We start from the raw sequence: 57,671 nt of genomic DNA, 5'->3' as shown, positions 1-57,671 counted from the left end.
GATTTTCTAAGGTTTTCAAGCGATTTTTCAGATATTTTACGTTCAGACATAACAATTTCTTTCTACTTGTGACAACAGAGAGGTACTACTTTTGTTTCAAGGGCTTTCATGATATAATTGTAAAAAAAGACAGAACCTTTGTCAATGTATAAGTGATAAAGATGGAGAATTTCTATGACTTGGAAGATTGTAGCTGACTCTGGTTGTGATTATCGCCAGCTGGAAAACCTTGCTTTTGATACTGAATTTGTCAGTGTTCCCTTAAAGATTCAGGTAGCAGATCAAGTCTTTGTCGATGATGCCAATCTGGATATCGATAAGATGATGGAAACTATGTATGCGACTTCTGAAGCTTCAAAATCAGCCTGCCCTAGTCCTGATGATTACTTACGAGCATTCGAAGGTGCCAAACATATTTTTGTAGTGACTATCACTGGAACTCTCTCTGGTAGCCACAATAGTGCTCAATTAGCTAAAAACATTTATCTCGAAGACCACCCTGACACTCAGATTCACGTTATTGATAGTTTGTCTGCTGGTGGAGAGGTAGACTTAATTGTTGAGAAAATCAATGACTTGATTGACCAAGGACTTTCTTTTGAAGAAGTGGTTGAAGTGATTACTACTTACCAAGAAAAAACGAAGTTGTTGTTCGTTCTTGCTAAAGTGGATAACTTGGTTAAAAACGGTCGATTGAGTAAGCTTATTGGTACAGTTGTCGGGCTCCTCAATATTCGTATGGTCGGGGAAGCAAGCGAAACCGGAACCTTAGAACTCCTCCAAAAGGCTCGTGGTGCTAAAAAGTCTCTTCAGGCTGCTTATGAAGAGTTAATCAAAGCTGGCTACGCTGGTGGGCGTATCGTCATGGCTCACCGCAGCAATGAAAAATTCTGCCAACAGCTCTCAGAGCTCTTACGAGAAAAATACCCACAAGCTGACATTAGAATCATCCCAACTTCTGGACTCTGCAGTTTCTATGCGGAAGAAGGTGGGCTCCTCATGGGATACGAAATCAACTAATAAATCTGACAAGAGATGTCTAATCATCTCTTGTTTTTTTATGGTACAATACTCTTATGAAACATTTTGATACTATTGTCATCGGAGGTGGCCCTGCTGGTATGATGGCTACGATTTCCAGTAGCTTTTACGGGCAGAAAACCCTTCTCATTGAAAAAAATCGGAAACTTGGAAAAAAATTAGCTGGAACTGGTGGTGGTCGTTGCAATGTAACTAACAACAGCACTTTAGACGACCTACTAGCTGGAATCCCAGGCAATGGGCGATTTCTTTACAGTGTCTTCTCCCAGTTTGATAACCATGATATCATTAATTTTTTCACGGAAAATGGTGTTAAACTCAAGGTTGAAGACCACGGACGTGTCTTCCCAGCCAGCGATAAATCGCGAACCATAATCGAGGCTCTGGAGAAGAAAATCATGGAGCTAGGTGGGCAAATTGCTACTCAAACAGAGATTGTTTCTGTTAAAAAGATAGACGACCAGTTTGTCCTTAAGTCCGCAGACCAGACCTTTACTTGTAATAAACTCATTGTCACAACAGGTGGTAAGTCTTATCCTTCTACTGGTTCGACTGGTTTTGGTCACGAGATTGCCCGCCATTTCAAACACACCATTACCGAACTTGAGGCTGCTGAAAGTCCCTTATTGACGGATTTCCCGCATAAAGCCTTGCAGGGAATTTCACTAGATGATGTGACCCTCAGCTATGGCAAGCACGTCATCACCCATGACCTCCTCTTTACCCACTTTGGTTTATCTGGTCCCGCTGCTCTGCGTATGTCAAGCTTTGTCAAGGGTGGCGAAATCCTATCTTTAGATGTCTTGCCACAACTTTCTGAAGACGACTTAGTAAATTTTCTAGAAGAAAACCGTGAAAAATCCTTAAAAAATGCCTTGAAGACTTTGCTCCCTGAACGCTTGGCAGAATTCTTGGTGCAAGGCTACCCAGAAAAGGTCAAACAACTAACAGAAAAAGAACGCGACCAACTTATCCAGTCTATCAAGGCACTCAAAATCCCTGTGACAGGAAAAATGTCCTTGGCTAAATCCTTTGTGACCAAAGGTGGCGTTAGTCTCAAGGAAATCAATCCTAAAACGCTGGAAAGTAAACTGGTTCCTGGCCTTCACTTTGCAGGAGAGGTCCTAGATATCAACGCCCACACAGGTGGCTTTAACATCACTTCTGCCCTCTGCACCGGATGGGTGGCAGGAAGTCTACATTATGATTAAACTTTAAAGTAAGAAATCGGCAGAGATTACTCCGCCGATTTTTATTTTGTCTGAGTTCTAACATAGTGGGCAATAACATCAGAAGTGTATTGAGCAGTTCCCTTTCCAAACTTATCAATGTTTTCCTTGAACTCTGGATTATAGACATAGCCTTGGCCGATATAACCGAAGACCTCGATAGAGCAGTCAAATCCATAAGTACGAATAGCTTGTAAGAGCTTGGCTGCTTCCTCTTGATTTTCAGATTCTGTTATCGGTAGACCAGCTTTGAGATTTTGAGCCAAGGCTTGAAAGACTTGATTAAAGGCTGATGTAACCTCATCCTCTCGTCCTTTTTGGCGTTCGAGGGCCTGATCCATGACTTCTTGGCCATATTTCTCTACTGCCTCTTGGTGGTATTTTTGATTGTCTTGGTAGCTAAATCCAGTGAATTTTTCTTGAATGGTCATTTTTATTTCTCCTTTTTGTTCTTGAATGGTTTTTTGTAAGGTTGAAATTAAGGTATCCAGATGTTGCCTTTCTCGAGTCAGATAGTCCAGTTGCCTGATCAGATGGGGCAATAACTCTGAAGTTTCTTGTTCTAATAGCTCTGCTATTTTTTCTAAAGAAAAGCCTAGATACTTGTAATAGAGGATAACCTGAAGTCGTTCTAAATCCTCTTGACTATAGGTTCGATAGCCATTTTCTGATTTTAACGGAACCAAGAGTCCTATCTTATCATAATGGTAGAGGGTCTTGACGGAGACACCTGAAAGTTGCGCAGCTTCTTTGATATGGTACATGATTTCCTCCTCACATGAATAGTATATCCCCTTACCTTAGGGTAGAGTCAAGTATTTTATCATATTTTTTATGAAAACATGAAAATCGCTTTCTTGACAGGCTTCAGAAAACATGATAGGATAATCAAGTCTATCAATCAAATAAAAGGCTCTTAAAGAGCAATTGAGAGAGGGCTATTTGACAACTCAAGTAGCCTTTTCTTATTTTAAAAATAGATTGGAGTTTTAACGATGTCTGAAAAATCGCAATGGGGATCAAAACTGGGCTTCATCCTTGCATCTGCTGGTTCTGCTATTGGTCTTGGAGCTGTTTGGAAATTCCCTTATATGACCGCTGCCAATGGTGGGGGAGGCTTTCTACTGGTCTTTCTTATCTCGACAATTTTAATTGGTTTCCCTCTTTTGCTGGCTGAATTTGCCCTTGGTCGAAGCGCTGGCGTGTCAGCAATCAAAACTTTTGGAAAACTTGGCAACACTCAAAAGTACAACTTTATTGGTTGGATTGGTGCCTTTGCTCTTTTCATCCTTCTCTCATTTTATAGTGTCATTGGGGGTTGGATTCTGGTATACCTTGGTATCGAGATTGGAAGATTATTCCACCTAATCGGAAATGGAGATTATGCCCAGCAATTCTCTTCCATCATTTCTAATCCAGTTATTGCTTTAGGAGCCCAAGCAGCCTTTATCTTCTTGAACATTTTCATCGTATCACACGGCGTTCAAAAAGGAATTGAAAGAGCTTCTAAGGTCATGATGCCTCTACTTTTTATCATCTTTGTCATTATCATCGGGCGTTCTCTTAGCTTGCCAAATGCTATGGAAGGTGTCGTTTACTTCCTCAAACCTGACTTTTCAAAACTAACAAGTGCTGGACTTCTCTATGCACTGGGTCAATCTTTCTTTGCCCTATCCCTTGGAGTTACAGCCATGTTGACTTACGCTTCCTACCTAGACAAGAAAACTAAGCTGGTCCAATCAGGAATGTCTATCGTAGCCTTGAACATCTCAGTTTCTATCATGGCGGGACTTGCGATTTTCCCTGCGATGTCAGCCTTTAATATCCAATCTGAAGGTGGACCAAGTCTCCTCTTTATTGTTTTGCCGCAACTCTTTGACAATATGCCTTTTGGTACTATTTTCTATATTCTCTTTCTCTTGCTTTTCCTCTTTGCGACGATAACTTCCTCAGTCGTTATGCTTGAAATCAATGTTGGTAACATCACCAACCAAGACAATCGTAAGCGTGCTAAGTGGAGCATGATTTTAGGAGTATTGACTTTTGTCTTTGGTATCCCTTCGGCCCTATCCTATGGTGTGATGGCTGATGTCCATATCTTTGGAAAGACCTTCTTTGACGCTATGGATTTCTTGGTTTCCAACCTCCTTATGCCTTTCGGTGCTCTCTGCTTGTCCCTTTTTACAGGCTATATTTTCAAGAAGACACTGGCAATGGAGGAACTTCATCTTGATGAAACACCATGGAAGCAAGGACTTTTCCAAGTCTGGCTCTTCCTTCTTCGTTACATCATCCCAATTATCATCATCGTGGTCTTTATCGCCCAATTTATGTAAATAGAAAAAAGGACTTGAGAATATCTCTCAAGTCTTTTCTTTTTATGGATGGCTGACAATCAATTCTAGACCTTGCCCTTCCAAGGTCCAAGCTTCAACATCACTCGGCAAGATAAAGTGGCTACCTTTTTGAATTGGATAGTCTTTTCCGTCTACAGTCAGTTTCCCTTGACCGGCCAAGACACTGAACAAGCTGTAATCAGCCGTCTTCTCAAATTCAACTTTTCCTGTGATTTCCCACTTGTAGACAGCAAAGAATTCATTAGAGACAAGTAAAGTTGAACGCAAATCATCTGCTTTGACAGTCACAGGACGGCTGTTTGCAGGCTCACCAATATTCAAAACATCGATTGATTTTTCGAGGTGAAGTTCACGCAAGTTGCCATTATCATCCTTGCGGTCAAAGTCATAGACACGGTAGGTTGTATCACTAGACTGTTGCGTTTCAAGAATCAAGATTCCCGCACCGATAGCATGCATGGTTCCACTTGGTACATAGAAGAAATCTCCAGCCTTAACAGGTACTTTTGTAAGCAAGGCATCCCAGTTCTTATCTTCGATTTGCTGACGGAGTTCTTCTTTTGACTTAGCATTGTGACCGTAAATAATCTCTGAACCTTCATCTGCAGCAATGATGTACCAGCACTCTGTTTTTCCAAGTTCGCCTTCATGCTCTAGTCCATAAGCATCATCTGGGTGAACTTGAACACTGAGCCAGTCATTGGCATCTAGGATTTTAGTCAAGAGTGGAAATACTGGTTCTGGACGGTTGCCAAACAACTCACGGTGTTCCGCATACAAAGTAGCGAGGTCTGTTCCTTCATAGCGACCATTGGCTACCTTAGACACACCATTTGGGTGAGCTGAGATCGCCCAATACTCACCAATCTTTTCATTTGGTATGTCGTAGCCAAACTCATCACGTAGTTTAGTCCCACCCCAGATTTTTTCTTGCATTACAGAATTTAAAAATAACGGTTCTGACATCTTGATCTCCTGTCTGATTTTTCTCCCTTCATTATAGCAAAAAAAGAGTTCCAGTTGAACTCTTTTTCACATCTTATAAATTAGGGAGAAGATTTTATAAAAATAGTGAACAAATGTGCTCTACTCAATGCTTGCACCATTGCTGGCAATGACATCCTTGTACCAGTAGAAGGATTTCTTCTTGCTACGTTTGAGAGTCCCATTTCCTGCGTTATCTCGATCCACATAGATAAAGCCATAGCGCTTGTTCATTTCGCCTGTTCCAGCCGAAACCATCCGGAAAAGTCAGTTTTTCGGTCATAAGTCTACTCAACTTTCTTATTTGCTTGTTCATTTACTTATATTATAGCTCATTCTGAAACCTTTTCTTATAAAATACTGTGACATACTGATACTATTCTACTATTTAAGTTGATCAGATTGTTTTTTAAAAAATTATCCTCTCGAAAAAGCAAATAGCCTCCCCGGAAACAAAAAAAGAAGACTGAAAACTAGTCTCCTCTGTTCCTTTTAAATCAAAGCTGTGATAGCGGTTACTAGGCCAAAAATAATACCTGGTGCATTCGCTGCTGCAAGGGGGATATCTCTTTCTTTTTTGAAAAGACCGTAGTAGACCCATAGACTACAGTTGATCGCTGCAACCAAGGGCTCAATGAAATTTCCTTTTTGACCAGCCAGATTGTCCATGATTTGTGGGAAGTAAGACATATACATCATAACAGACATAAAGGTCGCTACCCAACCTAACATTTTCATTTGTTTTTCAGTTATTTTCAAAACCTATTTCATTTTTACTGAATCTTATTTTATAATCTTCTTTCAAAACAATCAAGACTTTGAAGCTTTTGTTATAAAGATGTAAACTATCACAATCTTGTGAGAAGAAAGAGGGAACAGAAAAAAGACTGGATTGCTCCGATCTGTTTAGTCAATCAAATATTAGAAAATGAATACTCCTTTTCAATGAATCGATTGATGGTAAATAAGCTGTTAGAAATTATTGACAGTATCGAAATTTTCTAGTAAAATGAATTTTGTTAATACCTAAATGGTGTGTAATTTTCTATCAACATAGTCAGGAGAAAAGGAACTTATGCTAAAAAAATTTAATGAATTGTCACTGAAAGATAAGGCTTATCTAATTGGCGGTTTGATCTTATTAGTCATTGTGATCTCCTTTGGTCTGCTCAATCGTCAAACAGTAACTGTCAGTCTTGTCTTTACACAACTATCTGCTCCCTTGATTTTGGTGATTTTTACTTGTCTAGTAATCGGGATCATTGTTGGTAGTGCTATTGGTTTTAGCTATCACCATGGCAAGACTCAAGAGCTGAAAAGCCGCATTGCTGAAGCAGAAACGACTATCCATAAAAAAGACAAGGAGCTTCTCCAGTACAAGGAACAGGTGCAACAATTAAAACAGGAAGCCAAACAATAAGTGTAGAAATCATAACCACCCGTCAGCGGGTGGTTTTTTGTCTCGCACCTAATGGAACGAGACGGACTGAAAATCGCATAACAGAAAAAAAACCGGATTGCTCCGATCTTTCAATAGTTCATATTCTCACATTCTGTTTTAAGAATAGTTAAGGTTATCTTCAAATGACTAAGCCCCTTATTTCATACGATAAAAATCAAGCACTAGACCAGCAGGACCTTTAACTAATAAGGACTCTGTTCCCCAATCCGTTTCACAAGGACCGTGTAAAATCTCGACACCTCTCTCTTTTAACCGCTTTTGGTTCTGGTCGACATCCTCAACCTCAATGTGTAGAATAATTCCTGACTGAAAATTTTCCAAAGGAATCAAATGATTTTGGGATAACATGAGACAGTGACTGCCAATCGTGAACTGAGCAAAACTGTTATCAACATAGTCCGCCTTTTTATCCAAGATACACTCTAATTCAGCACAGACTTGGGGAACATCTGACACGATAATATCTAATTGATTTAAATTCATTTACTGTCCTCCACAAAAAGACCGGATTGCTCCGATCTTTTCAAGTTTCTCTCTATGAAAATCAAAGAATAAACAAGGCATCAAACCGCAGGCAGTACTGGAGTACGGCAAGGTGAAGATAACGCAGTTTACATTTGATTTTCGATGAGAGAAATTATTTAATTGCGCGTGATTGCAACCCTTCTTCTTCCAAGAAGAGGCGGAATGGTACAAGCTCTTCAGCTTCGTATTTTTCCTTGAAGGCTTTGATAGCTTCTTCTGAGTGTTGTTTTGGATCCAACTCAAGTACTTCTACTGGAAGTGGACGATGTGGAGTGATGTGAGCATCGATAACAACAGTTTTACCTTCTTTGTTCAATTTAACAGCTTCTGCAACAACTGCATCGATGTCTTCGATACGGTCAACTGTAAATCCTACAGCACCTTGCGCTTCAGCGATTTTCGCATAGTCAGCATTAGGGAAGTCACAACCAAACAAGTGTTTGTTTGTGTCTTCGTATTTGTCCTTGATGAAGGCATATTTACCATTTGAGAAGACAACGTTGATAACTGGAAGGTCGTATTGAACGTTTGTGATCACGTCTGGGTAGCACATGTTGAATGCACCGTCACCCATGATGTTCCATACTTGGCGATCTGGATTGTCTTTCTTAGCAGCGATACCACCAGGAAGGGCAATACCCATTGTCGCAAAGAGTGGAGATGTACGCCACATGTTCTTAGGTGTCATGTGAAGGTGACGAGTAGATGTTTGAGTAGTGTCACCTACGTCGATTGAGTAGATAGCGTCTTGATCAGCATGTTTGTTGATTGCATTGTAAACTTGATACAATTGCAATTCACCCTCAGTTTTACCTTCGAGTTTGTTCATGTAATCACGCCAGTTTTGGTTGTTCTTCACGTTTGCACGCCACCATGGAGTAGACTCAACTGGGTTTACTTTATCAAGGATAGCTTTAGCTGCTTGACCTGCATCACCAAGGATTGAAGCGTCAAGGGCGTGACGTTTCCCAAGTTTGTAAGGGTCGATATCTACTTGGATGAATTTTTCAGTGTTTTTGAATGCTTGGTAAACTTCAGCAAATGGGAAGTTTGAACCAAGGAAAAGAACTGTGTCTGCTTCAAAGACCACTTCGTTGGCTGGTTTCCAACCAACACGGTATGCAGAACCTGTCAAACCTTCGTAGTTCCATTCGAACGCTTCGAAGTTTTTACCAGTTGTGATGATTGGTGCTTTGATTTTACGTGACAATTCAGTGATCACTTCACCAGCTTTAACACCACCGTAACCAGCGTAGATAACTGGGCGTTCAGCGTTGTTCAAAATTTCAACAGCTTTGTCGATTTCAACTTCGTTCAAAGCAGGAGCGATGAATGAACGCTCGTAAGAACCTGAACCGTAGTATGAGTTTTCGTCGATTTCTTGGAAACCAAAGTTTACTGGAATTTCAACGACAGCTGGACCTTTTTTAGAAACGGCAGCACGGCAAGCTTCGTCAATGACTTTTGGCAATTGTTCTGCGTAAGCTACACGTTTGTTGTAAACAGCGATACCGTTGTACATTGGGTTTTGGTTCAATTCTTGGAAGGCATCCATGTTCAATTCGTTAACTGGACGTGATCCAAGGATAGCAAGGAATGGAGTGTTATCCATAGCTGCATCGTAAACACCGTTGATCAAGTGAGTTGCACCAGGTCCACCTGAACCAACTGCAACACCGATAGATCCGCCAAATTTAGCCTGCATAACCGCTGCAAGAGCACCTGTTTCTTCGTGGCGAACTTGCAAGAAACGGATATCTTTGTCTTCAGCCAAAGCGTCCATCAATGAGCTGAGTGTTCCTGATGGGATACCGTAGATAGTATCTACGCCCCATGTTTTCAATACGTTGAGCATTGCTGCAGATGCAGTAATTTTCCCTTGAGTCATAATGATAACTCTCCTTCAAAATAATTTCATATATTTACAAAAAACGCTTTTATATGTTATTTGAAAACGATTCAGTAAATTTACAATCCTAATTTATCACATTTGATTTTAGATTTCTAAGTATATGCTCAGAAACTTTCATTCTCTATTACAGTACAGTTTGGAAGCGGTTTGAAAATCTGTTTTAGAATAGAAAAAAGCGGTTAAGACCGCCTTTTTATACTCAATGAAAATCAAAGAGCAAACTAGGAAGCTAGCCGCAGGTTGCTCAAAGCACAGCTTTGAGGTTGCAGATAAAGCTGACGTGGTTTGAAGAGATTTTCGAAGAGTATTAATCGACTTTAGTAAAATTAAGCATAAGAGAGCTGATTAAAACAGATACTGAACTAAAGGCCATGGCCAATCCTGCAAGTTCTGGATTGAGTACCAAACCAAGACCAGAAAACACTCCTGCTGCAATCGGAATACCAATGAGGTTATAGATAGAAGCCCAGAAAAGATTGAGTAGAATACGATTAAAGGTCTTCTTACTCATATCAAAAGCACGTGCCAATCCTAGTAAATTGTTGGTTGTAAGGACAAGATCTGCTGATTCAATGGCAATATCTGTCCCAGAGCCCATGGCAATTCCGACATCCGCTACACTGAGGGCCGGCGCATCATTGATACCATCTCCAACAAAGGCCAATTTGCCATTCTTTTGAAGCTTGTGAATTTCGTGTGCCTTTTCCTCTGGCAAGACATTTGCAATCACTTCTTCGATCCCAATTTGCTCTGCAATCGCATGGGCTACTCCAGCATTATCTCCAGTAAGCATGACCGTTCTAAGGCCACGTTTTTTCAATTTGGCAATAGCTTCTTTGGCATTTTCCTTAGGGACATCCTGCAAGGCAATTAAGCCTTTTAACTGACCATCTACGGATAGGAAGACAACTGTTTTTGCTTCTTTCTCAAGCAAATCAAATCGTTCTTGATAATCATGTGGAATAGTAAGGTCAGCTAAAAGTTTGGCATTCCCCAGCAAGACTTGTTTATCATTAATAATCCCAGTCACACCTTTTCCATGCAAGGCTTGGAAGTTTTCCACTGGGTAAAGACTGATTCCTAGTTCAGATGCACGATTAACAATAGCTTGAGCTAGCGGGTGTTGAGATACATCTTCCAATGAAGCAGCCAAACTTAGCACTTCGCTTTCATCACCAATAACATCTGTCACTACTGGCTTCCCTTCGGTCAAGGTTCCTGTCTTATCAAAAACAACCGTTTGGACTTTTTGGATTTCCTGTAGAACTGTACCATTTTTGAGAAGAATCCCCATCTTGGCACTTCGTCCTGTTCCAACCATGAGTGCTGTCGGTGTCGCGAGTCCTAGTGCACAAGGACAGGCAATTATCAAAACTGCTACTCCATAGAGGAGCGACGTCACAAAGCTTTCTCCTAAGAAAACAAACCAGATCCAAAAAGTAAGAAGTCCTAAAATGACAACTGCTGGTACAAAAATCCCAGAAATCTTGTCTGTCAAATCTTGAATAGGAGCACGACTCGTTTGCGCTTTTTTCACAAAGTCCACAATCTGAGCCAACATAGTCTCAGAGCCCACTTTTTCGGCTCTAAAAATGATCGTACCACTATTATTGATGGTTGAACCAATGACAGCATCTCCAACTGATTTATCGACTGGAATACTTTCCCCAGTCACCATTGATTCATCAATACTCGTTTCACCTTCTAAGACAATACCATCAACGGCAATTTTTTCACCTGGTCGAACGCGAATGAGATCCCCAACTTTGACTTGTTCTAGAGGTATTTGAACATAAACATCATCACGCAAAACCTCTGCTGTTTTTGCTTGTAGGTCTAATAATTTTTCGACTGCCTGCGAAGTATTTTTTCGCATTTTTTCCTCAAAAACTGCTCCCAAAAGAATGAAGAAGAGGATAAATGCAGCACTTTCAAAGTAAACGGGCAGACCAGTGAAGAGGGCTACTAAGCTATAGAAATAGGCCACTAGGGTTCCCAGAGCAACCAAGGTATCCATGTTGGAATTGTGCTTTTTAAAACTAGCCCAGGCGCTTCTGATATATGGAACTCCAGCTACCAGCATAATGGGTGTTGTGGCTAAAAAGGTGCCCCAACGCATGACTTGGTGACTAATTCCTCCTGTAGACATCCCAATCATGAGAATCACAAGAGGCACAGTAAAGATACTAGTAATCCAAAAACGTTGTAAAAGACTGAGAGACTTTTTAGTTTTTTCAACAACGGTGTAGGTCCCCTTTTGCATCTTCATGCCGCATGAAAATTCATGCTCGCCCAAGTCTTGAGGCGTAAAGCGAATGACTTTTTCCTCGTCTTGAGCGATTGGTTCTAGAATCCCTTCTTCTTCGAAGAGAATTTCCTTATAGCAGTTTGATGGTGTCACACGGTGAAAGGTAATCTCAGCAGGAATCCCTTTTTGCAGTTGAATGTGGGCTGGATGGTAGCCTTTGTCTGCCGTGATACGGATTTTTTGAACGCCATTTTCAAGGCTTGCTTTTACAATTTCTGTCATATCATTCTCCTATTCTACAATCATCTTACCGTGCATCATATTCATGCCACAAGAGAAACCATATTCTCCTGCTTTTTCAGGAGTGATTTCAACCACATATTGGTCTCCCATAGGCAGATCTGCATGCACTCCAAAGTCTGGAAAAACGATTTGATCCAAGCAAGGTGAAGGATCTTTTCGATCAAAAATAATGCGAGCAGGTTGCGATTTTTTGAGGATAATGGTTCCTGGAGTGTATCCCCCCATGACTTCCACTCGAATTTCTTGATAGCCATTCTTTTGTTGAGCTCTCTTAGCGTTTTCTTGAGGTTTTTTGAAAAACCAAAAGAGGATAAAAGCAATCATTCCTAAAACAACAATAGATACAAATAGATTTAACATAGCGTCTCCTTTACATACAATTACATCTTACTTCTGTTACAGCACTTGCTTTTTTCTTTGAAATCACTTCTTCCAAGCCTTCCAAGTCAGCTAAGGTAAAGTCACATTCTTCTATCAAATCAGCTAGTAACTGCTTAATCCTTCGAGAACAAAGCTTGTCTTTGATATCCTGAACCATTAAGCCCCTACTATCATCTGGAGTTAAAAGGGACGAATACACAAAGGACTTGCCCTGTTTTTCCCGAGTCAAACATTCTTTCTCCACCAAACGTGCCAAGAGTGTCTGGATCGTGGATTTGGACCAGCTAAACCTTTTCTCTAATACTTTTATGAGATCAGTACTAGTCTGTTCTCCCTGCATCCAGATAATCTTCATGACCTGCCATTCTGCATCCGAAATCTGCATCAGCATACCTCCAAAATCTACATTTGTCAATCACAATTATCAGTATACTCTCAAAATCTACATTTGTCAACTAAATTTCCTAAAAATTTTTAAAATAGTTTAAAATGTATTAAAATTTTTTCTTATATACTCGTTAAATTCACTTTTTAAACTCTCTTTCATGTTTACAAAAACATAACTCAAAAACCTCCACATGGAGTGGAGGTTTATTTTACTACTAATACAATTTTAAATCATGTGAATCAGCTGGGAAACTTGGATCATATGGATTGTGACGAAGCTTGAATCGTTTCACATCTTCAATTGTCTGTGTTCCAGATAACTGCATAACTGTCTTTAATTCATCATTCAAATGTTCAAAGACTTGGCGTACACCAACACTACCACCAAGGGCTAAACCATAAATGACAGGTCGTCCAATGGCTACTAAGTCAGCTCCAGAAGCCAAGGCTTTAAAGACGTGCTGACCACGACGAACACCAGAGTCAAAAACAATTGGCACACGTTTGTCAACTGCTTCAGCGACTTCTTGAAGCGAGTCAAAGGATGCTGGTCCACCGTCGATTTGGCGGCCACCGTGGTTGGTTACCCAGACACCAGAAGCACCTGCAGCAAGAGAGCGTTCAACGTCCTCACGGCATTGTGGCCCCTTGACATACACAGGAAGTCCTGAGTATGCAGCGATAAATTCTACATCACGTGGAGACAAGCGTTGTTTGGCTGACTTGTAAACAAAGTCCATTGATTTTCCAGCACCTTGAGGTAGGTATTCTTCTACGATAGGCATGCCAACTGGGAAGACAAAACCGTTGCGTTTGTCTACCTCACGATTGCCCCCTACAGTAGCATCTGCTGTCAAGACAATCGCTTTGTAGCCTTCAGCCTTCACACGGTCCATGATATGGCGGTTAATACCGTCATCCTTACTAAAGTAAAATTGGAACCAATGAGGTGTTCCTTGAAGAGCTTCCGTAATTTCTGGAAGGTCAACGGTAGAGTAGGAACTAGTTGTATAAAGAGAACCAAATTCATGCACACCACGTGCAGTAGCCACTTCACCTTGTTCATTTGCTAATTTATGAGCCGCAACAGGCGCCATAATGATTGGTGAAGATAATTTTTCACCTGCAAATTCAATCTCTGTACTTGGATTTTCAACATCACAAAGCGTATGAGGAACAATAAGTTTGTGGTTAAAGGCACGGATGTTCTCGCGTAAAGTGAAAGTATCTTCTGCTCCACTAGCGATATAACCAAAGGCAGCTTTAGGAATGACTTGTTGCGCCATTGGCTCCAAATCATAAGTGTTAATAAAATCTACAGGTCCTTCTGCATTGCTTGTTTTATATGACATAAAATTCCCTCCTATATGAGTAAGCGCTTTCCTTTTTCTTTACACATACATCTTAACTCTTTTTCATAGAATTTTCAAAAAATTTGTCTGGGAATTTCAAACTGATTACCTGGACCTTTCAAAAAAATCAGGTAACCCTAAGGGTTACCTGATTTTTATATACCTTAAGCATTTTGCCAATTTTCTTGGTCTTCTTTAAAGCGTTTAAGGAGAGCAAGTCCTTCTGGTGTAATGTAGCCTTCTTCTTGGGCTAGGTGAATGAGCTCACTGTAGTTTGAAAGAGTCACTAGTTTGACACCAGCATCCGCAAAGTTTTTATCTGCTTTTGGTAATTGATAGCTGAAGATAGCCACGACACCAAGCACATCTGCTCCTTCACGTTTAGCAGCTGCTACAGCTTCAAGAACCGAACCACCAGTTGAAATAAGGTCTTCAACAACAACCATCTTTTGTCCTTGAGCTACACGGCCTTCGATTTGGTTTCCTGCTCCGTGGTCTTTTGGTTTGCTGCGGATATAGGCAAAGGGTAGGTTCATCTTGTCAGCGATGATAGCACCGTGTGGGATACCCGCAGTCGCTGTTCCTGTAATCACTTCTACTTCTGGGAATTCTGCCTTGATGGCTTCTACAAAACCATTCTCAATCAAGGTACGTGTCTCTGGGTAGGCAAGTGTTACACGATTATCCGTATAAATTGGTGACTTGATACCTGATGCCCAAGTGAAGGGCTCTTCTGGTTTGAGGTAAACAGCTTGAATTTTCAATAGATGGCTAGCAATGTCTTTAGCAAGTGTCATGGGATTCTCCTTTGTATTTTTACTTTATTCTTATTTCCAGTCTTGTGTCCATTCATCCTTGATAGCATGATAAGCTACTACTGGATCAGGGGCTTGAGTGACTGGGCGTCCAACAACGATATAGTCACTACCAATATGATAAGCATCTGCTGGTGTCATGACTCGTTTTTGGTCTCCTACTGCAGCACCTGATGGACGAATGCCGGGTGTCAGGCAAATAAAGTCTGGACTGGTAGCTTCTTTGATGAGTTTTACTTCTTGAGCTGAACAAACCACACCATCTAATCCCGCTTCAGCGGTTTTTTTGGCATAGTGAATAACAGATTCTTGAAGACTGGTTTGAATATTTTGAAAGTCTCTCATTTGTTCCTCAGAGGTTGAAGTTAACTGAGTGACAGCAATCAATTTGGCTTCTTTCCCAAGGCCTTCCCGCGCAGCCTTCATCATCTCTACACCACCTGCGGCATGAACATTGGTCATATCAACACCCAGATGAGACAAAACCTTCATGGCAGACTTAACTGTATTGGGAATATCATGAAGTTTGAGATCTAGAAAGACACTATGACCTAAGTCTTTCAAATAAGAAACAATCTCCGGACCTGTGGCGTAATAGAGCTCCATACCTACCTTTAGATAGAGGCTCTCCCCTGCTGGAAAAAGAGCTAAAAATTGCTTGACTGCCTCAAAACTTGGAAAATCAAGAGCAATAACTGGACGAGCTTCACGCATACTTTTCTCCTTTTACCTTTGTCAGCAAGAGAGCATGAAAAAAGGAACCTGCCTACAGCAAGGTTCCACGAAAAATGGGTAGTCTCCACCCTTTCACCGTCTAACCTTAGCTGCCTCTCTGGACTGCTTTAAAGGTTTTTTACTATTCTATTATTTAAAGCGGTACTTGTCAAGTAAAAACAAGTAACTGAACGAATCATCTGAAAGTTAGCGACTCTGTGTTGTTTGAGTCGTCTGTGTTGTTTGATCTTGATTTCCTTGCTCAGCTTGTTTTTTCTTCTCTTCTTCCTGCTTCTTCTTTTCCTCTTCTTTGGCTTTAACTCTTTCGTCATCCAGAGCCTTATCCACTAGACTATAGCTATAGATACCGACCTCCATGTCAATACCACTAGGAACTGTCAACTGTGGTTTTATCTTACTATAGTATGGTAACTTCTTCCCTAGTTCTGATAATGGCACCAAAATCTCGTCTGTATCATACATGGTAATCTTTAGAAGGTCACTTGTTACCTTGCTTGGTGCAAGTTCAATCTTCTCAATCTCTTGCTTAATTTCTGGACTAACTTCATTTAACTGAGAAATTAGGGTTTTAATCTGTTCCTCATCGTTAAATAAAACAGATATGTATTTCTCAGGTAAGTTGTCAGAACTAACGGCAGTTGATTCAATGCTTCCACTAGATAAGATTGGATAATAGTTATCTCCTGAAACAGAGTAGGCCGCGATCTCAAATTCCTTCACTTCAATAGTAAAGTGAACTGGGAATTGATAAACTATCTTAGCCGATTCAATCCAGTGATTTGATTTGACCATTTCCGCATGCTTATCTTTATTTAAGAGCAAGCTGATTGTATAGTCACTGTCACGAATGCCAGACGCTTCTTTGACTTGGTCTGCACTTGTCTGAACAGTGCCCGTAACCTCAATATGTTTCATTGTAGCTAGAGGGCTTAGAAGATAAATAGACAAGAATAAGATTATAAAACTTGGGACGAGGATTGTAACTGCTCGCCAGATATGTATAGAAGGAATGGCTGGTTTTGGAGGTTTACTCTTGGTTTTTACTTTTTTCTGTTTCTTAACCTTTTCGTCAGCTTTTTCTTCCTCTACTTGAGCCTGACTCTTAGAGTCTTCTTGAGGAGTTTCCTCCGAATCTTTCTCTTCATTTGAAGTCTCATCGCTAGTATCCGAATCCTTCTCTTCAGATTTTTCGGATTCTTCGTCCTCTTCTTCAGAACTCGTAGATTTTTCTTCCGTTTTTTTACTCAAATACTCCTGATGTTGTTTTTGCCATTCTGACACTTCTTGAGCGCTTTCAGAAGACTCTGATACTTGTTCTTCTTTTTCACGAGCTTCTTCTTCGGCACGTTTCGCCTCTTCTTCAGCTTTTTTTTGAAGATATTCTTGATTTCGTTTTTGCCACTCTGACAATTCCTTGCCTTGAGTGTGCTGATTCTTTTTATCTTTTGACATCAATTTTCCTTATGATAAATCTTTTTTTAGTAACTCATAAAAATCTGCCACAGATTTTAATTCCTGAGAATTCTTCATCTTGTTTTGGTAAATCTCTTTGTTGGTCAAGAGTTGATTTACTTTTTCTTCTAAAGTTGACAAAGTCAAATCGCTCTCTTGCAACTCCTCAGCATAGCCTTTCTTCACAAAATAGGCTGCATTTTCAATCTGGTCTCCACGACTGGCTTCACGCCCCAATGGCACAATGACATGCAATTTAGCCATGGCAAGAAGTTCAAAAATCGTATTGGCACCACCACGAGTGATGACCACATCAGCCATATTCATGAGTGGTTGATAGAGTTCCGTCGCATAGTCAACACGGTAGAGGTTTGAACTTAGTTCATTTAAACTAGCATCACCTGTCAGGTTAATGATATTATAGCGACTAGTCAGCTCTTCCTTGTGGTCTGTTACTAGTTGGTTAAAGACACGCGCCCCAGCAGAACCTCCAACAAATAGAAGAGTTGGTAACTTGTCGTTGAAAGAAGTTCGGATATCCACCATTTCTTCAGGTTCTTCCATAACTGGACCAGAAACCTTGGTCACAGCTCCTACATGTTCTACCTTAGTGAGACTAGACGCTTGCTCGAAAGTAGAGTACATCTTAGTCGCAAACTTATAGGCAATTTTATTGGCCAATCCCATAGAGAGGTCAGACTCGTGGATGAAGACTGGTACTCTGCATACTCGCGCTGCGATAACAGGCGGAACAGATACAAATCCACCCTTAGAAAAGAGGGCTTGTGGACGAACTCGAAGCATGATAAAGAGCGATTGAAGAATTCCAAAAGCAACCTTAAAGACGTCAACCATATTTTGCCATGAGAAATATCGACGTAATTTCCCTGTTGCAATCGAATGGAAGGTAACATCTAAACCTGACTTGAGAATTTCATGATGCTCAATCCCATTTTTATCACCAATATAGTGGACTTCCCAGCCATCTTCGATGAACTTAGGTATTAACAAAAGGTTGAGGGTAACGTGTCCAACCGTTCCCCCACCAGTAAATACTATTTTTTTCATATTATCCCTTTAACTCCGCTACAGTGTCGATGAAAAGATCTCCACGTACTTCAAAGTTAGCATACATATCCCAGCTCGCATTGGCAGGACTGAGGAGAACAACATCTCCCTCTTCCGCAAGTTCAGAAGCCTTGCGAGTTGCATCTGCAATATCTGTTGCATCCACATAAGCCACACCAGCCTTATCCGCTGCACGTTTGACACGTTCTGCAGATTGACCGAGGATGACCATTTTCTTGAGTCCTTTAATATCAGGAACCAATTCGTCAAACTCATTGCCACGGTCCAAGCCACCAGCAATCAAGATAACCTTGCTATTATCAAATCCTGACAAGGCTTTTTGAGTTGCTAAGATATTGGTTGACTTACTATCGTTATAAAATTTAACGCCATTGATTTGGTCTACAAACTGGAGACGGTGTTTAACTCCACCAAAGGCTGACAAGGTTTCCTTGATGGTTTCATTATCAACGCCACGCAGTTTAGCAACGGCAATGGTTGCAAGAGCATTTTCCACATTGTGGCTACCTGGAACACCGATCTCATCAGCTGCCATGACTTTTTCACCACGGAAGTAGAGAAGACCGTCTTCAAGATAGGCTCCGTCAACCTTTTCAAGTGTTGAGAATGGTACTACAGTCGCATTTGTCTTTGTCGCAAGTTCTTTAGCTAACTCCTGGTTGAAGTTCAATACTAGGTAATCAGCTGCTGTCATATTGCTTTGGATATTCCACTTGGCTGCCACATAGTCTTCAAAAGAACCGTGATAGTCAATATGTGTTGGCATCAGGTTGGTGATAACAGCAATTTCAGGATGGAATTCCTGGATTCCCATTAATTGGAAAGAAGAAAGTTCCATGACAAGGGTGTCCTTATCTGTCGCAGTTTGCGCAACCTGACTAGCAGGATAACCGATGTTACCTGATAAGAGTCCATTTTGTCCTGCAGCAGTCAGAACTTCACCAATCATGGTTGTGGTCGTTGTCTTACCATTTGAACCAGTAATACCGACGATTGGTGCATCAGAAATCAAATAGGCCAACTCAACCTCTGTCAAGACTGGAATGCCTTTTTCTAGAGCTTTTTCAATCATAGGATTGCTATAAGGAATACCAGGGTTTTTCACCATGAGGGCAAAATCTTCATCCAACAATTCCAAGGGATGACCACCAGTTACAACCTTGATACCATCTTCTAGAAGACTCTGAGCTGCTGGATTTTCCTCAAAAGGCTTGCCATCATTAACCGTTACAATGGCACCCAACTTATCCAAGAGACGAGCTGCAGACTCACCTGATTTGGCTAAACCTAGGACTAATACTTTCTTATTTTCAAATTGATCAATTCGTTTCATATCTAGAACTCCATTTCTACTCTTACTATTTTACCATTTTTATGAAAATAAAAAAGCCACAAAGGGCTTTCTTATTTGTTTTTTGTTATTTGGAAACTCAATTATCAAGTTTAGCATCTTTGTTAAGGATTTTTTGCTACCAAGAAACATAAAAAAGCGGACAAGATCTAGTTCTGTTTCTTGAAACTAGTTTGTCCACTTTTTATAGTTGAGATTGTTTTCTTGTCCAATCTCTATAATCTAAATACTGTCAGATTATTTTATTCTTCGTCTTTCTTCTTTCCCATTGCAAAGAGTCCAAGAAGCGCTCCCACAACACCTGCTGTTGCAAGGGTTGCATTTTCCTTAGTACCTGTTTCAGGGAGAATATGTTGACGACTTGCAGGTGCCTGATAAGTCTTGTCTTGTGACATAGCGAGGGCTACAAGAGATTGATTATCTTTGTACTCCGGTACTTCATTGACCGCTACTTCGGCTGCGTTCACGCCGCCAGTATATTCTGGAACTTCGTTAACCGCTGCTTCGACTGCATTGGCACCACCTTTGTACTCTGGCACATCGTTAACTGCTGCCTCGACTGCATTCACACCACCAGTATATTCTGGAACTTCGTTCACCGCTGCTTCGACTGCATTGGCACCACCTTTGTACTCTGGCACATCGTTAACTGCTGCCTCGACTGCATTCACACCACCAGTATATTCTGGTACTTCGTGAACTGCTGGTTCGACTACATTCGCTCCTAAAGTATGTTCTGGTACTTCGTGAACTGCTGCTTCAACTCCATTCACGCCACCTGTGAACTCTGGAACTTCATGTACTGCTGGTTCTTCTCCATTCACGCCTCCAGTGTATTCTGGAATTTCGTGAACTGCTGCCTCTTCTCCATTCACACCACCTGTGAACTCTGGAACTTCGTGTACAGCTGGTTCTGTCTTGGCGCTTTCAGCATCTGCCTTAGTCAATTGAATGCGGTATTCCTTAATATGTTTACCACTTTCTGAAACAAGATGAATCAAGACTGGAAGTTTATCATCACCACTATCAACAATAGTTGCTGCTACGTTTTCGCCAGCTTCAACTGTTACTTGAGGACGATTTCCACTGTAGGTCACTTGGTAATCCACACGATCTTCAGAGAAGTTAGCAATCTCTTTACCATCCACAAGAAGTTTTGCAGCTGTACTATCCTTAGGTTCCTCACTTGGAGCAATGAAGGCCATTTCTGTAATAGCTACACCCTTAGTATCAGCTTTTCTATCCATGCGCCATCTCATAGCCTTAGCTTTAACTGGGGCAAAGGTTACATGGATATCAGTACCTGCTTGAATCTCTTGATCCGCACGGTATTCAACTTTCTCCCAGTTAGAAGGAGTGTTGAATGGATGTTCTGGATCGTATGGTTGGTAATTAGAGTAGTATTCTGGTGAGTCAAATTCTGGTCCCACATAGCGCTCTAAGACTAGTTTAGAAGGTGCATCTGTACCACCATCTGAGAAGAATCGAATACTTCCTTCAGCGACTGTACGTTCAACAATCTTACCAGCTTCTCTAAAGATAACCCCTACTGAAACTTCTGGATTATCAGATGGAGTTGGAGACCAGTTGGTCCAACGACGGGTTTCATCATCTGAACCATCGTTAACATAGTCCACACGGTCATGAGAGTTTGGATCAATATCATTGGTTGCAGAAGCAAATGAACGGTTGCTATCGTCATCGAAGTCTGGGTTGTCTGATAGGTTTTCACCGAGTTTATCAGTCACACGTACTGCTACTTCAGCAGTTAAATCAGTACCTAAAACGCGACCACGAACTGTAAATTCACCTGAATTCGCTAGATTTTCAGTCGGAACTTCATCCCATTCAACTGCCAAGTCTTTGACTTCATAGCCATCTTTACCTGTGAAGTAAACAGCGACTTTCGCAGGTAACTCAAGAGTATGGCCCTTAGCAACCAAGCGTGATGATTTCACAGCAACAACAGGTTTACTTGCTAGCAAGTCTTTATCATTTGTAAAGTGGAGAAGGTATTCACCTAGAATATCTCCGTTTTCAGCCTTAACGACAACACGAACTGGATCCCCTTCACGAACGCTTGGAATCACTGTAGCAATACCATTATCTGATACACTTGCTGTTACAGTTGGTGCTTGGTCTTCTTTAGCTTCTAGATAATAGTCAGTCAAGCCAGGGTTAAAGTTTGGCAAATCTTTTCCATCTACTTGGATTTGAGCTTGAGCTTTCTTAGCTGCAGCTACTTGTTTAGAGAAGATTTGAATTTCTGTAATGGAAGTACCCCATTTACCATCTGGTCTAAGCATACGGATACGAACCGCATAGGTATTGACTTTATCAAAGCTAAAGTGAGTCATTTCTCCAGCTCTCACTTGATCTGGAGCCTTGAGATTTGTTACTTCTTTCCAGTTTTTATCGTCATTAAAGACGTGGTCTTCACTAGCTACAAAGCTTGGATTTTTAGGAACTGTTGGAACATCTTTTCCTACATAGTATTCGATGACATAAGACTTAGGTGCACCAACACCGTGGTCTTCGTGGAAGGCAACATTGAGATTGTCAACCGAACGTTTAGACAGGATACCAGAATCACCAAAGAGGATTCCCACTGATGCTTCACTTGTACGGTTCCAGTTTGTCCAGCGGTTTGCCGGTTGATCATTAAATGAGATTAGTTTGTCATTGACATTGGCTACTGAGTCACTTGGATTTGAGTCTGATGCAAAGGCAAGTGGTAACTCTGAACCTGTCCACTGGTCAGAAATGTTTGCACCAGTTTCAGTTTGAGCAGAAACGCGCACATGAAGTTTCGTTGGTAACTGAGTCCCTTCCACATGCCCTGTCACTGTATAGCTACCTTCAGTTGCATATTGGCTTGGGTCAATAGCATCCCAAGTCACTTTAGCTGAAGATACTTGGCCGTTTGAGTGGTAAGTACGGACACTTTCTGGTAATTGAGGAGCTTCTGAAACTGGAGTTGTTGTAGTCACTTCTTCGACTGCAATGATACCTTCTACAGAAACTTTAGCATGAGCTTCGTTTTCAATTCCTTCTACTTTACCTAGAACATCAAAGCTATGGTATTTAGCAAGGTCTTCCTTAGCAACTGCTTGCCAAGTTACCTTGTGAACTTTTGGAAATCCTTTATCGTACTCTACCGTTACTGTATCAGGTAGACTTGGTTCTTGGTTCAAACCTGTCACGACACTTACTGGACGAATGGCCTGGACAACTTTATTTTCAGTATTTGCCTGAATGTTCAAGTCAATCTGACCTTCTGCTCCTTCAAATTGAGCTTTCAAAGTTACTTGACCAGGTTTATGCAATTCAAGCATACCTTTACGAACAGCTACGTCTCCTTCACCTGATGTTGAGAAGGTTACCTTGTCAGCTTTTAATACGGCCTGAGTTCCATCTTGATAATGAGCCAAGACTTTGATACCAACTGTTTGGTCTTCTTTCAGTGCGTCTGCATTTTCAACTTCTAGGCTTAAACGTTCAATCTGAGGAGCTTCTTGTAAGAATTGGATAGCATAAGTCTGAAGTGCTCCACCATCATTTGGTTGAACATAAATACTAGCACGCATACCATTTGCTTCGTTAGCTTGAATAACAGTAACTTGCGCGTTTTCAGCTAAAGCTTTAACTTCAGGCAAAGTAGCTCCATAGGCAAGTTTATGATATAGAACTGGTTGGTCAGTTGAGAGCCCTTCTACAGGCTGGTCTGCAACAGTTACAGTCGGTACTACTGGTGAAGCCGCTTGACCTTCGGCAACTACGAATGTAGCAGCGATTTCATCATCACCTGAAATTCCTTTAGCTTGGATACGAGAGCCTGGGATAGTTAATTTAGCTTGATCTTCAGCTGCAACTTCCCACTTATCAACGTCATAGCTTCCTAGAGTACCATCTGACAATACATAGGTAACAGATGGATCAACCGTACTCAGATCCGTACTTGGTGCAATTCTCTTAACTACAGGTAATTCTGCTTCGAGTGCCAAGACTTCAACACGCGCTTCTACATCTCTTCCTTCTGCCACACCTTTAACAGTAAAAATACCAGGTTGGTTGACATCAACTGCGGACCATTCTACTGGAAGTTTTGCACGACTGCCATCACTGTAGATAAATCCTACTTTTGAAGGCATTTTCGCTGCTTGACCGATTACTGTACGAACTTTAGGAACCTCTGTACCTAAAACAGTTTTTTCCTCTTGGTCTTTCTTACCTGTGAAGATAGTTGTTTGACCAGATTTCAAGAAATCAGAGTGAGCAGTCAAGGTGAATTTACCTGCTTGCTCAGTTGATTTGACAATCACAACACCCTTACCATTAAAGGCTTTGCGAATCCATGAACCATCTGCTTGTTCTTTGTAACGTTCACGGCTGGCTTGTTCCCCGTTATCCACACCGACAATCTGACCTTGTCCATGCAACTGGAAGCGAACAAGATTATTGGCTGTAGGAACTACGTTACCCTTACTGTCAACAATTTCGTAATAGATATAAGTGAGGTCTTTTCCGTCAGCTACGATAGCATGTTCTTCTTTGACCAAACGAACCCCTGCAGGTTCTCCAGCGGTCACAATCTTATCACGAGCAACGATGTTACCAGCTTCGTCACGAGCTACTGCTTCTAAAGTACCTGCTTCAAAAGCAACCTTCCATTCAAGGTAAAGTTCATTCGGTTTAGCACCTTCTTGGTAAGTACGTCCATCACTTGTTTGTTTTTTAGTAAATGTCTTCTTGCCTAGAGTATTACCATTCAAGAATAGTTCTACACTTGCCGCATTAGAATAGGCACGGACTGGAATATTACCATCTGCATCCGCTACATTCTCTTTTAGGGTAGGATTTTCCCAGTTCCAGTGAGGAAGCAAGTGAACCATTGGTTTCTTCTCAGCAGAAACCCATTGGCTTTGATACAAGAAGTAGTCATGTTTTGGAATACCAGCTGTATCTACGATACCAAAGTATGAGCTTTTAACCGGTGTGTGGTTTTGGTTGTGCCATGGAGTAGGTTCACCGATATAGTCCGTACCTGTCCAGATGAACTGACCTGCGTAACCTGCATTGTCACGGTCAAAAGTCCAAGATGCAGTAGCTGTTTTACCCCAACCAACACGGTCATTACCGTAGTCTGATTGCTCGTAATTACGGTAAGCCTGATTGCTGTGGACCAATTCACGTTCTGGACGGAAATAACTTCCACGTGTACGAGTAGCTGAGGAAGTTTCAGATCCGTAAATCAACCAATTTGGATGTTTCGCACGAAGTTTCTTGTAGTTATCTTCTGAGTAGTTAAATCCAACGGCATCAAGTTCATTGGCAATCTTTTCATGGTCACCACTACCATCACCAAAGCGGAACTTATCTGCTCCCATAGTGACATAGCGTGTCTTATCAACAGCTTTGATAACTTGAACCAAGCGTTTAACTGTTGCTAAAGAACGAGGTTTTCCGTCTGCTTCACCGATTTCATTACCGATAGACCACATAACGATAGCAGGGTTATTCTTTCCTCGTTCAACCATGGTACGAAGGTCAAAATCAGACCATTTTTCACCTTTCTTAGCATCTGGGTGAGTAGCATCTTTATCAAAGAAGCGACCATAGTCATACTGTTTCTTACCACCATACCAAGTATCGAAAGCTTCTTCTTGGACCAACAAACCAAGCTCAGCAGCGATTTGTAAAGTTTGCTCACTAGCTGGGTTGTGGGTTGTACGGATAGAGTTCACACCCATATCCTTCATTTGTTTCAGACGACGGTATTCTGCCTTATAGTTTTCTTCAGCTCCAAGAGCTCCATGGTCATGGTGAAGAGAAACCCCATGGAATTTAATGCGTTCACCATTCAAAGAGAAGCCTTCATTTGGTGTCCAGTTGTAGTAACGGTAACCAAACAAGTCCTTCTTAGCATCGACCAATTGACCATCACGATAAACACGAGTCACTAATTCGTAAAGAGCTGGCTTGTCGCTATTAACTGTCCAAAGTTTTGGTTTATCAACTTGTAAAATAGCATTCAAGCTGGCTGATTGATGAGCTTTCAATACTTGACTAGCGGTACGAACTAGATCAGTTACAGCTTGACCATTACGTTCAATGATTTGATACTCAGCAAGAATTTCATGATCTTTATCATCAGTATTGACGATCTTACTTGTTACATGAGTATCTACCTTACCATTTTGTTGTTTTTCAAGGTCTGGAGTTAAGATAGTTGTTCCATTTTTCTCAGTATGGACCTTATCTGTGACTTGAAGGGTAACATCACGGTAAATCCCGCTTCCTGAGTACCAACGGCTACTTGGTTGTTTGTTGATGGCATGCACTGCTACGACATTCTCGCGACCGTCTTTATGGAGATAGTCAGTGATGTCATATGAGAATTGGTTGTAACCATTTGGATAGTGACCAACTAGCTGACCATTTACATAAACTTGAGAATCCATGTAAAGACCATCAAATGTGATACGAACATTCTTATTGAGGTCTTCTTCATCGAGTTTAAAGGTCTTACGATACCAAGCATCACCACCATTGAGTTGCCCACCTTCGTTTTGGGCAGGTGAGTCATGGTCAAAGTCATTGTAGATACTCCAGTCATGAGGAAGGTCTAATTTCTTCCAACTAGAAACATCGGCATCTGGCTTGACCGCATCTTTAGCATTGGCATTGAGCTTGAAATGCCAGTTTTGGTTGAATTCTACTTTTCTATCCTCAATCAACTGTTTTACCTCATCATTAGTTGCAGGTTTGAGCTCTGGTTTTTCTGTTTGAGCAGATTGATCCTGAGTCACAGCTGGAGCTTGCTTTTCTACATCAGAGGTTTCTTTTTTCTCAGGAGTAGTCTCAGTAGTTGGGGCTTCCACTTTTTTCTCTACTTCATGCTTAGTTTCTACTGCTTCACTGTTAACAGTTTCTGTTGTTACAGGTTGTTCAGAAGCTTTTGAATCTACAGCTTCCCCTTTAGGAGTTTCTTTCTCCACTTTTTCTGTAGCAACAGCGACTGGTGTCTCATCTGCAGATACAGAATTTACACCTGCTAGATTTGCTCCAAATAAAACAGAGCAAGTCCCGATAAGTACCGAGCACGTTCCGACCGTAAATTTACGGATGCTATAGATACTTTTGCGATTCCAATAATCTTTTCCCATAGGGTTCTCCTTGTTAAGTAACCGCTTCCATTTTTGTTGAAAACGCTATACTTTTTTTGTAATTATTACTTCTATTTTATAAAATAATATAGGAAACTTCAATACTATGACTGTAAAAATCATACTTTTGATTGTTTTTTCTATATTTTGTAGAAAATCATAAAAACCTGAATGTACATTTAATGAAATTTACCAAAAAACTGTCCTACTAGAGGACAGCTTCTTGTTTTTTATGCATCTAAAGTCACATAATCCCTTCATTTTTTGTAACTAGATACTTGTTGCAGTTGATTGCTTTATTTCGAAACAGTAATGATAAATCCATCTGGCAAGATGACTTGCTGACCATCTTCAAACTGGCAATGACTAGATAAATAAACAGAGTCTCTTTCTAAGATAAAATTCTCAGAAGACTGATTGAAGATGGCTTGAACTTCTTTTCCTTGGTAGTTCCACTTCAAAGATAGGACATCTGGTTTCACTTCTTCCAAGCGATAATTTCCATGCTGAATAATGCTTGCAACGTCCTTACGAACCTTGATTAATTTCTTCATAAAATTCAGCATATCATTATCCTCAGACACACGGTCCCAAGGCATGACACGACGGCAGTCAGGATCTGGTCCACCTATTAATGCAAGCTCTGTTCCGTAATAGATACAAGGGGTCCCTTTTTGAAGATAGAGGAAAGTTAGGGCAGCCTTGACATGCTGGATATTTCCTTTGGCAGTTGTAAGGATACGCTCTGTATCATGAGAATCTAAAAGGTTAAACATCACCTCTGAGATTTGTTGCTTGTAGTACATAGACTGGCTGTTGATTTCTGAAATAAATTGCTCCGTCTTTTTACGCTGACGCAAGAAATAATCCTTGATACTTTCAGAGAGCGGGTAATTCATGACAGCATGGAACTCGTCCCCTTGTAGCCAAGGCTGAGAAGTATGCCAGATTTCACCTAAAATATACAAATCAGGCTTTTTAGCGAGAACCGCCTTTCTGAAATCTCTCCAGAACTGATGGTCAATTTCATTGGCAACGTCCAAGCGCCAAGCATCGATATCAAAATTCTCAATCCAGTAGGTCGCAACACTTAAAAGATAGTCCCTAACCTCCGGATTAGCTGTATTCAACTTAGGCATATAGCTAGCAAAGGCAAAGGTATGATAAGGGAGTTCTCTTGGGCTCTTAAGTTTATCCTCTGTAATTGGGAATTCTTGAATATGGAACCAATCTTTATAAGGTGACTTTTCTCCATTCTTTAGAACATCCTGCCATTGGGCAGACTGGTAGCCGATATGATTGAAAACAGCATCTAGCATAATCTTGATGCCCCGTTTGTGGGCTTCCTCGACTAGATTACGAAAGACTTCCTTGTCTCCAAAGTGATGGTCAATTCCAAAATAATCCGTCGTATCATACTTGTGATTGGTCGTTGCTTCAAAAATTGGACATAGGTAAAGTCCAGTGATTCCCAAATCTTTAAGATAGTCTAAATGGTCAATAATCCCTTGTAAATCTCCACCAAAAAAATCATCCATGTTAGGTGCAATAACAGCATCCCACTCTCGAGCTCCATCTGGAGTCAAATTAGGATTTCCATTAGCAAAGCGTTCTGGGAAAATCTGATACCAAACGGTATTTGAAACCCAGTCAGGAACCTGACAACCGTCAATTTCATGAATATAAGGAAGTTTAAAGCCGTTTCCATCAGCATCCAAGTTTTCTTGAGTATGTTCTACACAACCCTTATCACCATAAAAAACACCCTGACCTTCCTCATCAAGGAGCTCAAAGAGATACTGAATCCGTGCAAAATCAACCGATACCGTAACCTGCCAATAGTCAAATAGTGCATCTGAGGTTACTTTGGTCATTTCTTTCTTAGCTTCATACTTATCCTCAATGAAAATAAAAGGATCTCCATAGTGTAAGATAACCTTCTGAACATCATTTTTCTTGGTTCTGATTCGGATATGTAGCTGACCTTCTTTGTAAAGATAAGCATACTCTGATTCTGGTCTATGGTAAATGGCTGTCAATTCCATCATTTGTCTCCTAAATAATCATCATCAATAAAAACGCAAACGTTTTCATAACTAACAGAACTAGTATACTATTTTAAGACTTAAATTGCAATACTTTAATAAAGTCGACAATAAAACACCCCAAAAGTCAAGCTTTTGATTTAACTTTCGAGGTGTGACTAAGATTTTACTTATAATTAAAAGTCTCCCCAGCCAACTTATCGGCTAGCTTGGGAAAGAGGGCATAAAATTTATGAGATAAATTTAGCAAGGCTGGGAGATTGAGCTCGCGTTTGTTTTTTCCAATGGTCTTAACAATCTTTTGCGCGACAGCATCTGGTTCCAATAGAAAACGGTCGACCGATTTGAGGTAGGTCCCATCTGGGTCTGCCTGGTCAAAAAATCCTGTACGGATAGGTCCTGGATTAACAGTCGTCACATAGACACCATAGGGCATGAGCTCAAGGCGAAGAGCATTTGAAAAACCGATAGCCGCAAACTTAGTCGCTGAGTATAGGCTAGACTTGCTAGTCGCTATCAATCCTGCCATGCTGACGATATTGATGATATGGCCTTTTCGAGTTGCCTTCATACGAGCTGCAAGCAAACGTGATAGATTCATGAGAGCAAAGGTGTTGACTTCAAACATTTGATGAATGTCTTGATCAGAAATCTTGTCAAAATCTTCAAAAATTCCATAACCAGCGTTGTTAATTAAAACATCAATCTTGCCATAACGCTGATAGAGTTCAGCAACTAGTTCTTCTAAGGCTTGAACGTCGGTAATATCAATTTCAATCAATTCTGCCTGAGGATGATTTCCGTATAGCTGAACTAGTTTTTCCTTATTTCTACCTAGCAAAATAAGTTGGTCTTGAGGTAAGAGTTTGACCATTTCTTGGGCTAGACCCCCGCTAGCACCTGTAATGAGAATAGTAGACATACTTTTCCTTTCTCAATCTTCTAGATTTCCACTTCTTCCAAGTCTTTAACCACATGGACATTTTCAAAAATCGTTGCAGCATCTTTTTTAAGCTGGCTGATATCTTTTGAAAGAAAACGGGCGCTGATATGGTTGAGTAAGAGTCGTTTGGCTCCCGCTTCTGTTGCCACCTGCGCAGCCTGCATATTGGTTGAGTGGCCATGATTGCGGGCAATTTTCTCATCACCTTTACCATAAGTGGACTCATGGACAAGGACATCTGCATTGACAGCCAGACGCACACTGGCATTGGTTTTTCGAGTGTCACCTAAGATAGTGATAATCTTACCAGGGCGTGGGGCTGAGATATAGTCTGCTGCCTTAATCTCGGTGCCGTCTTCTAGGACTACATCCTGCCCGTTTTTGATTTTACCAAAAAGCGGTCCAAATGGTACGCCGGCAGCCTTTAATTTTTCGGCATCCAAGGTTCCTTCAAGATCCTTTTGCATGACACGGTAGCCCACACAGAAAATAGTGTGATCCAACTCTTCCGCATAAACTGTAAATTTATCGGTTTCAAGAATTTTCCCTAGAGAATCTTGGTCGAACTCATGAAAATGAATCTTATAGGGCAGGCGTGAACCTGACACTCGTAGACTGGTCAAGACAAAAGATTTGATACCTTGGGGACCATAGATTTCCAAATCTGTCTGCTCTTCATTGGCCTGAAAAGCGCGGCTAGAAAGGAATCCTGGCAAACCAAAGATATGATCTCCATGCAAGTGGGTGATAAAGATTTTGCTGATCTTTCGTGGTCGAATCGTGGTTTCCAGAATGCGATTTTGCGTTCCTTCTCCACAGTCAAAGAGCCAGACTTCGTTGATCTCGTCCAAGAGTTTCAGGGCGAGACTTGAAACATTGCGGGCTTTAGAGGGCTGACCAGCCCCCGTTCCTAAAAATTGAATATCCATTCGATACTTTCTAATTAATCAATATATAACATAGCAGTGCGGTTTTCCGAGCGATAATAAAACTTGCCAGAAAAGGCTTTAGCTTCTTGTAGCAAATCCTCTTGACTATAGCCTTTGAGACGTTTGCGACCATCTGCCAAGCTTTCCAAATCTGTCAAAGCTGTGAGATTTTCCAGGCTGACTACTTCCTCTTCACCAATCGCCTTCATGTAAATCTTACCAGACTCCACAAAAACTAGCTGATGGGGAAAAATTTGCGCTATCTCAAAGAGTAATTCATCCGTAATTGCTTCCTCGTTCTCTGAGAAAATGCGACCAAGACCTTCTTTCTCGTAGCAAAAGCCAAAGGATTTACCAGATAGATTGAGGCGAATAAAGGGCTTGCTTTCTTCCGTGAAACTTGGCTCAACATTGTAGAGATTTAGTTCCTGACTGAGTTCTGCAAAGTAATCTGTCGCAGCCTGAGGACTCTTTTTCTGGTAGAGTTCTGCAAAGTAGGCATTCACTACGCTTGGTGGAGGTGTAATGAGGGCTAGTTGCTCCTCTTCAGATCTATCAGCTAAAAGTTGGTCCAGATAGACCTTGTCTAGACTTGTATAGCCACCATACTTGAGGGCCAGTGTTTTGATATCAGTCATAAAATTCCTCTAATCTCCATTTGTTTCTCTCTGCAATGTAGCCTCTGATGACTTCTCCATCATCTTGGTAGTCACGTTCTTCAAGAATCGCAACACTTTCTAAATCATGAATCTTGTAGGACTTAGAAAAAGGGACGCGCAAAGTAAAGGGTTCAAAAATTTCCTTAATCTTATCCAGCAATAAAGCCTGCAACTGTTCGCGACTATCCTTAGATTTAGCAGAAATCAGAGCATATGGCGTTTGAGTAGGCGTAAAGTTCTCCACCAAATCTGCTTTATTATAAAGGGTCAAGCGAGGAATATCCTCCATGTCCAAATCTTTCATGATGGAGAGGACCGTTTTTTCATGTTCCTCATGGTAAGGATTGCTGGCATCGATGACATGGACCAGGAGATCTACATGCTTGCTTTCTTCCAAGGTCGACTTGAAACTTGACACCAATTCTGTCGGTAGGTCTTGGATAAATCCAACGGTATCTGTCAAGGTTACCTGTAGATTGCCCCCCAGATGGATGTTTTTAGTTGTCGCATCTAGAGTTGCAAAAAGCTCATCCGCTTCATACTGGGTCTTGCTGGTCAAAGTATTCATAATAGTTGACTTCCCAGCATTGGTGTAACCAATCAAACCAATCTTAAAGGTACTTGACTCCAAACGTTTTTCTCGAACTGTCGCTCGGTTTTTCTCAACCACCTTGAGTTGACGTTCGATATCTGTAATCTGGTTGCGAACACTACGACGGTTAAGCTCCAGCTGACTTTCACCTGGACCACGGGAACCAATTCCCCCTGCCTGACGGCTGAGCATAATCCCCTGACCCACCAAACGGGGCAAGAGATACTTGAGCTGAGCCAAATGAACTTGGAGTTTTCCTTCATGGCTTCGAGCTCGCATAGCAAAGATATCCAATATCAACTGCATACGGTCAATAACTTTAACACCCAAGACTTCCTCTAAATTAACATTTTGACGAGGTGTCAGACGGTTGTTGACGATGACAGTCGTGATTTCTTCTGCATCCACCATTTGAGCAATTTCTTCTAATTTACCAGATCCGACAAAAGTCTTAGAGTCGTATTTTTCACGTTTTTGTCTGTAGCTATCGACTACAACCGCTCCAGCCGTCTTAGCCAAACTAGCCAGTTCTTCCATGGAGAGGTCAAAATTGTCCATACCCTGAAGTTCAACACCAATCAGCAGGACTCGCTCCTCTTTTTTCTCCGTTTCAATCATTTAAAAACTCCTCAATCTGGTTTAAAATACGGTCTTTTACACCAGATTCTCCTATCTGATAAAAGGTCACCTGCATGCGATTGCGGAACCAGGTTAGCTGACGCTTGGCAAAACGACGGGTCGCCTGTTTGAGACTGTCACGAGCTTCTTCCAAGGACTGCTCTCCTCGAAAATAGGGGAAGAGTTCCTTGTAACCAATCCCTTTAGCAGCCTGCACATCTGGATAATGGTCAAACAACCACCTAGCTTCATCCAAAAGTCCAGCCTCAAACATCAGGTCCACTCTGTGATTGATACGCTCATAAAGCTGACTACGCTCATCATCTAAGCAAATAATCAGCGAATCATATAAACTTTCTTGATTTTCCAAATCTTGACCAAAATGAGCAATCTCCAAGGCACGCATAGCACGACGACGGTTAAACTGGGGAATTTCAAGACCTGCTTTCTCTACCAGATGGGCTAACTCCTCATCTGAAACAGGTTCTAAGTTAGCTCGGTAGGCTAAAATATCCTCGTGTGGTGTCTCTCCACCTAGATGATATCCCTCTAGTAGACTCTGAATATAAAGTCCTGTCCCACCAGCAATAATAGCAAGTTTACCGCGATTTTGAATATCCTCGATGGCTACCTTTGCTTCTGAAACAAAATCAAAAGCCGAGTAAGACTCGGTTACATCTCTCACATCAATCAAATGATGAGGGACAGTTGCCTGCTCCTCCGGACTAGCCTTGGCTGTTCCAATATCCAGTCCTCGGTATACTTGTTGGCTATCTCCACTAACTACTTCACCATTGAATCGCTGAGCAACTTCAATGGCTAGGGCAGTCTTTCCAACTGCGGTTGGACCAACAATCACAATTATTTTGCTTTTCATCGTTTTTCCTTGAAAAATTCCCATTTTTTCGTTACTATTATTATATCATAAAATGGACAGGCAGAAAAATGCTATATCTTATGCTATTTCCGTCTGATTTATAAATAAAAGGAGGAAGACTCATGGCTAAAGGATTTGCTAAAGGTCTCGTAACAGGTGTTGCAGGAACTGTTGCTGCTGTTGCAGGTGCAGTATACGCATTCAAAAAGAAAGTGATTGAACCAGAAGAACAAAAAGCAGCTTTCATCGAAGAAAATCGTAAAAAAGCAGCTCGCCGTCGGGTATCACGCTAAGAAACAAAAGAAGTTGGGATTTATTGTCTCAACTTCTTTTTTCTATTCTTTTATAATCAATGAAAATCAAAGAGCAAACTAGGAAACTAGCCGCAGGCTGTACTTGAGTACGGCAAGGCGACATTGACGACGTTTGAATTTGATTTTCGAAGAGTATTAAATAGCTAGGTCAAACTTCAACTGTGGCTTCACAGGATCATAGTCAACCAACTCAAAATCCTCTGCTTTAATATCAAAGAAGTTTGTCTTGTCTGGTACATTCAAGACTAAACGTGGTTGGCAATTTGAAGGTTCACGGCGGAGCAATTCCTGAGCTTGTTCAAATTGATTATCATAGATATGAAGGTTATTGATAAAGTAGAAGAATTTTCCAACCTTCCAACCAAAGTGTTTAGCAATCATCATTTGAAGAGCCACGTATTGCATAGCATTAATGTGATGAGCCACCAGCATATCGTTAGAGCGCTGGGTCAAGGTCGCATCCAGATAGATTTCTCCATCTACTCGACGAACATCAAACATAGTCTGAAAGGCACATGGCAGAAGACCATCTGTTTCTTCAAAGGCTTGGTAATCCCAGAGAGAGATGATATTACGACGGTTCCAAGGATTAGCTTCCAACTGCTTAAGGATTTTGTTGATGATGTCATGCTTCTTAACAACAGCCCCATAACGCTCACCGATTGTCCCCGTATCTCCCACTTCCCAGTCATTCCAATAGTGAACATTGTACTTGTCATTAAGAACTTCTAGACTATTAGACTGGTCTTGATAGATCCAGAGCACTTCCTTAATAGCTGATTTGATAGCAATTGGACGCAAGGTCGTGATTGGAAATTCACCCTTAGACAAATCATACTCCGCAAAAGCACCTGTGATGTACTTAGAGTTAGCCACTGTTCCATCCTTATACTTGGGACGAGCTTGTTCTGAAAAGACCCCTTCATTGAGAATTCGCTCAATATTTTCTTTAAAAATCTTATCTGCTTTTGTCATTTACTCTCACCTCAATTATTGTCTTAACTAGTATAGCATAAAAAAAGAAAGGAGGAAAATCACTCGCTTCAAGATAATGATTTTCTCCTTATTTTGTTTCTTATTGCAAGACAAGAGATGCTGCTCCGATAACTCCAGCGTCATTACCTAGAGTTGCAAGAGCCAATTTAGTTGTTGTACGAACTTGTGGGAAGGTATTTTCATCATAAACCTTTTGCACGCCTTGAAGAAGGAAGTCTCCTGCAGCTGATACACCACCACCGATAACGATTGTTGATGGGTTTAGGATGGAACCAATGTTGGCACATGCAATACCCAAGTAACGTGAGAAGTTACGGTAAACGATCAAAGCAAGGTCGTCCCCTTCTTTTGCCAAGTCAAAGACAGTTTTAGCTGTTACTTCTTCTCCGTCATCAATCAAGCGTTTCAAGGCTGCATCGCCTTCGTATTCATCTGCATAACGACGAGTCAAGTTGACAATCCCTGTAGCTGAAGCTACTGTCTCAAGACAACCTTTTTTACCACACGTACATGCGATTGGTTGGTCAAAGTCAACTGTGATATGTCCAAGTTCACCTGCAGCACCTGCAACACCGTGGAGCAATTTCCCTTCTGCCACGATACCGCCACCAACACCTGTACCCAGAGTCATAAAGACAACGTCTGGTTGGTTTTCACCAGCACCCATCCAACGCTCACCAAGAGCAGCTACGTTGGCGTCATTGTCGATAAAGAATGGAATACCCAAAGCTTTTTCCATTTTTTCTTTGATCGGTTGAAGAGTTTTCCAGTTGAGGTTGTAGGCACCGATAACAGTTCCTTTTTCACGGTCAACCACACCAGGTGAACCCATACCAATCCCTTGGAAATCCGTAGCTGACAATCCAAGCAAGTTCAAACGATGTTGAATTGATTCAATCATATCGTCTACGATATGGCTTCCTTCATCCAAAATGTTAGTCTTAATAGACCATTTTTCTTGGATTTCTCCTTCTTGAGTTAAAATTGCAAACTTGACAGAAGTTCCACCAAGGTCAATCCCAATAATCTTTTGACTCATCTTTTTCTCCTTTATATTTTCAATCTTTTTTAAATACCTACAGGAATAGTATATCAAAAACCCTTTGACTAGGCAAAGGGTTTCATGATTTTCTATGATATTTTATTTTTTAGGATTATATATTCAAAATCATCCTAATTAGTGGTTGGCTGAGTTGTGGTAGTTTGTGTTGTTGGTTCAGTTGTAGTAGATTGTGTTGCTGGTTCAGTTGTGGTAGTTTGTGTTGTGATAGATTGTGTTGTAGTTTGCTTATCATCCTTCTGTTTTTGCCAACTACCATCGACACCAACAAAGTATCGACCGCCATCGACCCATTCATTCTTGGCCATTTTACCATCTGACTTGAGATAGTAATTACCTTGCCAGCTGTTTTTAGCATAGGAGCCATCGGACTTAAGATAATACCAAGCTTGATAAGCTCTGTCATAAACCCATTCGTTCTTAGCCATTTTACCATCTGACTTAAGGTAGTAATTACCTTGCCAGCTGTTTTTTGCGTAGGATCCATCTGATTTAAGGTAATACCAACCTCGGTAGGTGCTATCATAAAGCCATTCGCTTTTAGCCATTTTACCGTCTGATTTAAGATAATAGTTGCCTTGCCAGCTGTTTCTAGCATAGGATCCATCTGATTTAAGGTAATACCAACCTTGGTAGGTGCTATCATAAAGCCATTCGCTTTTAGCCATTTTACCGTCTGATTTAAGATAATAGTTGCCTTGCCAGCTGTTTTTAGCATAGGATCCATCTGATTTAAAATAATACCAGCCTTGGTAAGCTCCATCATAAATCCACTCATTCTTAGCCATTTTGCCATCTGACTTAAGATAGTAATTACCATTCCAACTATTTTTTACATAAGAACCATCTGCTTTTAGATAGTACCAATACCCATCTTTATTTATCCAACCACTAGTTGTTTGCCTTGCTTGAGAATTTGATTGGCGCGGTTTAAATACCCCGCGAGGAGCTTTTGAACGTTCACAAGCAACCCCGTCACCATCTTTGTCTAGTCTATAAGAATATCCAGGTTCTCCTCTATGAATATCGGAGTAGCCATTTCGCCAGGCTTCCGTACAACTAGAAAAATGTATGTTTTCTTCAGCATTAACGGGTTGAACGAGCATAACTAAAATTGGAAGACTTAGCAAGCTAGCTTTAAAAAGACCTTTGTTTCTCATCATTTCCTCCTAAAAATGAAATCGTTTTACTTTTATTTTATCAAACTTTATTCTACAATTCAAACAATTAATCATAATTAATATACAAAGTTTTAAAAATCTATTTTCAATTCATACAAGTCCCTAACTGCATTACAGCCATAGACAGTTTCTGCTTGCTTCAAATCTTCTATGGTTAAGATTTTTTCTTCCACTTGCCCATTTTCAAGCAAGTATTGACGATAAATCCCTGGTAAAATGCCAAGTGTACTAGGTGGGGTATAGATCTTGCTATTCATTTTTAAGACCAGATTCCCAATGGAGGTCTCAAGCAATTTTCCATCAGCAGTGTGATAGATGATTTCCTGCTCTCCCACTGTCAAATGTGGTCGGTATGTCGTCTTAAAGTAGGTAAAGGACTGCTTCAAATCAGCTTCTTGCTGACAAAGTTTGGCATGAAAAAGTTACATCTAATAATCAATAACTATTTATCCCCTAGTTTTTGAATGGCATAGTTTGCTTCTTCTTTTGTAAATTTTCCAATCCAAGGAGAAGTTAGCCTGTTATAAATTTCTGTTTTTGATAAATTACTGTATTTTCGGTATTCTCTTGCTTTAACTAAGGCATTTGCTTTGTAATCTGCGTTCAAGTGATCAATGGCATACTGTGCTGCTGAGCTTGAAAAACCATGTGTAACTTGTGATGTTAACTGTTCATAAAGAGCTTTTTTTGACATATGTAAAGCCGAATTATAGCTTTTTGCTTTAGTTAAAGCAGCATTGTACTGATTCCCGACTGCTGGTTTTGGTTGCCATACACCATTGTATCCCACATAGTAACGGCCACCATCTACCCATTTATCCCTAGCCATTTTACCATCTGATTCAACATAGTAACGGCCACCATCTACCCATTCATTCTTGGCCATCTTACCATCTGATTTATAATAATAGTATCCTACCCATTTATTGCGGGCAGGGCTTCCTTCTGGTGTTAAATCTAGTTTTTGAATGGCATAGTTTGCTTCTTCTTTTGTAAATTTTCCAATCCAAGGAGAAGTTAGCCTCTCATAAATTTCTTTCTTTGATAAATTGCTGTATTTTCGGTATTCTCTTGCTTTAACTAAGGCATTTGCTTTGTAATCCGCGTTCAAGTGATCGATGGCATACTGTGCTGCTGAGCTTGAAAAACCATGAGTAACTTGTGATGTTAACTGTTCATAAAGAGCTTTTTTTGACATATGTAAAGCCGAATTATAGCTTTTCGCTTTAGTTAAAGCAGCATTGTTTTGATTCCCGACTGCTGGTTTTGGTTGCCGGACACCATTGTTTCCCACATAGTAACGGCTACCATCTACCCATTTATCCCTAGCCATTTTACCATCTGATTCAACATAGTAACGGCCACCATCTACCCATTCATTCTTGGCCATCTTACCGTCTGATTTTAGATAGTAATTTCCTATCCATTTATTACGGGCAGAACTTCCTTCAGCTGTCAAATAGTAATAAGAACCAGAATTTTTATCATAGATCCAATCGCTTTTTGCCCTCTTACCATCTGATTTAAGATAGTAATTCCCTACCCAAGCATTTCGGACAGCGTTTCCCGAAGCATTTAGGTAGAAATAAGAATTAGCTTTTTTATCAAAAATCCACTTATTAGTGACTTTAACACCATTTTCATAGTACGAAGACCCTACCCAGCCAGATTGGACTGTAGACTTTGGCTTATCCTGTTTAGGTGTCGTATTTTTTTGTTTATCAGATTGCTTTGGTGCAGTACCTTTGGATTTCTCTGATTGCTTTGGAGTGCTAGATTTAGGCTTCTCTGTTTGTTTTGGAGTGCTAGTTTTTGGCTTTTCTGATTGTTTTGGAGCGCTAGATTTAGGCTTCTCTGTTTGCTTTGGAGCGCTAGATTTAGGCTTCTCTGTTTGTTTTGGAGCGCTAGATTTAGGCTTCTCTGTTTGTTTTGGAGCGCTAGATTTAGGCTTCTCTGACTGTTTTGGAGCGCTAGATTTAGGCTTCTCTGTTTGTTTTGGAGCGCTAGATTTAGGTTTTTCTGATTGTTTTGGAGCACTATCTTTAGGCTTCTCTGATTGTTTTGGAGCACTATCTTTAGGCTTCTCTGATTGTTTTGGAGCACTATCTTTAGGCTTCTCTGATTGTTTTGGAGCACTATCTTTAGGCTTCTCTGATTGCTTAGGTAAATTATTTTCTTTTACGTTACCATTCTTAGGCGTACTCTTTTCTTGAGCAGAAACTTGCTGTATTGAAAAAGGGGACATACCTGCTGTATCTGTAAGCAAAGCAAGTCCAAGTGTTGCTGTCGCTATGCTTGTTACTATATATTTTTTTGATTTCATCTTAAACTATCCCTATTTTTAAATTTAATGACGCCTACATTATATCAAATGCTTAACTTTATTTCAATTTCAATATTTAATGTTCACAAATAATATTTAATAGCCATTATATTTTTAACTCATACAAGCCCCTAACCGCATTGCAGGCATAAATAACTTCTGCTTGTTTCAAATCTGATAAAGTTAAGACCTTCTCTTCTACCTGCCCGCTTTCAAGTAAATGCTGGCGATAAATCCCTGGTAAAATGCCAAGACTACTAGGTGGGGTATAGAGCTTGCTATTCATTTTTAAGACCAGATTCCCAATAGAGGTTTCAAGCAATTTTCCATCAGCAGTGTGATAGATGATTTCCTGCTCTCCCACTGTCAAATGCGGTCGGTGTGTTGTCTTAAAGTAGGTAAAGGCCTGCTCCAAATCAGCTTCTTGTAGACAAAGCTTGGCCTGACAAAAACTAGAGCTAAGTGGTGTCAATACTTGTCGTTCAATTTCAATCTCTCCAGACTTGCTGAGACTGATTCGCAAACGGTAGTCTTGATGAAGGTCAAAAGCCTGGCACTCCTTCTCTAACTTTTGTCTTAAAACTTCTTGGTCAAATGGAAATGCAAAATAACGACTAGCCTTTTTCAATCTTTCTAGATGTTGCTTTTCAAAGAGCAATTTTTTCTGGCTGATTTTCCCTGTCGTAATCAGCTGAAAAAGAGGCTGTTTTCGATAAAGAACTGCTGCCTTTTGCTGGACTTCACGGTATTCTGACTCCCAAGTACTATCCCAAGTGATGCCACCTCCGACACCATAGATGGCTTGCCCTCCATGCAGTTGAATGGTTCGAATAGCCACATTGAAAATCCGTCGTCCATTGGGAAGTAGGAGGCCAACAGTTCCACAGTAAACTCCTCTAGCTTGTGGTTCCAAGTTCTTTATAATTTCCATGGTCGCTATCTTGGGAGCTCCTGTGATGGAGCCACATGGAAAGAGCGAACGGAAGATTTCTACTAGATCAACATCCGGTCGTAACTGACTCTTGATAGTTGAAGTCATCTGCCAAACTGTAGAATACTGCTCCACTTGGCATAAACTCTCCACATGTTCACTACCAACCTCAGAAATACGATTCATGTCATTGCGCAAGAGGTCCACTATCATCATGTTTTCTGAACGATTTTTGGGATCCTGTTCCAACCAAGCTGCCTCTTTCAAGTCGTCATCGTTATTCAAACCACGTTTAGTCGTGCCCTTCATAGGACGAGTCGTCAACTCACGACCATTCTGCTCAAAAAAGAGTTCTGGACTCATGGAAATCACTGCCATATCATCATGCTCTACGTAAGCATTATATCCCGCTTCCTGTTCCACCACCATACGATTATAGATAGCAAAAGGATTGGCAGACAACTCCTGCTTGAGTTGGACAGTATAATTGACCTGATAAGTATCCCCTTGTCTTAAATGATGGTGAATTTGCGTAATCGCCTTTTCATAGGCCTCAGCAGATGTTACTTCCTGCCAGTTTGATGGCAACTCCACCTCCTCATAAGTCAGAGGAATGTTAGATGTTTCAACACTGTTATGAACAGTGAAGTAAAGCAAATACTCTCCTAACAAGGGACCCTCGTGAACCGCTAACTTCTTCTCAAAAGCAGGTGCTGCTTCATAACTAACATAACCAACTACATAATAGCCCTGCTCTTGGTAGCTTTCTACTTGAGCTAGCAAGTCTGCTACTTCTGCTAAATCTCTGGTTTTTAACTCTTTAATAGGCTGGGTAAAGGTGTATCTCTCGCCCAAAGCCCTAAAATCAATCACTGTTTTTCTATGCATATCCTTAGTATACCATAAATAAGAAGGTCCCTAGGATTTATCTAGTCAGTATTTTTTATCAGATTATCAGGAAATATTTTAGAATCCTTTATATAATTTAACAAAATAAAAAGGTCCAGCTTATGCTGAACCACTTTTTAATCTGGCACATATTCCAATATATCACCAGGTTGGCACCCAAGTTCTTTACAAATAGCATCTAGCGTTGAAAAACGTATAGCTTTGGCCTTACCTGTTTTCAGTATTGAAAGATTTGCAGGAGTAATACCTACACGTTCTGCTAAATCTCCTGAACGCATTTTTTTCTTTGCTAATTCGACATCTAGATTAATGACAATCACGGTACAATCTCCTTTCTCTAAATTGTAAACTCATTTTCTTCTGCAATTTCGTTTGCTTTTTCAAGGACTTTACCAATTGTCCAAACAACGAGAGCAGTAACCATGAAAGTTATATTCAGAAATGAATAACCATTGAGTGTCAAAATACCATCTCCTAGAAATGAGGCAATAAAGAGAGAAAGAGAAATACGATTAGCAAGTTTGACATTATGACTTGTAAAAATCTGTTCGTTAATGATATTTTGGAAGAACTGTCTAACACAGAATAGTACAAACAGAATGATAAAGCTATTGATAAAGGACAAAGCACTCACTAGTATTGAAGTATTCACCATATCAGGTTTTAAGGAAATAGTCCCAAGGTTAAATAGGCTAATCTCAGTTACATTGAAAATTGTTAAAAGGATGGATATAACTAAAGACACTCCCAAGATAAAAAGTAGGATATTAATAAAACCTAAAGCAAATGGTAAGTAGGAATTTTTCTTAGACATTAATTTCAAAACCTCGTTTCTAATCTCTACTATAATTATACAATATTAGTAAGTGTTACGTACATGTATTATGCTACTTTATCTGAAAATTGATTTTTGATTGAAGTAAGCACCAAGCTAGCAATAAACAAAAATGCTGCAATCGAGAAGTTAAAAATAATATGAGCTGGGTTAAGAATAAGTTCTGTAATACCTTGGATTGCTCCTACTAGCGTCATTAAAACTGCACCCTTTTTCAAGAATGAAATGGTTGTATCTTCAAAAAGATCGCTTTCTTTAAAGTCCTTAGCAAACTGTTTTAATTTGATAAGGCCATAAGTCAGAAGTGTATTACCAGCAACAAAGGTTAGAACAAAGGCATTAACCCCTCCCCACGCTTCGTAGCCTGACCTTGTTACCTCTGCACCTTCAGGCATTAGTTGGCTGATATCAAATTGACCAAGGAAAAGAACTAAGGAAGCAATACTAAAGAAACTGAGGGTAAAGATTCCGAAATTAGAGCCTAGTGTAACAAGTGATTTAGTAAAGTTTACGATTTTAGTTGATGTAGTTTTTTTCATGATGATTTCCTCTTTTATAAAATATTTTTAGTTTTAGCAACAAATGAGCTCTTTTTGTTACTACTCGAAAACTTATTATCGTTTTTCGATATATCTAGTATAGCATAATTTTTTTGAAATGCAACACTTTTTTATCGTTTTTTGATAATTTTTTTCTTTTATTTAAAAATATCTTTATTTAAGAGCAATTAGACTTCAAATATTAAAGTCAACACTTCTAAAAAAATCAAATATGAATCTAAAACATTTTTAGTAAACTCTTTTTAAGAATATCACGTTCACTCTACATAATCCAACAAATAACCATAACCTTTTTCTTCCATTTGATCCTTAGGAATAAAACGGATGGATAGGCTATTGATACAATAGCGTAGGCCTCCCTTGTCCTTAGGCCCGTCTGTAAAGACATGTCCTAGGTGAGAATCCCCTGTTCTACTTCTGACTTCTGTTCTGACCATATTGTATGACTTGTCTTCCTTATAGGTCGCAACATCTGGACTGATAGGCTGGGTAAAACTTGGCCAACCACAGCCCGATTCAAATTTATCTTTCGAAGAAAAGAGAGGTTCTCCAGTTGCCACATCCACATAAATTCCTGCTTCAAATTTATCCCAGTAACGATTTGAAAAAGCACGTTCTGTTTGATTGTTTTGAGTCACTGCATACTCCTCAGGAGAGAGGACTTTTTTTAATTCTTCATCACTCGGTTTTGGATATTTACTCGCATCAATGACAGGATAAGCTGCTTGATTGACATTGATATGGCAATAGCCGTTAGGATTTTTCTGGAGATAGTCTTGGTGGTAGTCCTCAGCCACGATAAAATTTCTTAAGGCTTCTTTTTCAACCGCTATAGGTTCGTCGTACTTCTTAGCAACTTGATCAAAAACTTGATTGATGACTTCTAAATCTTTCTCATCTGTATAATAGACACCGGTTCGATACTGGGTTCCTACGTCATTACCTTGCTTGTTTTTACTGGTTGGATTGATAATACGGAAATAATGGAGTAAGATTTCTTTTAATGTAATTTGATTGGCATCATAAGTCACATGAACAGTCTCAGCATGCCCCGTTTGGCCGATTAATTCGTACTGGGTTGTTTCTCCTCTGCCATTCGCATAGCCAGAAACAGCATCTGTCACACCTGCTACTCTTGAAAAATACTCTTCGACTCCCCAGAAACAGCCTCCCGCTAGATAGATTTCATGTAAGTCAGCATCTTTACTTAGCTCCGTTTTTTTCGTGACTTTTTGCCCTTGACTAACTGCTGCCTTCTCGATTTGAGAAGTATCAGTATAGCTTGCGCTCCTTTTTTCCCAAAGAAATAAAAGTCCGATAATAACGCAAATGATGATTCCTATGAATACAATTATTTTTAATTTATCATTCATGATGAGCCTCTAATCTATACTCTTTAAGGTCTCTAAAATAGTTTCCTTGTCCATAAAGCCTGGCTGGGTCTTAACTAGTTTACCTTCTTTATCAATAAAAGCCTGAGTCGGATAAGAACGGACTCCGTAACTTGCTAAGAGTTTTCCCGAAGAGTCTAAAAGGACAGGGAGGTTTTTATAGTCCAAGCCCTGATACCATTTTTTGAAGGCTTCTTCTGCTTGCTCCCCTTTTTGACCAGGAGAAACAACTGTCAAAATTACAAAATCATCGCCAGCTTCTTTTGCAAGTTCATCGGTATCAGGTAGACTAGCTAGACAGACAGAACACCATGAAGCCCAAAATTTTAGATAGACTTTTTTGCCTTTATATTCTGATAGGCGATAAGTTTTACCATCAACTCCCGTAAGCTCAAAGTCTGGAACTTCTTCTCCTTGTTTTGCAGTTTGAGAGCTAACTTGTGCATTTTTGTCTCCATTTTGCTTATCAGCTTGGTTCTCCATCTGATTATTACAAGCCGATAGGCATATCAGACTAGCGCAGACTAATACAGTTGCTTGCCATTTTTTCATTTTCATCACCTTTCTTATTAGATATATGAATATAGATTTTGTATTATAGCTCTATTATATACCTAGCATCCTAAAAATACTTAAAATCTGCTCGGAAATTAATAGCGCTTCTTGATGACAAGAAAACTCCCACCTGCTTAGCAGACGAGAGCTTTCAACTTTTTATCTATATTTTTCTTATAAAATCTTGTGGGTATTGGGCACGCGCCCCTCCAATCAGTTTTGGACGACTAGCAAGTGCAGTTACGTGGGCTTGGCCGATTGATCTCAAAACTGGACGTATCGGTACTTGAACATGCTTGATATGCATCCCTATAGCTGTATCTCCAATATCGAGTCCTGCATCTGCCTTAATAAATTCGACCTCAACTGGGTCTTTCATATAGCGAAAGGCCGCCAATTGCCCTGATCCTCCAGCGTTCAGTGTCGGAAGAACACTAACAATCTCAAGATTGTATTTGATAGCAACCTCTCGTTCTACTACCAAGGCCCGATTGACATGTTCACATCCCTGAACTGCTAGGTGGATACCTCTGGCTGATAAGATTTCTAAGATTCTTTTAACAATTAATTCCCCAATTTCTTGACTGGAGGCTTTTCCAATATGTCCTCCTATCACTTCACTAGAAGAAAGCCCTAAAACGAAGATAGATCCTTCATGGAGAGAAGCTTTTGCTAATACATCTTCTAGGATTTCCTCTACCTCTTTTTGTAATTGTCCTTGGTCCATACTTTACCTCGCTTATTTCTTTCTATGATATCGTTTTTTCATTATTTTAGCAAGCTAAGTGACGTAATAGAAAGTATTTATCTATAGCACCTCAATTGAGTTTACAAAAATTATCATATAGTCTAAGCCTAATCAAATCCAAATCTAAAACGAAAAAAACAGAGAATTCTATTTCTCTGTCTTTTTTTTAAATACTTCAAACTTTCTGGAGTCCTTGGACGGCATCGTGATTGATGATGATTTGACCGTATTCTTGGAGAACTGAACGGCTGATATCACTATCATCAGCAAACTCACGCATGCGAGCCAATAACCAAGCTGGATAAAGACTTGGATGATCTTCTACATCAACCAAGACTGTTAGATAGTATTGGTCGTTCATTTTGTAAAGTTCTGAAGTCTCCATTTGGTAATCAACGGTTTTCGCAAAAGAAACCAAACTAGTTAAGTCGTCAAAGCGTAGGATGTAGTAGATATAAGGTTCTCTTTTCCCTTCATCCACCTCAGCAATTTCATCAATCGCTGCTTCTTCCTCTTTTTCAACCTGCTCTAAAGATTGGATAGCTTCAATGTCTTCTTTAGTTTTCTCTGCCATGGTTTTTTCTAATGTTTTCAAAAACTCATCTGGAGACATTTTTGCTAGTTCATCCATGTCGGGAAGGTCTGCCAAATCCTCAAAATCCAAATTTTGGTCAATCTTAGACTTGGTTACAAAGACGTCGACCTTATCAGGCTTCGGTGTCACTCGGAAGCTAAGCATACCTGTATCCAAGAAACTGTCTGGCATCTCTAACTCATCCAGAATGGCGTAGAAGAACTCTTCTGTTTTTTCTTGTGGAACGAGAAAGTCTGCGATTTCCATCCCACGATCCATCAAATCTTCTAAAGACATCGTGATTTTTAAAGTCGTATCACTGATTTGTTTCATTTTCATAGTTCGTAACCTCATACTTTCAGTTCTATCTATTATACAAGATTTAAATGATTTTATCAAAAGAATGGCGTTGGAATGTGATATAATACTAGTATCTATTTTAGAATGTAAGAAAGAAAGTTTCATGAAAAATATAAAAGTTAATGCTCTGGCTAGCTTGCTGGTCAATATTTTAAACATCGTTTTTCCCCTGATTACTAATCCCTATCTAACACGGATTCTTAGTAAATCAAATTACGGCTACTTTAATACAGCTAACACCTGGGCGAGCTTTGTCATTCCACTAGCTGCCTTTGGGATCTACAATTATGGGATTCGAGCAATTAGTAAAGTAAAGGATGACAAAAATAAGATTAATTATGTCTTTTCTAAGTTGTTCTATATTTCGCTCATTACTTCAGTTGTAACAACAGCTATCTATTTCCTCTTTATTTATTTTGATACTAGTATTGTCAATCTAAAAATTCTTTACTATATCCTTGGAATCCAAGCTCTCTTCCAATTTCTGAATATCGAATGGATGAATGAAGCCTATGAGAATTATTCTTTTATCCTTTATAAAACACTCGTGATTCGTATTGGAATGTTGGTCGCTATCTTCGCCTTCGTTAAGACACCTGATGACATTGTTCCTTATGCTACAATCATGAGTGCAACAACCATTATCAACTATCTACTCAGCTTCCTATGGATTAAACGAGAAGTTTCCTTTGTCAAGATCGAAGTCATTGAACTCATCAAAGCATCTAAGCCACTTCTGACCATGTTGCTTCTAGCAAATGCCAATATGCTCTACACCTTGCTAGACCGTATGTTCATTACCAAAGGACCTGATGAGAATTACATCTCCTACTACACTATTGCTTCAAGTATTGTTATGCTGATTGCTAGTGTCCTGAGTGGAGCTATCATTGTCAGCATTCCTCGACTTGGTTACTACTTAGGAAAAAAAGATTTTCATTCTTATAAGTATCTGGTCAACCAAGGTGCATCTCTCTTTTTCTTCCTCATGATTCCGACTAGTATCGGAATCATGGTTTTAGGAACCTATGCAACTGTTATCTACTCTTCTGAGAAATATATAGAAGCAGGAATTGTAACAAGCGTCTTTGCCTTTCGAACCATTATCTGGGCTATCGAATTAATCCTTGGAAAGCAAATTATCTTTATCAATGACCATGAAAACCGATTAACAGCTTTCTACTTTATCGGTGGCGGTGTCAATGTCATCCTAAACTCTCTACTCCTTTTCAACAACATCTTTACTCCTGCCTACTACATCGGGACAACGATTATTGCTGAAGCAATTGTGGTTCTGCTTGAAATCCGCTTTATTCAGAAACATAAACTCTTGGATTTGAAAGAAATCTTTGGAACATTGGCTCGCTACACAATTGTGTCACTAGGCTTTATTCCAATTTACTATATCTGTAAAATTCTCTTCCAAGTTCAGTCATACACAGTGAATATGGCTATGCTCAGTATGGTGGTAGCTACAATTGCCGGATGTGCTATCTATTACGCTGTCGCTCTCTTTGTAATGAAGGATAAAACCCTTCACTATGCACTGGATCTAGTTCGTGCTAAAATCAAACGAAGTTAACAAAACACCTATAAAGCTTAAGCTTTATAGGTGTTTTTATTGTAGAAAAATTTAATTAAAAGTCATTTAGAAACTTAATTCTTTTCTTGGCTCGTTTGTGTCTTAGGTTCAGTAGATTGATTTTTTTCCTCAGACGCAACAGATGAGCTTTCTGTTTGTTGAGTTCTCTCTACTTCTGTTGTTTCGAAAATGTGCCCCTGACTATTTGCTACCGTTTGTTCCTGAGTTGTTACCTCGGTTGTAACAGTCGTCCAAATTCCATCTGCATTGAGCTTGTACCCGTCAGGACTTGTTCCATTTCTTAGGAGAGAACCATTTGTTTGGAAATAGTACCAGTTACCATTCAGTTGTTGCCAACCAGTTTCCATAGCACCACTTGCATTGAGATAATAGCTGGCTCCATTTATCTCTTGAAGGCCTGTTAGCATGATACCTTCCTTGTCGAGATAGTACCAAAGACCTTTGTCTTTGAACCAACCTGTTTTCATGGCACCACTTCCTGTGAAGTAATAATAATGGTTATCAAGCCATTTCCAACCTGTCTGCATAGCGCCACTTGCGTTGAGATAATAACGGGAACCATTAATTTCTTGAAGGCCTGTTAGCATGATACCTTCTTTATCTAGATAGTACCATAGTTCCTTATCTTTGAGCCAACCTGTCTTCATAGCACCACTACTTGTGAAGTAATAGTAATGGTTATCAAGCCATTTCCAACCGGTCTGCATAGCACCGCTTGCATTGAGATAATAACGAGAACCATCGATTTCTTGGAAGCCTGTTAACATGACACCTTCTTTATCTAGATAATACCAGATGTCCTTATCCTTGAGCCAACCTGTTTTCATCGCACCACTGCTTACGAAGTAGTAATAATGGTTATTGAGCCATTTCCAACCTGTATGCATAGCGCCACTTGCATTGAGATAATAGCGAGAACCATTAATCTCTTGAAGGCCTGTTAGCATCACACCTTCTTTATCTAAGTAGTACCAAGTATCTTTATCCTTGACCCAGCCAGTTTTCATAGCTCCGGAGCTAGCAAAATAGTTCCAATGACCCTCAATTAAGGCCCAACCAGTTTGCATGATACCATTTTGATTAAAGTAATAGGTAGTGCCGTTGATATTCTTTTTACCAACTGTTCGAATACCATCTTCATCATAATAATACCAGCTTGAACCTTGCTTTTGCCAACTAGATGCGCTACCTTCTGTTTGAAGAGCGCCACTACTTGCAAAGAGCATCTTCTTGCCATTAAAGACTTGTAAGCCAGTCAGCATTTTACCATCTTTATCAAAGAGATATTTTTGACCACCAATTTCAGCTAGTTCATTGTAACGTCTTGCACCGTTTGACTGGATATAGTACCAAGTATTATCATGATAGAACCAACCACCTGTCTGCATTTTGCCATTATTGTTTAGGTAGTAGTCATTAAATTTTGGTTCTCCGTTCCATTCGTCGGTGATACGGAGCCAACGACCACTCTGCATTTGACCTTTTCCGTTAAAGAAATATGTAGCACCAGCAATATCTTGCCAACCAATAGCCATCTGACCATCTTTCAAGCGATATTTCCAATGACCATCTTCTTGATACCATTTCTCTTCAACAGTAGGAATATTCGGAAAATCTCCTGAAACATTTGTAAAGCCTTTATCACTAATATCAAATACAGTTGCATCCTGAGTTTTACTTGATGCATGAATCACTTGAATATTTTTCTTTTGGAGATAATCTCTCGTTGAAGCAACGTTAATATCACCTCCAGTCGTTTGAATGACCATACTAGGAGAAAGATGATTAATGAAGTCAATTGTATTAGAAATCTTAGCATCATAGTGATGATTCCATTTCATCATATCTACTTTGCCAATCACAGGACCTAACTTGTCTTCTGCTCCTTCAGCATTATCTAAATCACCACCAAGATAAATTCTTTTTCCTGCAACAGTTACTACTGCTACAATTGAATTGGAATTATCATCAAGAACTCTTTTTAAGTTCCCATCAGAATCATATTCATTTTTATAATTATAAAGCTGAATATCCATGTCACCAAATTTGAAATGACTATCCTGATCTTTGATATCTTGAATTAATGTAACACCCTTATTCTGTGCAGCACGAAGAGCATTATCGTAATTGAAAAGGTTATCCCACAATCCCCAAGTGCTTGTAATTCGTTGATCCGAATATTTTTTCAAATAGAATTTATCGACTTGATAGCGATTAAGAATTTCATCTGCTCCACCTATGTGATCACTATGAACGTGAGTCCCTAGTATAAAGTCTAATTTCTTTACTCCTAACTGATCAAGATGACGAATTAAGCGATCTTCTAATACTTGATAATTGTTAGTAGAAATTCCCCATCGATTTGGATAACGTGTATCCGTTCCATCCGGAAAGTCATAATCCTCTCCCATATCAATCAAAGCATAGTGACCATTACTTTCTAGTAAAATAGCATCACTTCCAGAGTTAGCTTTGGTATTGATAAAATGGATTCGATTCCCTGCACCTGCTGAGATTGTATCTGCATTTACTGTTTGTGCATGAATTATTGTTGCAGATAGAAGCACGGCACTAAGTAATATTGATTTTGTAAAACTTTTCATAAGGCATTCAGCTTTCTCTATTAATTCTCTACTCTTTCGCTAATCAATCCAATAATTCTTCTCATTTCCTGGTATCTGTTTGTCAGCAGGAGGTGGAGTCATATAATCTTCCCCAAATTCATAGACAAGAATCTCATGATATCTTCTTGGTACTTTTAGGATTAGATTTTCATAAGGCATATCAATTGTATCGTATAACCATTCTGTTTTAATACCAGCTGGATAGTAAGAGTCATAAGTTGAACAAACCAAGTCTGTAGAATTTTCAACACTGTATTTTAAGGCAAGTTGTTCTAGCTTTTGATTCCAGAATTGAGGAGATGTAAATCTGAATATTGCTGACGCGATATAACGAGGAAGATTTTTAATCCCTCCGTTTTCGTATTTAATTCCTTTAAAGTTCAAAGACGATAGACGAATTAGTTGTTTATATAGTTTCATTTTCTTACGATCTTGTTCGTCTGTAACAAGACCATCGTACGGGAAGACATCTACGCAAGTTCCAAGCACAACACTTGGATCTAAAAGATTCGAATCTCTCCGTGTTCGAATATCGTAAACACGCATATAACTATATGGATATCCCTTGGTTTCTCTAAAAGAAATCAGCTTATAGTATGGGTGGTTATCGTTTTTTAGAACTGCGTATAACTTTTCAAATTCATCTCTAGCTAAAGAAATATCTGTATCATCATCCCAAGGAATAAAACCTTTGTGACGAACTGCTCCTAATAAAGTTCCAAAATCGATAAAATATTTGATATCATTTTTTTCACAAACTTGGTGTAAGTATTCTAGAATTCCAAGCTCAATTTGCTTGATTTCTTCAAGGCTTAAGATTCTTTCTGACATTATTTGTCACTCCTAATCTTTACTTCTTTTTTATCTAAACAAAAATCTATTACTTCCCTATAATCTTCCACAACTTAAAATCATGGTGAGATACTCTCTGCTCGACTGGAGGTAACTGCATGTAATCTCCATAATCTGAAGTTAGAATTTCATGATAATGTTTTGGAATCATAAATTCCTTACCTTCAAAGCTACCACTTTCAACTTGTTCTAACCATTCACGTTTCCAAACAGGCTTATTCATATCCTTATAGATAACATAGTCTACAAGTTCATAATCTTCTACTTTTCTAGATTTAGCAAGCTCATCAATTTGGGCAACATACTTATTTGTGTTAGTGAAATAAAAGATAATAACAGAAATATAGCGGATAATTGAATTCACTACACTTTTACTATTCGTAATTCCTTTGAAAGTGTAGCAACTTAATTGACGCTTTTTAATAATCTTGGTCATCTTATCTTTAAATGCCTGATCATCTTCATACCCGTCAACAGGGAAAATATCAACATAAATCCCCATGTCTGAATCAATTCGAACATCTTCTTCTACCAAATAGGTATGATTATCTTGAACTTTCATGAATGGATAGACATAGTTGACATTATTTTTATAAGACATTAATTCATAGCGCTCGTCTGGATGTGCAATCATATAATCTTGCAGCTTTTCATAATCATCACGAAGCATACAAATATCCATATCATCGTCCCAAGGAATAAAACCTTTATGACGAACAGCCCCAATTAAACTACCATAGGACAAGAAGTATTGGACACCAATTTTATGACACACTTCATGGATATACTCCATGATCCCTAACTCCATCTGTTGAATTTCAGAAATATCAGTTACTTCCTTATAACGGACATTTTTTTCTTTCTCACAGATCATTAGACCATATCCCACAACTAACCAGAAAATGATGTTAATAAAGTTGGTCGAATACATAATTTGACTTTCAAACAGCTGACCAAATAAAATTCCAAAGAATAGAATCATGACTAGTTTTTCACTATTTTTCTTTGATTTTACCAAGTAAGAAACAAAGCGGAAACCTACATAAGCAATGATGAGTATGAAAGAAAAGAGACCCAAGATTCCAGAACTCACAAAAATCGTAACAAAGATATTGTGGAAATTACCTCCAATAAGTGAGTTTTCAATTTCAAATTTACTAAAATACTTTGTGTAATAATCTGATACGTTTCGAACACCATAACCAAATAGAGGTTTAGCACTTCCCATTTTAATTGCGTTTTTCCAAATGTAAGTTCGCCCACTTGGAGTTGTTTCAATCAAGTGAAGCTCCCCATTTTTCTTAGCAACATCTGAATCAGTTTCAGAATAAGATTCACCTTTATTTAAGTCAATTACAGTTGCCTTGGCTGCTGAAATATATACTGACGTTAAATAACTAATACCAATATTACTACCTGTTAGTAAGATACTAGCTACTAGAAAAGTTAGCCATTTTTTGGCAAATTTTCCCCTAGTGATAAAAATACAATAGAATACTAGCATTAGAAGAACTGATAAGAGAGCGCCTCTACTCTGCATAGTTGCAAAATAAACTAACTGAACGACATTATTAATTTTAAGATAAACAGAGTATTTGCTTCCCTTATGTATTAAATACATAGCAAAAACTATACTAATGTATGAGAAAATCGCACTGGCATTAGGGTTAACAAGTCCCCATAATCGGCCATTCATTACTCCGTAATAATAAGAGTTCTCTCCAATCTGAAATAGAATTAAAACTCTTGAAAGTAATAAAGCAAAAGCAAATATAGCCGAAGCAAATGAGACAATCTGTATGGTTCCTGCAATCATACCTAATAACTTCCTTAGCTGATCAGGTTTTACCATGGTAAATAATAAAACATAAGCCAGCATAAAGAAAATTTCAACCATATTTCCGAGCAGGTGTCCAGATCTATTAATGAGCGCTGATAAAAAGTGACTGCCCACTAAAAGACCAAATAGGGTAAGAAACTTCTTATCTATCTCTATTCGTTTCCAATTAAAAAATAAAGTTAAACAAATTGACAGAACAACAACTGCTGAAAGTCCCTTATAAATCGGATTTGTTATTTTATAAATTAGTGAACTCATACTTAAAATCGAAATGAAAACAAAAAGATATGAAATCCACAGTTTTGATTTTTCAAAGCATTCATTCATTTTTGAAAAATTCATCTTCAACTCCTTTAATGACATTATTTATTCAAGCCTACAATTTGTCTATAAATCCATGGAGAAATTCCCAGTGACAAAATGGCTATTTTCCGAAAACTAGTAAAATAAGGATCACTCAATATTTGCGAGGTATGACTAACTATCCACTTTCTCAATTGAGTTTTCTCATCTTGATATTCAGTCGAATCTGTGAAGATTATTTTATCGTAGACTGTAATATAAGACCAAGATTCTCTATTTACTAATTCAGGTTTTAATTGAGGGAAACATTGGTAAACTTTAGGAATAATGATTTTATATACTTCTATAGTGTCAAAAACATGACTATTAACAGATGTAGTTGCGCTCCCTTCTCTATGATCGTAATAGTATATTGGTTTGTCTATAAATACACTCTTACATTTTGTTTCAAGTAAAACTTCTGTTAAGAATAGAGCATCTTCTGCTAAATGATAATCTGTACTAAATTTAAAATCTTCAATTAATTCCTTTTTAAATAATTTTGCAACAGGGAAAAAAGAAGTTCGAGTAGTCATCAATAGTTCTTTCATGGTTTGCTCAGCAGACCATATTGACTCTTGACCTGAAAACTCAGGCAAATCTGTCACTTGTCCATTTTTTACATGATGCAAACGAGCAACTGAGAAACCAACAGAAATATCTGATTTTACTGCGCTTATCAAAGTTTCCAAATAATCTGGCGTAATAAAATCATCACTATCAATAAAAGTAATCCATTCTCCAGTTGAGTTTTGGATACCTACATTTCTGGCATTGGAAACTCCAGCGTTCTCAAGATGAAAAACCTTGATATTTTCATTTTTAGAAACCAGCTGATCACACAAGTCACCACTCTGGTCTGTCGAACCATCATTGATAAGTAGCAATTCAAAATTGGTATAAGTCTGCTTTAAAATCGACTCAACACATCGTTCAAGATAATTTTCTACGTTGTATACAGGAACAATGATACTAATTTTTTCTTGCATTGTATTCTCCCTTATATTCTGTATAGCTCTTATCCATATCTGCTATTATGGCATCGTGGTGAGGTACTTGCTTGTCTGCAGGCGGTGGTGTCATATAGTCACCAAAAGCTGTGCTAAGATAAGCGTCATAACCAACCGGAATAGGCATTTCTGTTCCTTCAAAAGGTAGGAAGATGTTGTCTTCAAAGGCCTGAATTGGATACTTTTTCTTCATGTATCCTGGCCCTGAACATAATTCTGTAATGCCATCACTTTCGGCTGGTCCATACTTGGTCATTTCTTTCTCAGCCTTTTTCCAGATACGATAGCGAAGCGATTTAGGAGTCAACCCTAGTAAAATGGTACTACCCCACTTCATGAGAGCTCCATGTTTTTCTGGAATTGTTTGTGCACAAAATAGAGAATAAATCAAAGCCCAGCGGACCTGTTTCTTGCGCTCTGCTGGATTTTTAGGGTAGTAGTCCAAGGGAAGAACATCCAAAGCTAAGCCGTGGGGAAGATCTAAATCTTGTTGATAAGGCTTGATACAAGTCGTCTCCTTATCACGAATGGTAATAAAGAGGTTACGGTCTACATAGTCTTTAGAACTCTTTGATAGAAAGTAACGTTCATCCGCATATTGAGGCCATAACTCTGCTAGTTTTTCATAGTCCTTTCGTGGCATAAAGAAGTCCAAATCATCATCCCAAGGGATGAAACCTTTATTTCGTAAAGCTCCAATTGCTCCTCCGCCACACAAATAACAGAGCAAGCCATGTTCTTTACAAAAGGCGACAAAATATTCAGCCATCTCTAAACTACGAGCTTGAATCGCTTTCAAATCACTCATGTCTCTCCTCTTCTGTCCAATAACGAGTTATATCGTTTTATTATACCATAAAGAAGCCCTAAAAATCCATCAGATACTAAGAAAAATCAAAGCCTGAGACACCCATTTAGTTAGATGTTTCAAGCTTTGACTTTAATTAATTTTTTTATCTGAATCCCATTTGGGCTAGCTTATTCTGGTAAGCTTTTTGATCCACTCGAAGGGCTTGGCCTCCATAGACATCATAGTCATCTACCCAGTCTCCAAGTTCCGGCACTGTTAGTCTTTCAATACCGTTCTGACCTCCTTCAAGGACGGATAAACCGTTGGTCAACAAGAAGGTATAAGGAAGGTTTGTAGATGTCATGGCGAATACTTTACCAAGTGCTTCTGAACCTGTGAAAAGTTTTGTAGGATCTTTAATTTGCTGTAAAACAGCAGTCATAACTTGTTGCTGTCTACGAGTACGGCCATAGTCCCCTTCATCATCATCGCGGAAACGTGCATAGTTGAGAAGAGTAGAACCATTCATTTGTTGTGTTCCAACTTTAATAGTCTGTGTAGGGGATTCGGTTTCTGTCGCATGCAAGTCATCACCGACTGTCGCTTCTGTAACTGGAACACCATTTAGAGTTGAAAATTGAGCATCAATAGTTACACCATCAGGGAAAAGGGTGTCAATGGCAGTTGCAAAAGCTTGGAAATCAACAAGGGCATAGTATTTGATATCTAGGTCAAAGTTATCTTTAAGGACCTTACGCACCATTTCAGCCCCTTGTTTTCCTTCTTGTTCCCCCAATTCGTAGGCCAAGTTCAACTTATGGTCGGCTTGTTTTTGACCATCAACAACCTGACTGTAGCCATCAATGTATACTAGGTTGTCACGCATAAAACTTACAAGCTTAAGCTTTTTATCCTTACCACTTACATTTAGAACCATAATAGAATCCGTCCGTGTTTCTGAACTATTCTGTCCAATACGGCCATCTGTTCCTAAGATAAGAATATTGACACCATCTCTTGTATCCTGTCCATTGAAAACTTCAACTTGGGCAGCCTTGGCATCTTTCGACCCGCTTGAGCCATTCGGATTGGCTGACTGGAAACCTTTCAAGAACATGAAAATCATTCCCACTGCAGCACAAAGCAACAGCATTCCTAACCAAGCAAGTATGCGTTTAAAGCGAAAGACTCTTTTTTTCTTTGGTTTATTCTGCTTAGGAATCTTAGCTTTTGGTTGCGGTAGACTACTACGTCGAGTAGCTCGACTTCGATTAGTATAACTCGGAAGCCCTGTGTTAGGTTCTGTATAGTCTTGGCTTTCTGCTTCTTCTACGACAACTGAACGAGCTTCTTGTTGACCATCCAGCTTAGCTTGTAAAAAAGCAAACTCTCTCTTTTCTTTATCATTTAGATAGTGGATGTTTTTTAATAGATAGTCGTAACGTAGTTTCTCATGGTGTGTTAGAGGATTTTCTCTAGTCATTCCTTCTCCTTCCCTTTATCCTGTATGGTATAGATAGGGTAAGCTCCTAGTACTTTATAGTGGATCCCAATCGTTTCTAATTCTTTTTGAGCAAAATGGACCAATTCTTTATCAGCATAGTCCACATCAATGATAAAAAAGTACTCACCTAGTGCTGTTTTTAGGGGGCGACTCTCAATCTTAGTTAGGTCAATCCCGCGCCAAGCAAAGGTAGAAAGTGCCTTATATAAAGCGCCTGGAAGATTGTCTGGCAAGGTCAATGCTAGACTCATTTTCTTAGCATTTGCATTCAAGGGCATTTGCGGTGCCTTGGGACCTAACACCCAAAAGCGAGTGAAATTGGCTTCCATCTCTTGAATATCTTGAGCAATTAATTCCAAACCATATTCACCAGCCGAACTTTTGGGGGCAATGGCCGCAAAAGGCTGATCTGGATGCTCGGAAACATAGCGCGCAGCGTAGGCTGTACTGGCAGTGACTTCTAGTTGAGCATTTGGAAAATGTTCATCGATAAATTTCTTCCCCTGCGCCAAGGCCTGCGGATGAGAAAAGATTTTCTCAATTTTAACTTGCCCTGGTACCGCCATCAACTGTTGATGAATTTGCTGCACAATCTCCGCCACAGCTTGAATTCGAGCTTGATGAAAAAGATAGTCTAAGGTCTCATGAACACTACCTTCAATGGAATTTTCAACTGGCACTACTGAATAGTCTACCAAACCTTGTTCATAGGCCTTGATAACGTCTGTAATATTTGAAAAAGGCTCTAGTTCCTCATGTGGAAAAGCCGTTTGCACCACATGGTGCGAAAAAGATCCTTTGGGACCTAGATAGGCAATTTTCATCTCAGTTCCTCTATAATTTTCTCTGGACTTAGCTTGGACACATCGATAACTTTACTAGCTACTTCCTCATACCAAACCTGTCTTTCTTTAAAA

At 39.6% G+C, this 57,671-nt stretch carries 47 protein-coding genes and 4 pseudogenes (2 of these 51 only partly in view); 6 read left to right on the top strand and 45 right to left on the bottom strand.

Going from position 1 to position 57,671, the window contains the following annotated elements; genetic code table 11:
* A protein-coding gene (locus ACWPUA_RS03760) for a TetR/AcrR family transcriptional regulator (RefSeq protein ID WP_004252362.1) crosses the window boundary here: on the bottom strand, nt 1-50 show its 5' end (the start). Its footprint begins 508 nt before the window's first position; only the first 50 of its 558 coding nucleotides appear in the window; its start codon is at nt 48-50; its stop codon lies beyond the left edge, outside the window.
* A 124-nt stretch (nt 51-174) separates the two neighbouring features.
* Between ACWPUA_RS03760 and ACWPUA_RS03755 the strand changes: the two genes are divergently transcribed.
* Both ACWPUA_RS03755 and ACWPUA_RS03750 read left to right on the top strand, forming a co-directional pair.
* Complete coding sequence (locus ACWPUA_RS03755; protein WP_223333306.1) at nt 175-1,020, top strand: DegV family protein; 846 nt, start codon at nt 175-177, stop codon at nt 1,018-1,020.
* Nucleotides 1,021-1,076: 56 nt separating this feature from the next.
* The gene (locus ACWPUA_RS03750; protein WP_454379263.1) at nt 1,077-2,252 is read left to right on the top strand and encodes an NAD(P)/FAD-dependent oxidoreductase; all 1,176 of its coding nucleotides are present in this window, start codon (nt 1,077-1,079) and stop codon (nt 2,250-2,252) included.
* A 41-nt stretch (nt 2,253-2,293) separates the two neighbouring features.
* Here ACWPUA_RS03750 and ACWPUA_RS03745 read toward each other — a convergent pair whose 3' ends face one another.
* Nucleotides 2,294-3,034 carry a MerR family transcriptional regulator gene (locus ACWPUA_RS03745; protein WP_454379261.1) on the bottom strand — a complete coding sequence of 247 codons (741 nt, stop codon included), beginning with the start codon at nt 3,032-3,034 and terminating at the stop codon, nt 2,294-2,296.
* A gap of 231 nt (nt 3,035-3,265) precedes the next feature.
* Here ACWPUA_RS03745 and ACWPUA_RS03740 point away from each other — a divergent pair, with 231 nt between their 5' ends.
* Nucleotides 3,266-4,606, top strand: coding sequence for a sodium-dependent transporter (locus tag ACWPUA_RS03740; RefSeq protein WP_454379259.1), 1,341 nt, complete (start codon nt 3,266-3,268; stop codon nt 4,604-4,606).
* A gap of 42 nt (nt 4,607-4,648) precedes the next feature.
* On the opposite strand, the gene manA is transcribed toward ACWPUA_RS03740, so the two are convergent.
* From manA to ACWPUA_RS03725, 3 genes and pseudogenes are all read right to left on the bottom strand, one after another.
* A complete protein-coding gene (gene manA, locus ACWPUA_RS03735) occupies nt 4,649-5,593 on the bottom strand; it encodes a mannose-6-phosphate isomerase, class I (protein WP_454379257.1) in 945 nt (314 codons plus the stop codon).
* 120 nt (nt 5,594-5,713) lie between these two features.
* A pseudogene (locus tag ACWPUA_RS03730) lies at nt 5,714-5,869 on the bottom strand (family 1 glycosylhydrolase); the annotation flags it as partial.
* A 234-nt stretch (nt 5,870-6,103) separates the two neighbouring features.
* The gene (locus tag ACWPUA_RS03725; RefSeq protein WP_025170330.1) at nt 6,104-6,364 is read right to left on the bottom strand and encodes a SemiSWEET family transporter; all 261 of its coding nucleotides are present in this window, start codon (nt 6,362-6,364) and stop codon (nt 6,104-6,106) included.
* A gap of 322 nt (nt 6,365-6,686) precedes the next feature.
* Here ACWPUA_RS03725 and ACWPUA_RS03720 point away from each other — a divergent pair, with 322 nt between their 5' ends.
* Nucleotides 6,687-7,031, top strand: a complete 345-nt coding sequence (locus tag ACWPUA_RS03720) for a LapA family protein (protein WP_049503129.1) — start codon at nt 6,687-6,689, stop codon at nt 7,029-7,031.
* Nucleotides 7,032-7,208: 177 nt separating this feature from the next.
* Here ACWPUA_RS03720 and ACWPUA_RS03715 read toward each other — a convergent pair whose 3' ends face one another.
* The 19 genes and pseudogenes from ACWPUA_RS03715 to miaA form a co-directional block, all read right to left on the bottom strand.
* Entirely contained in the window at nt 7,209-7,556 is a 348-nt protein-coding gene (locus ACWPUA_RS03715) for a VOC family protein (protein WP_454379255.1), read from the bottom strand.
* A 154-nt stretch (nt 7,557-7,710) separates the two neighbouring features.
* Nucleotides 7,711-9,486 carry a pyruvate oxidase gene (gene spxB, locus ACWPUA_RS03710; RefSeq protein WP_045614086.1) on the bottom strand — a complete coding sequence of 592 codons (1,776 nt, stop codon included), beginning with the start codon at nt 9,484-9,486 and terminating at the stop codon, nt 7,711-7,713.
* Nucleotides 9,487-9,817: 331 nt separating this feature from the next.
* Nucleotides 9,818-12,040 (bottom strand): heavy metal translocating P-type ATPase, encoded by a 2,223-nt coding sequence (locus ACWPUA_RS03705; protein WP_454379252.1) that lies wholly within the window; start codon nt 12,038-12,040, stop codon nt 9,818-9,820.
* Nucleotides 12,041-12,049: 9 nt separating this feature from the next.
* Nucleotides 12,050-12,421, bottom strand: a complete 372-nt coding sequence (locus ACWPUA_RS03700) for a cupredoxin domain-containing protein (RefSeq protein WP_454379250.1) — start codon at nt 12,419-12,421, stop codon at nt 12,050-12,052.
* Nucleotides 12,422-12,431: 10 nt separating this feature from the next.
* Nucleotides 12,432-12,827, bottom strand: a complete 396-nt coding sequence (locus ACWPUA_RS03695) for a CopY/TcrY family copper transport repressor (protein WP_454379248.1) — start codon at nt 12,825-12,827, stop codon at nt 12,432-12,434.
* Nucleotides 12,828-13,044: 217 nt separating this feature from the next.
* Nucleotides 13,045-14,181, bottom strand: a complete 1,137-nt coding sequence (gene lctO / locus ACWPUA_RS03690; RefSeq protein WP_454379246.1) for an L-lactate oxidase — start codon at nt 14,179-14,181, stop codon at nt 13,045-13,047.
* Between the two features lie 164 nt (nt 14,182-14,345).
* Entirely contained in the window at nt 14,346-14,978 is a 633-nt protein-coding gene (gene pyrE, locus ACWPUA_RS03685) for an orotate phosphoribosyltransferase (protein ID WP_454379244.1), read from the bottom strand.
* Between the two features lie 30 nt (nt 14,979-15,008).
* The gene (pyrF, locus tag ACWPUA_RS03680) at nt 15,009-15,710 is read right to left on the bottom strand and encodes an orotidine-5'-phosphate decarboxylase (RefSeq protein ID WP_454379243.1); all 702 of its coding nucleotides are present in this window, start codon (nt 15,708-15,710) and stop codon (nt 15,009-15,011) included.
* A gap of 207 nt (nt 15,711-15,917) precedes the next feature.
* Nucleotides 15,918-17,183 (bottom strand): cell division protein FtsQ/DivIB, encoded by a 1,266-nt coding sequence (locus ACWPUA_RS03675; protein WP_454379241.1) that lies wholly within the window; start codon nt 17,181-17,183, stop codon nt 15,918-15,920.
* Between the two features lie 9 nt (nt 17,184-17,192).
* Nucleotides 17,193-18,251, bottom strand: a complete 1,059-nt coding sequence (locus ACWPUA_RS03670) for a UDP-N-acetylglucosamine--N-acetylmuramyl-(pentapeptide) pyrophosphoryl-undecaprenol N-acetylglucosamine transferase (RefSeq protein WP_454379239.1) — start codon at nt 18,249-18,251, stop codon at nt 17,193-17,195.
* 1 nt (nt 18,252) lies between these two features.
* Entirely contained in the window at nt 18,253-19,605 is a 1,353-nt protein-coding gene (gene murD, locus ACWPUA_RS03665; protein ID WP_454379237.1) for a UDP-N-acetylmuramoyl-L-alanine--D-glutamate ligase, read from the bottom strand.
* A 260-nt stretch (nt 19,606-19,865) separates the two neighbouring features.
* Nucleotides 19,866-26,390, bottom strand: a pseudogene (locus tag ACWPUA_RS03660) (SIALI-17 repeat-containing surface protein); the annotation flags it as partial.
* Between the two features lie 251 nt (nt 26,391-26,641).
* Nucleotides 26,642-26,789, bottom strand: a pseudogene (locus ACWPUA_RS03655) (YSIRK-type signal peptide-containing protein); the annotation flags it as partial.
* Nucleotides 26,790-27,085: 296 nt separating this feature from the next.
* A complete protein-coding gene (locus ACWPUA_RS03650) occupies nt 27,086-28,834 on the bottom strand; it encodes a glycoside hydrolase family 13 protein (protein ID WP_454379316.1) in 1,749 nt (582 codons plus the stop codon).
* Between the two features lie 166 nt (nt 28,835-29,000).
* Nucleotides 29,001-29,756, bottom strand: coding sequence for an SDR family NAD(P)-dependent oxidoreductase (locus tag ACWPUA_RS03645; protein ID WP_454379235.1), 756 nt, complete (start codon nt 29,754-29,756; stop codon nt 29,001-29,003).
* 20 nt (nt 29,757-29,776) lie between these two features.
* On the bottom strand, nt 29,777-30,706 hold the full coding sequence (gene rnz / locus ACWPUA_RS03640; RefSeq protein ID WP_454379233.1) for a ribonuclease Z: 930 nt from the start codon (nt 30,704-30,706) through the stop codon (nt 29,777-29,779).
* Between the two features lie 14 nt (nt 30,707-30,720).
* Complete coding sequence (locus tag ACWPUA_RS03635; protein WP_454379231.1) at nt 30,721-31,344, bottom strand: cystathionine beta-lyase; 624 nt, start codon at nt 31,342-31,344, stop codon at nt 30,721-30,723.
* A complete protein-coding gene (gene hflX / locus ACWPUA_RS03630) occupies nt 31,337-32,575 on the bottom strand; it encodes a GTPase HflX (RefSeq protein ID WP_454379229.1) in 1,239 nt (412 codons plus the stop codon). The genes ACWPUA_RS03635 and hflX overlap by 8 nt, the downstream gene beginning before the upstream one ends.
* Nucleotides 32,568-33,452 (bottom strand): tRNA (adenosine(37)-N6)-dimethylallyltransferase MiaA, encoded by an 885-nt coding sequence (gene miaA, locus ACWPUA_RS03625; RefSeq protein ID WP_454379227.1) that lies wholly within the window; start codon nt 33,450-33,452, stop codon nt 32,568-32,570. Before miaA ends, hflX begins: the two co-directional genes overlap by 8 nt.
* 122 nt (nt 33,453-33,574) lie before the next feature.
* Here miaA and ACWPUA_RS03620 point away from each other — a divergent pair, with 122 nt between their 5' ends.
* Nucleotides 33,575-33,745, top strand: a complete 171-nt coding sequence (locus ACWPUA_RS03620) for a DUF3042 family protein (protein WP_001051780.1) — start codon at nt 33,575-33,577, stop codon at nt 33,743-33,745.
* A 156-nt stretch (nt 33,746-33,901) separates the two neighbouring features.
* Here ACWPUA_RS03620 and ACWPUA_RS03615 read toward each other — a convergent pair whose 3' ends face one another.
* The 13 genes and pseudogenes from ACWPUA_RS03615 to mecA all read right to left on the bottom strand — a co-directional run bounded on the left by ACWPUA_RS03615 (nt 33,902) and on the right by mecA (nt 46,168).
* Nucleotides 33,902-34,741: a thymidylate synthase gene (locus ACWPUA_RS03615; RefSeq protein WP_225750584.1), complete on the bottom strand. Its 840-nt coding sequence runs from the start codon at nt 34,739-34,741 to the stop codon at nt 33,902-33,904.
* A 100-nt stretch (nt 34,742-34,841) separates the two neighbouring features.
* On the bottom strand, nt 34,842-35,801 hold the full coding sequence (locus ACWPUA_RS03610; protein WP_454379153.1) for an ROK family glucokinase: 960 nt from the start codon (nt 35,799-35,801) through the stop codon (nt 34,842-34,844).
* Between the two features lie 134 nt (nt 35,802-35,935).
* Nucleotides 35,936-36,982, bottom strand: coding sequence for an excalibur calcium-binding domain-containing protein (locus ACWPUA_RS03605; RefSeq protein WP_006151971.1), 1,047 nt, complete (start codon nt 36,980-36,982; stop codon nt 35,936-35,938).
* Between the two features lie 92 nt (nt 36,983-37,074).
* Nucleotides 37,075-37,416 (bottom strand): annotated as a pseudogene (locus tag ACWPUA_RS03600) (aminotransferase class IV); the annotation flags it as partial.
* Between the two features lie 29 nt (nt 37,417-37,445).
* On the bottom strand, nt 37,446-39,326 hold the full coding sequence (locus tag ACWPUA_RS03595; RefSeq protein ID WP_454379151.1) for an Ltp family lipoprotein: 1,881 nt from the start codon (nt 39,324-39,326) through the stop codon (nt 37,446-37,448).
* Between the two features lie 106 nt (nt 39,327-39,432).
* Nucleotides 39,433-41,145 (bottom strand): aminodeoxychorismate synthase component I, encoded by a 1,713-nt coding sequence (gene pabB / locus ACWPUA_RS03590; protein ID WP_454379150.1) that lies wholly within the window; start codon nt 41,143-41,145, stop codon nt 39,433-39,435.
* A 137-nt stretch (nt 41,146-41,282) separates the two neighbouring features.
* Entirely contained in the window at nt 41,283-41,486 is a 204-nt protein-coding gene (locus ACWPUA_RS03585; protein WP_024054000.1) for a helix-turn-helix domain-containing protein, read from the bottom strand.
* Between the two features lie 17 nt (nt 41,487-41,503).
* Nucleotides 41,504-41,980, bottom strand: coding sequence for a DUF2975 domain-containing protein (locus ACWPUA_RS03580; protein ID WP_454379147.1), 477 nt, complete (start codon nt 41,978-41,980; stop codon nt 41,504-41,506).
* Between the two features lie 68 nt (nt 41,981-42,048).
* A complete protein-coding gene (locus tag ACWPUA_RS03575; protein WP_454379145.1) occupies nt 42,049-42,540 on the bottom strand; it encodes a hypothetical protein in 492 nt (163 codons plus the stop codon).
* Between the two features lie 278 nt (nt 42,541-42,818).
* Complete coding sequence (gene msrB / locus ACWPUA_RS03570; RefSeq protein WP_454379143.1) at nt 42,819-43,934, bottom strand: peptide-methionine (R)-S-oxide reductase MsrB; 1,116 nt, start codon at nt 43,932-43,934, stop codon at nt 42,819-42,821.
* Nucleotides 43,935-43,943: 9 nt separating this feature from the next.
* Entirely contained in the window at nt 43,944-44,504 is a 561-nt protein-coding gene (locus ACWPUA_RS03565; RefSeq protein WP_454379141.1) for a redoxin family protein, read from the bottom strand.
* A 166-nt stretch (nt 44,505-44,670) separates the two neighbouring features.
* A complete protein-coding gene (locus ACWPUA_RS03560) occupies nt 44,671-45,234 on the bottom strand; it encodes a TIGR01440 family protein (protein WP_454379139.1) in 564 nt (187 codons plus the stop codon).
* A gap of 196 nt (nt 45,235-45,430) precedes the next feature.
* A complete protein-coding gene (mecA, locus tag ACWPUA_RS03555; RefSeq protein ID WP_070678029.1) occupies nt 45,431-46,168 on the bottom strand; it encodes an adaptor protein MecA in 738 nt (245 codons plus the stop codon).
* A gap of 124 nt (nt 46,169-46,292) precedes the next feature.
* Between mecA and ACWPUA_RS03550 the strand changes: the two genes are divergently transcribed.
* Nucleotides 46,293-47,771, top strand: a complete 1,479-nt coding sequence (locus ACWPUA_RS03550; RefSeq protein ID WP_454379137.1) for an oligosaccharide flippase family protein — start codon at nt 46,293-46,295, stop codon at nt 47,769-47,771.
* A 74-nt stretch (nt 47,772-47,845) separates the two neighbouring features.
* Here the strand turns inward: ACWPUA_RS03550 and ACWPUA_RS03545 are convergent, their stop codons facing one another.
* The 8 genes from ACWPUA_RS03545 to ACWPUA_RS03510 form a co-directional block, all read right to left on the bottom strand.
* On the bottom strand, nt 47,846-50,395 hold the full coding sequence (locus ACWPUA_RS03545; RefSeq protein WP_454379135.1) for an MBL fold metallo-hydrolase: 2,550 nt from the start codon (nt 50,393-50,395) through the stop codon (nt 47,846-47,848).
* Nucleotides 50,396-50,434: 39 nt separating this feature from the next.
* Nucleotides 50,435-51,247, bottom strand: a complete 813-nt coding sequence (locus ACWPUA_RS03540; protein WP_036757208.1) for a LicD family protein — start codon at nt 51,245-51,247, stop codon at nt 50,435-50,437.
* A gap of 49 nt (nt 51,248-51,296) precedes the next feature.
* On the bottom strand, nt 51,297-53,450 hold the full coding sequence (locus ACWPUA_RS03535; RefSeq protein ID WP_454379132.1) for a LicD family protein: 2,154 nt from the start codon (nt 53,448-53,450) through the stop codon (nt 51,297-51,299).
* A gap of 20 nt (nt 53,451-53,470) precedes the next feature.
* The gene (locus tag ACWPUA_RS03530; protein ID WP_036757202.1) at nt 53,471-54,439 is read right to left on the bottom strand and encodes a glycosyltransferase family 2 protein; all 969 of its coding nucleotides are present in this window, start codon (nt 54,437-54,439) and stop codon (nt 53,471-53,473) included.
* Entirely contained in the window at nt 54,423-55,268 is an 846-nt protein-coding gene (locus tag ACWPUA_RS03525) for a LicD family protein (RefSeq protein ID WP_320693882.1), read from the bottom strand. The genes ACWPUA_RS03530 and ACWPUA_RS03525 overlap by 17 nt, the downstream gene beginning before the upstream one ends.
* 145 nt (nt 55,269-55,413) lie before the next feature.
* Entirely contained in the window at nt 55,414-56,733 is a 1,320-nt protein-coding gene (locus ACWPUA_RS03520; RefSeq protein WP_454379129.1) for an LCP family protein, read from the bottom strand.
* Nucleotides 56,730-57,578 (bottom strand): prephenate dehydratase, encoded by an 849-nt coding sequence (gene pheA / locus ACWPUA_RS03515; RefSeq protein WP_454379128.1) that lies wholly within the window; start codon nt 57,576-57,578, stop codon nt 56,730-56,732. The genes ACWPUA_RS03520 and pheA overlap by 4 nt, the downstream gene beginning before the upstream one ends.
* Nucleotides 57,575-57,671 carry the end of a shikimate kinase gene (locus tag ACWPUA_RS03510; protein ID WP_454379126.1) on the bottom strand. 380 nt of this gene lie beyond the right edge of the window, so the window shows 97 of its 477 coding nt (coding positions 381-477); its start codon lies beyond the right edge, outside the window; the stop codon is at nt 57,575-57,577. Before ACWPUA_RS03510 ends, pheA begins: the two co-directional genes overlap by 4 nt.

The sequence above is a fragment of the Streptococcus sp. Marseille-Q6504 genome, assembly GCF_965111625.1.
The sequence above is the reverse complement of the archived record's forward strand: the minus strand, read 5'-3'. Positions and strand labels throughout refer to the sequence as shown.

What these genes read in the sequence shown, in the direction of transcription:
- ACWPUA_RS03755 (WP_223333306.1), top strand. Translation starts at nt 175, where the DNA reads ATGACTTGGAAGATTGTAGCTGACTCTGGTTGTGATTATCGCCAGCTG.
- ACWPUA_RS03750 (WP_454379263.1), top strand. Translation starts at nt 1,077, where the DNA reads ATGAAACATTTTGATACTATTGTCATCGGAGGTGGCCCTGCTGGTATG.
- ACWPUA_RS03745 (WP_454379261.1), bottom strand. Translation starts at nt 3,034, where the DNA reads ATGTACCATATCAAAGAAGCTGCGCAACTTTCAGGTGTCTCCGTCAAG.
- ACWPUA_RS03740 (WP_454379259.1), top strand. Translation starts at nt 3,266, where the DNA reads ATGTCTGAAAAATCGCAATGGGGATCAAAACTGGGCTTCATCCTTGCA.
- manA (WP_454379257.1), bottom strand. Translation starts at nt 5,593, where the DNA reads ATGTCAGAACCGTTATTTTTAAATTCTGTAATGCAAGAAAAAATCTGG.
- ACWPUA_RS03720 (WP_049503129.1), top strand. Translation starts at nt 6,687, where the DNA reads ATGCTAAAAAAATTTAATGAATTGTCACTGAAAGATAAGGCTTATCTA.
- ACWPUA_RS03715 (WP_454379255.1), bottom strand. Translation starts at nt 7,556, where the DNA reads ATGAATTTAAATCAATTAGATATTATCGTGTCAGATGTTCCCCAAGTC.
- spxB (WP_045614086.1), bottom strand. Translation starts at nt 9,486, where the DNA reads ATGACTCAAGGGAAAATTACTGCATCTGCAGCAATGCTCAACGTATTG.
- ACWPUA_RS03705 (WP_454379252.1), bottom strand. Translation starts at nt 12,040, where the DNA reads ATGACAGAAATTGTAAAAGCAAGCCTTGAAAATGGCGTTCAAAAAATC.
- ACWPUA_RS03700 (WP_454379250.1), bottom strand. Translation starts at nt 12,421, where the DNA reads ATGTTAAATCTATTTGTATCTATTGTTGTTTTAGGAATGATTGCTTTT.
- ACWPUA_RS03695 (WP_454379248.1), bottom strand. Translation starts at nt 12,827, where the DNA reads ATGCAGATTTCGGATGCAGAATGGCAGGTCATGAAGATTATCTGGATG.
- lctO (WP_454379246.1), bottom strand. Translation starts at nt 14,181, where the DNA reads ATGTCATATAAAACAAGCAATGCAGAAGGACCTGTAGATTTTATTAAC.
- pyrE (WP_454379244.1), bottom strand. Translation starts at nt 14,978, where the DNA reads ATGACACTTGCTAAAGACATTGCTAGCCATCTATTGAAAATTCAAGCT.
- pyrF (WP_454379243.1), bottom strand. Translation starts at nt 15,710, where the DNA reads ATGCGTGAAGCTCGTCCAGTTATTGCTCTTGATTTTCCAAGTTTTGAG.
- ACWPUA_RS03675 (WP_454379241.1), bottom strand. Translation starts at nt 17,183, where the DNA reads ATGTCAAAAGATAAAAAGAATCAGCACACTCAAGGCAAGGAATTGTCA.
- ACWPUA_RS03670 (WP_454379239.1), bottom strand. Translation starts at nt 18,251, where the DNA reads ATGAAAAAAATAGTATTTACTGGTGGGGGAACGGTTGGACACGTTACC.
- murD (WP_454379237.1), bottom strand. Translation starts at nt 19,605, where the DNA reads ATGAAACGAATTGATCAATTTGAAAATAAGAAAGTATTAGTCCTAGGT.
- ACWPUA_RS03650 (WP_454379316.1), bottom strand. Translation starts at nt 28,834, where the DNA reads ATGGAATTGACAGCCATTTACCATAGACCAGAATCAGAGTATGCTTAT.
- ACWPUA_RS03645 (WP_454379235.1), bottom strand. Translation starts at nt 29,756, where the DNA reads ATGTCTACTATTCTCATTACAGGTGCTAGCGGGGGTCTAGCCCAAGAA.
- rnz (WP_454379233.1), bottom strand. Translation starts at nt 30,706, where the DNA reads ATGGATATTCAATTTTTAGGAACGGGGGCTGGTCAGCCCTCTAAAGCC.
- ACWPUA_RS03635 (WP_454379231.1), bottom strand. Translation starts at nt 31,344, where the DNA reads ATGACTGATATCAAAACACTGGCCCTCAAGTATGGTGGCTATACAAGT.
- hflX (WP_454379229.1), bottom strand. Translation starts at nt 32,575, where the DNA reads ATGATTGAAACGGAGAAAAAAGAGGAGCGAGTCCTGCTGATTGGTGTT.
- miaA (WP_454379227.1), bottom strand. Translation starts at nt 33,452, where the DNA reads ATGAAAAGCAAAATAATTGTGATTGTTGGTCCAACCGCAGTTGGAAAG.
- ACWPUA_RS03620 (WP_001051780.1), top strand. Translation starts at nt 33,575, where the DNA reads ATGGCTAAAGGATTTGCTAAAGGTCTCGTAACAGGTGTTGCAGGAACT.
- ACWPUA_RS03615 (WP_225750584.1), bottom strand. Translation starts at nt 34,741, where the DNA reads ATGACAAAAGCAGATAAGATTTTTAAAGAAAATATTGAGCGAATTCTC.
- ACWPUA_RS03610 (WP_454379153.1), bottom strand. Translation starts at nt 35,801, where the DNA reads ATGAGTCAAAAGATTATTGGGATTGACCTTGGTGGAACTTCTGTCAAG.
- ACWPUA_RS03605 (WP_006151971.1), bottom strand. Translation starts at nt 36,982, where the DNA reads ATGAGAAACAAAGGTCTTTTTAAAGCTAGCTTGCTAAGTCTTCCAATT.
- ACWPUA_RS03595 (WP_454379151.1), bottom strand. Translation starts at nt 39,326, where the DNA reads ATGAAATCAAAAAAATATATAGTAACAAGCATAGCGACAGCAACACTT.
- pabB (WP_454379150.1), bottom strand. Translation starts at nt 41,145, where the DNA reads ATGCATAGAAAAACAGTGATTGATTTTAGGGCTTTGGGCGAGAGATAC.
- ACWPUA_RS03580 (WP_454379147.1), bottom strand. Translation starts at nt 41,980, where the DNA reads ATGTCTAAGAAAAATTCCTACTTACCATTTGCTTTAGGTTTTATTAAT.
- ACWPUA_RS03575 (WP_454379145.1), bottom strand. Translation starts at nt 42,540, where the DNA reads ATGAAAAAAACTACATCAACTAAAATCGTAAACTTTACTAAATCACTT.
- msrB (WP_454379143.1), bottom strand. Translation starts at nt 43,934, where the DNA reads ATGAATGATAAATTAAAAATAATTGTATTCATAGGAATCATCATTTGC.
- ACWPUA_RS03565 (WP_454379141.1), bottom strand. Translation starts at nt 44,504, where the DNA reads ATGAAAAAATGGCAAGCAACTGTATTAGTCTGCGCTAGTCTGATATGC.
- ACWPUA_RS03560 (WP_454379139.1), bottom strand. Translation starts at nt 45,234, where the DNA reads ATGGACCAAGGACAATTACAAAAAGAGGTAGAGGAAATCCTAGAAGAT.
- mecA (WP_070678029.1), bottom strand. Translation starts at nt 46,168, where the DNA reads ATGAAAATGAAACAAATCAGTGATACGACTTTAAAAATCACGATGTCT.
- ACWPUA_RS03550 (WP_454379137.1), top strand. Translation starts at nt 46,293, where the DNA reads ATGAAAAATATAAAAGTTAATGCTCTGGCTAGCTTGCTGGTCAATATT.
- ACWPUA_RS03545 (WP_454379135.1), bottom strand. Translation starts at nt 50,395, where the DNA reads ATGAAAAGTTTTACAAAATCAATATTACTTAGTGCCGTGCTTCTATCT.
- ACWPUA_RS03540 (WP_036757208.1), bottom strand. Translation starts at nt 51,247, where the DNA reads ATGTCAGAAAGAATCTTAAGCCTTGAAGAAATCAAGCAAATTGAGCTT.
- ACWPUA_RS03535 (WP_454379132.1), bottom strand. Translation starts at nt 53,450, where the DNA reads ATGAATTTTTCAAAAATGAATGAATGCTTTGAAAAATCAAAACTGTGG.
- ACWPUA_RS03530 (WP_036757202.1), bottom strand. Translation starts at nt 54,439, where the DNA reads ATGCAAGAAAAAATTAGTATCATTGTTCCTGTATACAACGTAGAAAAT.
- ACWPUA_RS03525 (WP_320693882.1), bottom strand. Translation starts at nt 55,268, where the DNA reads ATGAGTGATTTGAAAGCGATTCAAGCTCGTAGTTTAGAGATGGCTGAA.
- ACWPUA_RS03520 (WP_454379129.1), bottom strand. Translation starts at nt 56,733, where the DNA reads ATGACTAGAGAAAATCCTCTAACACACCATGAGAAACTACGTTACGAC.
- pheA (WP_454379128.1), bottom strand. Translation starts at nt 57,578, where the DNA reads ATGAAAATTGCCTATCTAGGTCCCAAAGGATCTTTTTCGCACCATGTG.